We start from the raw sequence: 55,222 nt of genomic DNA, 5'->3' as shown, positions 1-55,222 counted from the left end.
CAGCAGTCAAGACTTTGCCTGCTCGCCTACGGCCTGTCCGCGCGCCACGTGCCTGTGGTGCGGCGGTGGTTGAGCGCGACAACCAAAGGAGGGGCCGACGTGACGAAGGTCCGCGGCGCGCTGGTGCGGGGCGCTCCGCGGACCTCCGTCTCCCCTCAGCGAGTGCCGACCGCCGCCCGTACGGCCTTGCGGGCCAGTTGGCAGTCGTCGTGCAGCCGCCTGAGCAGCAGCCGCTGTTCCTCGCCGGACGGCGCAGCAGCCGGGTGGGCCGGTCCCGGTGCCGCCGGGGTCGTGCCGTGCATCGAACGCTGCACGGCTGTCTCGTAGGTACGGATCTCACGGGTCAGTACCAGCATCAGGTTCACCAGGAACGCGTCCCGCGACGCGGGGCCCGCGGACTGCGCCAGCTGACTGATCTGACGGCGCGCCACGGGCGCGTCCCCGAGTACCGCCCACAGCGTCGCCAGGTCGTAGCCCGGCAGGTACCACCCCGCGTGTTCCCAGTCCACCAGCACTGGACCGGCCGGTGAGAGCAGGATGTTCGACAGCAGGGCGTCGCCGTGGCAGAACTGGCCCATGCCCTGACGGCCCGCCGCGTGCGCGATGCCGTGCAGCAGCTTCTGCAGATCGCCCATGTCCCGGTCGGTGAGCAGACCCAGCTCATGGAAGCGGGAGATCCGCTCGGCGTAGTCCAGCGGGGCGTCGAACGTGCCCGCCGGTGGCCGCCACGCGTTCAGCCGGCAGATCGCGCCGAGCGCCGCCCGGATGTCGGCGCGTGGCGGCGCCTCCACCGGATGCCGCTGCAGCGCGGCCACCCGGCCCGGCATCCGCTCGACGACCAGGGTGCAGTTGTCCGGATCCGCCGCGATCAGCCTCGGCACCCGCACCGGGGGGCGGTGCCGGACGAACGAGCGGTATGCGGCTATTTCGTGCCGGAGCCGCTCCTCCCAGATGGAGGAGTGGTCCAGTAAACACTTGGCGACGGCCGTGCTGCGCCCTGTCGTACCGACGAGCAGCACCGACCGGCCGCTCCGGCGCAGCACCTGGACCGGAGAGAACTCCGGACAGATGCGATGCACCGAGGCGATCGCCGTGCGCAACTGCGCGCCCTGGGGGCCGGACAAGTCGAGTCTCCCGCTGAGCGGCTGGGGGCCGAGCCCCGGAACGCGCCGGGCCCGGCCGGCACCGAGTCCGGGGGCCGCGGTACGGGTGGGGTCGAGATAGGGGCCGCCACCGCCCGGCTGGCGGGGTGCGAGCGGCCGGGGCGGAGCGGACACGGAGGACGATGCTGCGTACATGGGCGAATACAGATCCCTTCGTGTGCCTGCGATGTCACGCGCCACCCGTCCCGGCCGACCGGGGACACCCTGGGGAGTGCCTGTCGGGCGACCGGGCCGGGGTGGCGCTTTCCTACCTGACACCGGATGGCCCGTGGCACACCATGTAGCGCACCCTGGCGAAGCCTGGCGAATAGTCCCCCAGCAACTGACAGCGGGCTACATTCAACTCAGCCGAGAACCTGGGGGCTTGACGTGAGCGGACAACCCAACACCCGACTCGCAGACCTGTTCGGCCTGGCCGGCTGGTCGAAGGGCGAGCTCGCGAGGCTGGTCAACCGGCAGGCGGCGGCCATGGGCCACCCGCAGCTGGCGACCGACACCTCACGGGTGCGGCGGTGGATCGACATGGGAGAGATCCCGCGCGATCCCGTGCCGCGGGTGCTGGCGGCTCTGTTCACCGAGCGTCTCGGCCGTGTCGTGACCATCGAGGACCTCGGTCTGGTCCGGCACGGGCGTACGGGGAAACGGCAGGGCGGCGGGAATGCTGAGCATCCCGACGGTGTGCCGTGGGCGCCCGAACGGACTGCCGCGGTCCTCACCGAATTCACGGGAATGGACCTCATGCTCAACCGACGCGGCTTGGTGGGTGCGGGCGTCGCGCTCACCGCGGGATCAGCACTCAGCAGCGCCATGCACGACTGGCTGCACACCGACCCGACGCTCAAGGCCGACGCTCCCGACCTCGACAACCCCCTGCACGCCGACCCCGCTGGGTTCGACCGCTATGAGGCCGCTCCCATCGGATCGCAGGAGATCGAGGAACTGGAGCGCTCCGTCGAGGTGTTCCGGGCCTGGGACGCGGCCCGTGGCGGCGGGTTGCAACGCAAGGCTGTCGTGGGACAGCTCAATGAGGTGGGGGGCATGCTCTCGTACCGCCACCCCGAACATCTCCAGCGGCGCCTGTGGGGCGTCGCCGCCAACCTCGCCGTCCTCGCGGGCTGGATGTCGCACGACATCGGCCTCGAACCCACCGCCCAGAAGTACTTCATCATCGCCGCCCACGCCGCCCGGGAGGGCGGGGACCGGCCCCGGGCCGGCGAGGCCCTCTCCCGGGCGGCCCGGCAACTGGTGCACCTCGGTAAACCCGACGAGGCACTCGACCTCATGAAACTCGCCCAGTCCGGCTCCGGTGAGCAGGTGCTGCCCCGGACCAAGGCCATGTTCCACACCATCGAGGCGTGGGCGCAGGCGTCCATGGGCAAGGGCCAGGCCATGCGCCGCACCCTGGGCCGGGCGGAGGACCTCTTCGTCTCGGAGAAGGGCGACGCACCGGCGCCGAGCTGGATGCAGACCTTCAAGGACGAGGACCTGTACGGCATGCAGGCCCTCGCCTACCGCACCCTGGCCGAGTTCGAGCCCGGCGCGGCCGTGCACGCCCAGCACTACGCGGAGAAGGCCCTGGCGCTGCGCAACGACGGGCGGGAACGGTCGAAGATCTTCGACCATCTCTCCATGGCCTCCGCCTGCTTCATCGCGGACGACCCCGAGCAGGCGAACCGGTACGCACGGCTGGCCCTGATGTCGATGGGGTCGAACTCGTCGGGTCGCACCTGGGACCGGCTGCGTCAGATGTACCGGCTCACCGGTCAGTACTCCAGCTATCCGAAGATCCAGGACCTGCGGGAGGAGATCAAACTCGCCCTGCCGAAGCCCCAGTCGAGGAACAAGGGCGACATCGCACCGGCGTGACCGCCGGTCGCCGGCCCTCCGCGGAGCGGGGCGAGGTCAGGTGATGCCCGGGCACTCGGATGCCCGGCGGACGACCCCGGCCGTCGGCGTCAGACGATGACCCGGGCGACGAGCACACAGGCGTCGTCCTCGCGCTCGCCCTCGCCGAACTCCTCCACCACCGCCCGCACACCGTCCCGTGCCGTCCGCGCCTCCGCGAACCGCGGGGCCAGGTCCAGCAGTCGCTGGACGGCGGCTGTTCCCCCGGGCGCCAGTCCATCGGTGTGCACAAGCAGCAGATCCCCCGGCCGGAGCGTCACCTCGGCCTGCCCGTAGACGGCGCCCGAGGTCGCTCCGAGCAGGACGCCGTCCGGTGCCGGCAGCACGCGCCCCGTCCCGTCGCGGAACAGCAGCGGGGCGGGGTGCCCCGCCTGCGCCCACACCAGCGTGCGGTTCGCCGGCCGGTAGCGGCAGCACACGGCGCTGCCGAGGGCCGGTTGCACGGTGGCGTCCAGTAACTGGTTGAGGCAGGCCATGAGCTGCGCCGGCTCGGTGCCGGCCATGGCCATGCCGCGCACCGCGCCGATCAGCGTCGCCATGCCCGAGGTGACGGTCACACCGTGGCCGGTGAGGTCGCCGACGCTCAACAGGCTGTCACCACCGGGCAGTTCGAGCGCGTCGTACCAGTCACCGCCGATCAGCGCGGTCGTCGAGCAGGGCAGATAGCGGGCCGCCAGGTCCAGCGTCTCGGGGCCCCGGTGGGGGAGCCGCAGGGAGCCGCGCCACGGTGGGAGCACGGCCTCCTGGAACTCGACCGCCAGCCGGTGCTCGGTCCGCGCGATGTGCCGCCGGCGCTCCAGCGAGTCACGGGACTCGTCCACCGCCCGCTGGCTGCGCCGCAGTTCGCTGACGTCCCGCAGCACCGCCCACATGGACGCGGTGTTGCCGTCGTCGTCGAGTACGGGCTCGCCCATCATGTGCACGGTGCGCACGGCTCCGTCGGGGAGCACGATCCGGAACTCGCCGTCGATGCGCCTCGCGTCGATCAGACAGTCCGTCACCATGGCCGTCAGCCGCGGCCGGTCCTCCTCCAGCACCAGCGACGGCAGTTCGTCGAGGGTGAGCGCAGGGGCGGCCGGATCGCGGCCGAGGATCTCGTACAGCTCACCGGACCAGCTCGCCTCGTCCGTCAGGAGGTTCCACTCGGCGCTGCCGACCCGGCTGAGCAGTGACTCGCGCCGGGGCGCCGCAGCCGATGGGTCGGGGACGCCGGCCTCGTCCGCGTCGGGCGCCGGGACGGCCGGCCCGTCCCGCAGCTGGGCCAAGTGCTCGTCCAGATCGTCGAGTTGGTGGAGCGCCAGGTCGTACAGGGCGCGCTGCCACCGGCCCTCGGCGTCCGTGCCGTCGGCGTCGGCGTCGCGCCGCACGGCGTCCATGTCGCCGCGCAGCCGACGCGTCTGCGAGATGAGCGCGTCGACCGTGCCGCGTCGGGGCGGCTGGGCGGCGGGACGATCCGCAGAGAGAGGGGACGGCATCACGTACTCCGATGGGGGACGGTACGACCAACGCTGACGGATGGGCCGGTTACGACTGTTGCACAGCCCGCGACGCGCTGTAAGGGATTTGGCAAGACACGATACGGTGGTGCTTCCGGCATATGCCTCTGTCCTCGGGGGCCGGGTTCGCCACGGCGACAGGCTACGCGGCTTGCGGCTCAAGTCGTAGAGCCCGTACGTGACTTGATGGATTGTCGAGCCCACCGCCAACCGTTTTCAAGTCCGTGTTCGAGGGTCGTATGTGCGAGCCGCTTTGATCGCGCGGAGCGCTCCCGGTACATCCGAAGACACCCGCGTCCGCCGCGGGACGGTGACTTGGGTCACAGGGATGAATCCAGGAGAGCGCGGCGCGCGAATGCCCTTCGCGAGGCCGAAGAGGCATGTCGGCGCAGGGCCGGCCCGGATCCGAAACGGAGAGCGCGCATGACCGTCACACTGGAACAGCCCGCACGAGTCCTCCTGGTCACGGCCGAGGACCGCGAGCTGCCGGTGCCCACCACGCTGCGCTACACCTCCGACGACCCGCTGGCCGTGCACCTCGACTTCCCCGCCGACATCTCGCTCAGTGGTGACATGGTGACCTGGACGTTCGCCCGGGAGCTGCTCGACGAGGGGCTGCGGGGGCCCGCCGGAACGGGGGACGTGCACATCTGGCCCTGCGGACGCACCCGCACGGTCGTGGAGCTGCACTCGCCGTACGGCATGGCTCTGCTCCGCTTCGACACGGCCGCCCTCCGGCGTTTTCTGGTGCGTACCTTCGCCGTCGTCGGCTCCGGCAGCGAGCCGGTGGGGCGGGCCGTCGACCGGGGGCTGACGGCACTCTTCGACGGTGTCTGACCGGCGGGCGGCGCGGGCCGCGCGCCCGAGCGCCGCCCGTGGAGAGGGGCGGGCTCAGTAGCGCAGGACGCCCGCGATGCCCTGGGCGTCACCGAGGGTGCCGTCGGGCACGAACCTCACTTCGGCCCCGGTGTCCAGACACCGCTCGACGATCTCGTCCACGATGTCCTCCCGCGCGTCCAGGTCGCCGCTCTCCGCCGGCACGAGGTGGGCGCCGCCGTCGGCGCGGACGGTCGCCCGGTAGTTCTCCTCGACGGCCAGGAGTTGCACACGGCCCTGTTCCGCGTTCTGCCGTACCTCGTCGACGCCGGCCGCGAACGCCTTGCTGCCCCGCGCCGCTTCGAGCCGCCGGGCCACCGTGTCGACGTTCCTGCGGTTCTCGGCCTCGATCGTCGGACCGATCGCCTGCCACACCGCGTCCGGGGTGCCGTGCGCCAGACCGCCGTGCGGGATGTGGACGGCGTCCTTGGTGACCGTGCCGATCTCGTCCAGGAGGGAGAGCGCCGCTGTCTCGCCCGTCACGTACAGGGGCCGGGGATGCGCCCGCAGCACGCGGCCCATGGCCGTGTCGGCGTCCCGCAGGAAGTGCCGGGTTCCCTCGTCCCGGAAAGCGCTCGGCATGTCGCCGATCCGTTCCTGCCGCTCGGCGTCGAAGTTGTCGCGGTCCCGGGTGAGCGGGAATCCGCCCGTGCGCGCCGGTGTGACCCGGTCGCCGCCGCCGCTCCACAGCGCGATGCGGTCGGAGGAGACCGACAGCACCCAGAAGGGCCGCTCGGCGGCCTGTGCGGCCACCAGGTTCCGGGTCAGGAACGTGTCCGCGAGCACCACGCGCTCCGGTACCGGCCGGGCCAGCGACCACACCTGGTGCTCACCCGGCGCCGCGAAGATCACCAGACCGTCCTCGGCGTGTGCCAGGTCCACCTCGGCCAGCGCGCGGTCCAACTGCTCGACGACGTCGTTGCGGCGCTCCCGGGTGACCGCGGGATCGTGGTCCAGCTGCTTCTTCGCCTCGGCGAGCACATTGCGGAGCCGGACCGGGTCCTGCGTGTTCTCCGGTTCCCGCCGGTGCGTCGGCGTCAGCACCGACACGGCGGGGTACGGCCGCGGACGGCGCAGTTCGGTGAGGGTCGCGGGGCTGAGGGCATGCTCCATGACTTCACGATAGGACTGATTCGCCTGTCGGGCATTTGGGGTATTCCCGGGCACGGGTCGGGCCCGCCGCCGCGCACCGGTGAGGGTGCGGCCGACGGGCCCGGCTCGGTCGTTCAGCGGCGGACGTCCGCGGTGCGGGTCAGCCGACTTCCTTCTTCAGCGACTTGTCCGCGGCGGCCTGGGACGCCTTCCACCAGGTCGTCACCGGCTCCCAGACCTTCACCTTCTTGGTCGCCCCGAGCTGCTTCAGGGTGAACAGGCGGCCACCGAGGTTCGGGTTGGCCGACACGCCGACCGTGTCGACGCGGCGCGCCTCGGGGTCCTTGAGGTCGGCGATCGTACGGACCGTCGCGTACGCCGTCTTCCCGGCGCCCAGCTTGTACGGCCCGCTCTCGCCCGACGGCACCGGCTGGGCCGACCCGTCCAGGTCGCCGAACGTGACCACGGGCAGGCGGTCGATCGTGCAGGTGCGGGTGCCGGTGTTCTTGACGGTGATGTGCACGATCCTCGTGTCCTTGGCCTGCTTGGCGCCGATCTTGAGGACCTTCGCCTTGCAGACGGGGACCTTGGCGGCCGGCTGGGCGGCCAGACCCTGCGGCGCGGCCGCGAGGAGCAGCGCGGCGCCGGCGGTCGCCACGGTGGAGACGGAGAGGACGGAACGGATACGCATCGGTGGTTTCCCCCAGGTTTGGTCACATACAAGTGCGGGTCGCGCGAAATGCGACGCACACCCAGTGTGACGCGTGACCCTCGGGCGGGGTTGTAGCCCAACTGCCCGTGTTACACGCCTGATGCTCAATCGTCGGCTCCGCATGAACTTCCGTCGTCGGGCAGCGAGCCGTACAGCAGGAACTCGTTCACCTTCTCCCGCACGCACTTCGACGACGCGTACCCGGTGTGTCCCTTCCCCTTGTTGTCGAGGACGACCGCCGAGGAGCCGAGGCGCTTCGCCGTCTCCACGGTCCAGCGGTACGGGGTCGCGGGGTCGCCCCGGGTGCCCACCAGCAGCATCCCCGGGGTGTCCACGTCCCGTACCTCCTCACGGATGAAGTCGGTGCCCTTCGGGCGGCCGTAGCACATCAGCACCTGCGTCAGGCGGTACTTGCCGAACACCGGGGAGGCGTCCTCGTACGCGGCGCGCAGGTCCGCGATCTCCTTCTTGATCCGGCCGGCGGTGGGCCGGTCGGGGTCGTCGGCGCAGTTGATCGCCATCAGCGCGGCGGGGGCGTTGTCGAGCGGTATCTCCTCCTCGTCGACGAGCCCGCCGCTCGGCGTGGGTGTGGCGGACCGGGGCGGCCCGGGGGGTCTGCTCATGCCGCCGCCCGCGAGTGCCACGACCCCCCGGGTGTCACCGTCGTGGACGAGCATGTTGAGGGCCTGTGTGAGCGCCGGCCACATCTGTTCGCTGTAGAGGGCCTGGCTGATCGCGCCCACCAGGTCCTGTCCGGAGAACTCCTGCCCGAAGTCCGTGGGCACGGGGTACTGGTCCAGCGACTCGACGAGGTCGACGACCTGTTCCCGGGCCGACCGGGCGTCCTGCCCGAACGGGCACGTCAGTTGCCCGGTGCACGCGTCGAGGTAGTCCTCCAGCGCGGTCTGCTGCCCCTGGGCGCCGACCAGGCCCTGTTCCGACAGCGGCTCGGTGAGGGTGTCGACGCCGTCGAGGACCATGCGGCCCACCTTCTTCGGGAACTGCGCCGCGTACACCGCGCCCAGCCGGCTCCCGTAGGAGAAGCCGAGGTAGTTGAGCTTCTTGTCGCCGAGGGCGGCACGCATCACGTCCAGGTCGCGGGAGACGTTGACCGTGCCGATGTGCGGCAGCACCGGACCGGAGTGCTCGCCGCAGGCCGCGGCGGCCTTCTTCAACTGCTTGAGCGCCGCCTGGGGGTCGTCGGCGTCGTCGCCGTCGTCCGTCGCCTCCATGGCCTCTTCGGTGCCCTCGCCACAGCTCACCGGGGAGGAGCGGCCGACGCCGCGCGGATCGAAGGAGACGACGTCGTACCCCTTGGTGAGGTCCATGAACTCCGCCCCGCCATACGCCAGTTCGGGCACGCCCGGACCGCCGGGGCCGCCGAAGTTCAGCAGCAGGCTGCCGCGTGAGTCGCCCGTCGCCCGGTAGCGGGCCACCGCCAGATCGAGCGTGCCCTCCCGGGGCCGGGCGTAGTCGAGGGGCACGGTGACCTTGCCGCAGCGCAGATCCTTGGGCATCTCCACGCCCGTGCATCCGCGCCACTTGATCTTCTGGTCGTAGAAACGGGACAGGTCGGGCTGCTCGTCGTCCTGCTCGCCGGCGCCGGCCGCCGTGGCCGGCAGACCGGCCCCCAGCAGGGCCAGCACCGTGACCGCGGCTCCGCTGAACGGACGCCGTCTGCGCGTGGACCGCATGCGTGCCTCCCGGGGCACCCGGCCGGGGGCGGCCGGGGTCGACCCCCCGGATCACGATAGGCGGGCCCCCGCGTCCACGCCTCCCGGCGGGCGACCGGCCCGGACCTGCCGTACTCTGCGCCGCGACGCCGGCCCGCGACGACCGCCTGCCGCTCACCCCTCCGCGTGAAACCGGCCGCCGCGCGGCCCGGCGGTCACCGCGATCGCGTCCGTATTCCGCGTCGCGACGGCCACCGGATTCGACCAGGATGCTGCGGGCGTGCGGCCGACCACCGCACTCACGACCTCATCGAACGGAGCGCACAGATGACCACTTCGGGGGCTCAGGGCCTCGTCGTCAGCCGGGCCACGCTCGACGACTGGGCGGTGGTCGCCGCATGGGCGGGGGATGAGGGCTGGAACCCGGGGCTCTCGGACGCCCCGTGCTTCTTCGCCCAGGACCCCGATGGCTTCTTCATCGGCCGGATCGACAACGAGCCCGTCTCGTCGGTCTCCGTCGTCAACTACGGCGCCGACTACGCCTTCCTCGGCTTCTACCTCGTCCGCCCCGACCTGCGCGGCCGCGGCTACGGCCTCACCACCTGGAAGACCGCCCTCGCCCACGCCGGGGGCCGCACGGTCGGCCTCGACGGGGTGGTCGCCCAGCAGGACAACTACCGGCAGTCCGGTTTCGAGTTCGCCTACCGCACCTTCCGCTACACGGGAACCGCTCCTGGGGCGGCCCGCCCCGCCGACGTCGTGCCCATCGAGGACCCGAGGGCCGTCGCCGCTTACGACAGTGCCTGCTGCGCCGCCGACCGCCCCCGCTTCCTGGAGCGCTGGCTGACCACCGAGGGGCACCGGGCCCTGGCCCGGGTGGTCGACGGACGGCTCACCGGCTACGGCGTGATCCGGCCCGGCCGTGACGCGCTGCGTGTCGGCCCGCTCTTCGCGGACACCCGAGCGGATGCCCGGGCGCTCCTGGCGGGCCTGGCCGCCGAGGCCGCGGGCCGGGTGTTCGCCGTCGACGTGCCCGAGGAGAACGGGGCGGCGGTCGCCCTGGCCGAGGAGTACGGGCTGACGCCGTCCTTCGAGACGGCCCGGATGTACACGGGCCCGGTCCGGCCGTACGCCCGGGAACGGGTCTTCGGGGTCACGACTCTGGAACTCGGCTAGCGGCGGCGGGGGCGCCCGCCCGCTCCCTCGGCGGCTCCGGGACCGCATCCGCCCCGGAGGGCTCGGCGGCCGCCTCGGCCCCGGAGGGCTCGGCGGTCGCCCGTCCCCCAGAAGGCTCGGCCGTCGCCCCGGCCCCGGACGGCTCGGCGGGAGGCGGCTCGCGGAACGCCCACTCCATGCGCGGCTCGACCACGCAGCGCAGCACGGCTCGTACGGGGGGCGTGCACAGCAGGGTGATGCCGCCGGCCGCCGCGACCGTGACCGCGAGCTCCCCGAGCGGGGTGTGCAGCCACTCGGCGGCGTACCAGTCCCGGAAACGGGCCCACTTGATCACGAAACCGTGCAGCAGATAGCCGTACATCGTGCCCGCGCCCAGCGCCGTGAACCACAGGCGCCGCCGCGGCACCCAGGCCAGGAAGCAGGCCGTCAGCAGCACCGCCAGACAGAACAGCGCGGGCGTGGTGAGCAGCCCCGCCCAGCGGGAGACACCCTGGCCGGTGACGCTGCCCCGGTGGTAGAACCAGCCCGCGTCGAACCACGGGGCCACCGCGTACGCCGCGACGAGCGCCCCGAGGCCGACGGCGAGCGCCCCGAGCCGCACCCGGCGGCCGCGAAGCCGCTCGAAGTGCTCGGGGCGCAGGGTCAGCCCCAGCACGAAGAACGGCAGGAACCCCAGGACGCGCTGGATGGAGATGTCGCCGCCGAGGTCCGGCGAGACCGACGCGAGCGTCGCCAGCCCGAGCGCGACCGGCACCGGGTACCGCAGTGCCCGCCACACGGGGGTGGTCACCCGCCAGACGAAGAGCGCCACCAGGAACCACATCACGTACCAGGGGTCGAGCAGGCTCAGCGGATACTCCGGGTCGTCCTGCGCCCACCGGTAGAACAGCGTGTACGCCGTCTCGAAGACCAGGTACGGCAGCACCACCCCGGTCAGCAGCCGCTTCAGCCGGCCGGGCGCCATGTCGAAGCTCCGCGAGAAGTACCCGGAGATCAGCGCGAAGGCCGGCATGTGGAAGGCGTAGACCGTCAGGTACGCGGCCGTCGCGGCCCTGCTGCCGTACGTCAGCGGCTCCCAGGCGTGCCCGCACGCCACCAGGACGATGGTGAGGTACTTCGCGTTGTCGAAGTACGGGTCCCGCGACCCGCGCCCCACGGGCGGCCCGTCCCGGCCGGGCGGGGCCGCGGGGGCGGGGCGGGAGTGCTGCGCCACGTCTTCAGGCATCGAAAGAGGTTCTCCGGTCAACGATGACGGACCCGGACCGCCTGCCCCGTTCCGGCCGTCTCAGTCGTCGTCGGTGGCGCCCGCCTTTCCCGTGTGGAACCTGCGGTGCAGGGCGTGTACCTCGTCGAGCAGCTCCGGCACCGGGCCCTCCACCACGATCCCCGGCGCGACGTCCCGCACGGGAAGCGTGCGCACGGGCGGCGCCGGCACCCCCAACCCTCCCAACCACCCGGAGAGTTGCTCGGAGGAGGCGATGTACACGATCCGTCCGAGGCCCACCCAGGCGTGGGCGGCCGCACACATCGGGCAGTGCTCGCCTGACGTGTAGACGGTCGCCGCGGCCCGTTCCGCGGCGGTGAGCCGGGCGGCGGACCAGCGCGCGAGTTCGAACTCCGGGTGGCGGGTGCGGTCGCCCCCGGCCACACGGTTGTGGTCCTCCACCAACACCGTGCCGTCGGCGCCGACCAGCACCGAACCGAACGGTTCGTCACCGGATTCCAGCGCCTCCGTCGCGAGCTCCACACACCGCCGCAGGTACACCAGTTCGGATTCGTCCACCATGCTCGTACGCTTCCTCCTCGGGACCGTTCGGATGCACTCCGCGTGGTGAACCCTACGGCGTGTGTCCGAATCACACGCCTTCCCACGGGCGACACCCGTTGCCAGGGCGAACGAGTGATGATGGAGTGACCATATGGATCACGCTGCTGTGCTGGCACTGTTCGACCGGGACATGCGCGAGGGCGCCCGCCCCGACAGCCCCGAAGCCCGGATCGAGCGCGTGGGTGGGGTGGTACGCCAGGTCGGCTCCGAGAACGGCTGGAGCGGAATCGTCTGGTCCGATCTCGACGAGGCCGGCGCCGACGCGGCCATCGCCGAGCAGATCCGCTACTTCTCCGGCATCGGCCGTGACTTCGAGTGGAAGCTGTATGGACACGATCTGCCCGTCGACCTGGGGCGAAGGCTCCGAGCGGCCGGGTTCACCGCCGCTCCGGAGGAGACGCTGATGGTGGCCGAGGTCGCCGACCTCACCCTCGACGTGGCCCCGCCCGAAGGCATCCGCATCCTGCCCGTCACCGACGCCGAGGGCGTGGCGATGGTGGCCGACGTCCACGAGAAGGCGTTCGGCACGGACAGTTCCCGGATGCGCCACCAGCTTCTCGCCCAGCTCGGCGGGGACGACGACACGGTCGTGGCCGTCGTGGCCCTCGTCGGTGACGAACCGGTGAGCGCCGCCCGGATGGAGCTCCTGCCGGGGACCCGTTTCGCCGGTCTGTGGGGCGGCGGCACCGTGGAGAACTGGCGGGGCCGGGGCGTCTACCGGGCCCTCGTCGCCCATCGCGCCCGGGTCGCCGCCGCCCGAGGCTACCGCTATGTCCAGGTCGACGCGCTCGCCCGCAGCCGCCCCATCCTGGCCCGCCTCGGCTTCGAGCCGCTCACGACCACGACGCCGTACGAGTACGCGGTGGGCGGGGCAGCGGCGGCGTGACGCCGCTCGGCGTGCGTCACAGGTCGAGCCGGTACTCCACCGCCTTGTGGGTCGGCCGGTAGCCGAGCCGGTCGTTGACGCGGAGCATCGGTGTGTTGTCCTCCGCCGTGTCGGTGAGCAGGGCGAGGCGCGGGTACAGGCTGTGGGCGTGGAGAACGGCCTCCGCCTTCATGGCCAGGGCCAGCCCGCGGCCCCGGTGCTCGGGCAGGACCGCCGTGCCGTAGTGCTGCCCGTCGCCCTCGCCGCCGGCGGGCAGGACGAGTTCCGAGAAACCGACGATCGTGCCGTCCGACGTGTCCACCGCCGCGACGGTGTGCAGCGAGTCGCCGCGCTTCTCGATCGCCTCGGCCGCCGCGACCAGCCGCTCCACGTCCCAGACCACCGTTCCGTAGTCGGTGTCTCCCATCGGCATGTCGTCCATCGCACGGCGGGAGGCCGCATGGCTTTCGGCCAGATCGGCGGGCACGACACCCGCCCAGGCGGTCAGGTGGTAGCCGGGCGGCGGCTGCTCCGCGACGCGTCGGACGAGGTCGAGGTCCAGATCGGCGAGGTCCAGGCGGGCGTACGTCAGCGTCAGCACCTCGCGGAAGCCGCGCGCGGCGAGGAACGCGTCACCGGGGGAGCCCTGCGGGGCCTGCGCGAGGACCGTCCGGCGGCGCTCGTCCCTGGCCGCGTCGACCGCCGCGTCGAGCAGCGCCGTGCCCACGCCCCGGCGCCGTTCGGCAGGGTGCACGGTCAGGTCGAGTTCGGCCAGATGAGTCTGGCCCTCCCTGGTGAACAGCCGGAGGAAGGCGGTGCCGAGGGGCTCACCGTGCGGCCCGGAGGCCAGCCAAGCCGAACGACGGCTGGAGCTGGTGGGGGAGGGGTCGGCGAGCGGGGTGACGCGCGGCGGCAAGAGGGCTCCGGAGTCGGTCGGCGGGGCGGGCGGCGAGCCCGGCGAGCTGCCGGGTCGGGGCACGCTAGCCGCCGTACCGGCCGACCGACAACGGAATTACGTACTCGGCCCGCGGGCCGCCTCAGCGGCGGGCTTTGGCGCGGTCCAGGGCCACGACGCCCAGTGCCGCGAGGCCGATCTGGATGACCCATTCGATCCAGTCGACGCCGTCGGTGTCGGCCACGCCGATCCCGGCGGCGATCGCGGATCCGATGAGCGCGGCGACGATGCCGACGAGAATCGTCAGCAGGACGCCGATGCGCTGCCGGCCCGGGACCACCAGCCGTCCCAGGACACCGATCACGATGCCGATGATGAGGGCACTGATGATGCCGTCGATCTCCATCTGCACTCCGCCCTTGTCGTCGTGAGCTCCGCTGCCGTGCGAGTGCCCTTCGAACGCGAGTGCAGTCCGTTCCGGGTTCGGTTTCAGGTGCTCCACGAGACGTCCGGACGGGCGGCGCACCGCACCGCCGTCCGGATCACCGCGGCCGGATCGCCCTCGTGGTAGGGCCGCTCGGACGGCTCGATGCCGTCGAGGAACTCCTGGTAGCGCACGGCGTACGAGAGGTGCGCCAGCGGTTCGGCGAGTGTCAGGGCGCGAGCGGGGTCGCTCGTGGGGACGCGGGACCGCCAGGCGTCGACCCAGGTGCGGGCGGCCGTCGCCCGTACCGCCTCGGGGAGGTAGGCGCACAGGCGCAGACAGTCCAGGACGGGGTTGCCCCAGTGGGCGTCGGCGAAGTCGACGACGACGGGTGGGCCGCCGTCCCCGCGCCAGTTGCCCGGATGGAAGTCGGCGTGCACCAGGGTGTCGGGCAGCCCGCACGCGGACAGCAGGTCCCAGCGGTGTGTCAACTCCCGTGCCGCGGCAAGCTCCCGAGCGGTGATCTCCCCGCGGACGGGACCGTCCAGCAAGTGGCGCGTGAGACCGGCGAGTGTCCGGTCGCGCCGGTCCCGGAGTCCGGGTGGGCGCCGGCCGGCGAGCGCGGCCTGGGCGGCGACGAAGCGGCGCACCCCGTCCTCGACGGTGCGGGCGTCGGCGTTCCAGCAGTCCTGTCCGGGGATGTGCTCCAGCAGGACGCGCCCTTCACCGGCGCCGAGAACGGTGGGGACGACCCCCGGATCGACCTCGGCGAACGCGGCGATGACGGCGGCCTCGTCGGACGCGAAACGGGGGGTCGCCTTGAGCCAGACCGGCCCCTGCCCGGTGGGCAGCCGGAAGAGCCCCGCCAGGTTCCAGGTCCGCCGCTGCTCGACCGGCCCCGTCACCGGCCTGCCTCGGGCGGACAGTGTCCGCTCGGCCCAGCCGAGCAGCTCCCGCAGTCCGTCGGCACGGGCCCACGGCGACCGGAGGGGCTGGTCGTCCCCCAACAGCGCCCGGTCCACCCGCCGTTGCTCCAGCGCGCCGGGCATCGGCGGCTCAGCCGCCTCGACGTGGTAGGTCACATGGCCGTCCCGCCCGCCCTCACCTCCCTCGACGCAGAGGAGGCGCAGGACGAGGACGGGCACGGAGAGCGTCCGTTCCAGATGCCGGACGACCTGCTCGACCTCGGCCCACCACGGGATGCCGACGGGGAACGGGCCGGTGACCCCGAGGAAGTCCCGGCCCGAGGTCACCCATGCGCTGACGGTTCGACTCACGGGCGCCAGTGTGCGGGCGGGCGCGGGCTCCCGGCGAGCGAATATCGCCCACGGCCGACTCGCCCGGTCCGCACCGCCGCGTCCCGCACGGCGACGGCCGACCCGCACGGGCGGATCGGCCGTCAGTACCCCTCGCGGGCCTTCTGTCCTACATCGGAGAGGTGCGGGAGCCGCGGGAGCCGCCCCTGGCCGATGCGCCGGCGCAGAGCATTCCGAGGCCCAGAGCCAGGGCGCCGATGATGATGTTGTTGACCACGACACCGGCGTCGGGGCTGTCGCCCACGATCCACGGAGCGATGATCATCCAGACTCCGAGGGCGCACATGGCCCAGCTCAGGCCGTACATCCTCTCCGGTGCCGCGGTGAAGCCGAGGGCCAGCAGGCCGATCGCGATGCCCACGATCAGGTTGTGGGGCACCAGCGAGGGCTGGCTCGTCGTGTAATGGAGTATCCAGGGGGACACGGCGCAGTACAGACCGAGCAGGAACACCGGTCCGTCCACGAGCGCCACATCGCGACCACCGAGCATGCGGTCGTACCGGGCCCGCATTTCGGTTACATCAGGGTGATCGGAGATGTCACTCCTGTGTGAGACGTTGGCCATGACTCGACTCCTTTGAACTCAGCGGGCCTGACCGCGTCTGGTGGGGTATGCGGTGAGCGCCGCGTACGCTCATTCTGCTCTTATTTCCCCTTTATGTGTAGATGTGGGTGAGCAGTGCCGTGAGGGGTGCCGTGAGCGGCGCCCGTCCCCGGGGATCGCCGACCGTTCCCCGGGGACGGGCCCGGTCGGAGCTGCCGACCGGTCGCGGCGGTCCGGCCGTCGAGCCCCGCCGTTCGTACTTCCGGAGTCGGGGGCCGCCCGGATGCGCCGATGCGCGGACTTCTTTGATCGTTCCGCATCGTTCATGTAGCGAATCAAGGTGGTCGCGAGAAGGTCACATACGGTCGCTCTCGGTCAGGCGGTCGCGCAGGCGCCGCAGGCCGCGTCGGGTGTGGCTCTTGACCGTGCCCAGGGGCAGGCCGGTTCGTTCCGCGATCTGGGTCTGGGTCAGGTCCTCGTAGAACGCCAGCTGGATGACCCGCCGCTGGGGCTCGGGGAGCCGTGCCAGTTCGGCGCGGACCAGTACGCGGTCGAGAGCGGCCTCGGGGCCGTCGCCGCCCGGGCGGTCGGCGAGCGCCGACGCGGTGCCCGCCGAAGCGGCCGATTCCGCCCGGCGGGTCCGCGCGGACAGGGCGTCGGCGATCCTGCGCCGCGTGATGCCGACGATCCAGGCGCCGACCGCGCCGCGCTCGGGCCGGTATCCGTGGCGCCCGCGCCATACGCCGAGGAACACCTGCTGGGTGACGTCCTCGGCCTCCGCGGTGTCGCCGAGGCTGCGCCGGGCGAGGGCGCGCACCAGCGCCGACCAGCGTTCGTACGCGGCGGCCAGGCTTTCCTCGTCGCCCGCCGCCAGGCCCCGCGTCAGTTCGTCGTCGGCGGCGGTGGGCGGTGCGCTCGTGCGCACAGGGCTCATGGCGACGGCTCCTCGCGTAGGCGGTGGCGATGCCGTCATCGTGTGAGGCGGGACGAAGCGCCCACCACTCGCATCGCTTCTGCATCGTATGGTCGTCCCATGGGTCTGTTGAGGGACGAGACCCCCGGCGACACGGGGCTCACCACCGGAGCCGTGGCGCGCAGACTGGGCGTGTCGCCCACGACCCTGCGCTCGTGGGACCGTCGCTACGGCATCGGGCCCGCGGTCCGCCCCGACGGGCGGCACCGGCGCTGGACCTCGCGGGACATCGAGATGGTCGAGACGATGTGCCGTCTGACCTCCGCCGGGGTGCCGACGGCGGAGGCGGCGCGCGCGGCGAAGAAGAGCACGGAAGGGGCAGCCTCCGACGAGTGGGAGGACGGCGCGGAGGACAGCGGGGACTTCGGGGAAGTGCCCCCCGGGGGAGCGGCGCCGGATCCCGCCCGGCCGCGGTCCTCGGCGCCGGTGGTCCCGCCCGTCCGGTCCGGGCGGGGGGAAACGGCCGTACCGTCCGACCGGTCCGCCCCGTTCAGCCCTCCGTCCCCCACCGACGTGCGCCAGGAGTGCCGGGGGCTCGCCCGCGCCGCCGTACGGCTGGACGCGCCGGCCGTCGAGGAGCGGCTGACGGGGGTCGTCGAGCGGTACGGCGTCACGGCCGCCTGGCAGGAGGTGATGGTGCCGACGCTGCACGCGGTGGGCCGCAAGTGGGAGTCGTCCGGCGACCGGTACGTCGAGGTCGAGCACCTGCTGTCGTGGCACGTCTCCACGGTGCTGCGCCGCTGTGCGCCGCCCGCCGGATCCCGGCCCGAGGCCGCGGCCCCTGGCCCGGTGGTCCTCGCCTGCGTCCCCGGCGAACAGCACACCCTGCCGCTGGAGGCCCTCAATGCCGTGTTGGGCCAACTCGACCTGCCCAGCAGGATGTTCGGCGCCGCCGTGCCCGCCGAGGCCCTGGTCGCGGCGGTCGACCGGCTGGGACCGCCTGCCGTGGTCCTCTGGGCGCAGGCCCGCTCCACGGCGAGCGTGCCCCTGGCCCGGCATGTCGCCGCCGCGCGCTGGGGCGTGAAGGGCGCCCGCCGCCGGCCCCTCGTCGTGCTCGGCGGCCCCGGCTGGCACGGACGCCCCGCGGAGGGCATGGTCCGTCCGTCGGCGCTGGGCGAGGCGGTCGAGCTACTGTCCGACCTGTCCGACCGGGCCACCTGAGCCGCCCGGAGAGGCCCCGTTCCTGGTCTACGGCGTCCCCGTGCGCCCCCGCAGGAATCGGTCCCGCCCCTCGGCGAGGTCGACGATCGGGTCCGGGTAGTCCAGCACGGCGCGGTCCAGGCCCTGGAGCTTCCACGGCTCGTGCACGGCCGGTCCGGGCACGTCCGCCAACTCCGGTACCCAGCGCCGGACGTACTCCCCGTCCGGGTCGTACCGCTTGGCCTGGGTGACCGGGTTGAGGACCCGGTTGGGGCGGGTGTCGGTGCCGGTTCCGGCCATCCACTGCCAGTTGAGCTGATTGTTGGCCACGTCCCCGTCGACCAGCAGGTCCAGGAAGTGCCGGGCGCCGATTCGCCAGTCCACATACAGCGTCTTGGTGAGGAAGCTCGCGGTGAGGAGACGGCCCCGGTTGTGCATCCACCCCTCGTGGCGGAGCTGGCGCATGGCCGCGTCCACCACGGGGTAGCCGGTGCGGCCCTCCCGCCAGGCCCGGACCTCCTCCGGCGCGGACCGCCAGCGGTCGTGCTTGGCGCGGTAGTCCGCGACCGCCGCCGCGGGCCGGGCCGCCAGCACCTGGCGGTGGAAGTCCCGCCAGGCCAGCTGCCGTACGAACGCCGCCGCGCCCGGACCGCCCGCCCGGCGGGCCCGGTGCACCAGCTCGACGGGGGAGAGGGTGCCGAAGTGCAGATGGGGCGAGAGCCGGGAGGTCGCGTCACCCGCCAGGTCGTCGTGGTGGTCCTCGTACACGGCGACACCCGACCGCAGCCAGGCGGCGAGCCGCGCGCGGCCCTCCCTCTCGCCGCCCTCCGCCAGCCCCGGCGACAGCCCGGCCAGTCCCTCGCGGGCCGGGAGCCGCTCCGAGCCGACCCCGTCCGGCACCCGCACGGTGCGCGGCGCGGCCAGCGGGTCGCGCAGCCGCTGCCGCGACCAGTGACCGAAGTATGGGGTGAAGACCGCGAAGTGGTCCGAGGAGGCGGGCGACAACGCGCCGGGATCCACCGCGCCCACCACCGTGTCGTGCACATGCAGGCGTACGCCCTCCGCCTCCAGGGCACGCCGCAGCCGTTCCTCGCGCCGCCGCGCGAACGCACTCACGTCGGCCGCCACGTGCACCTCGTCGGCGTCCGCCTCGGCGGCCACCTTGCACACCTCCTCCACCACGTCCCCGGAACGCACCACGAGCCGTCCGCCCCGCTCCCGCAGCCCCGCATCGAGGTCGCGGAGGCAGTCGGCGAGGAACGCCAGCCGGTTGGGCACCGCGAACCCGGCCTCCGCCACGGCCCGGTCCCGTACGAACAGCGGGACCACCGCGCGCGCCCCGTCCAGCGCGGCGCGCAGCGGCGGATGGTCGTGCAGCCGCAGATCGGAGGTGAACAGGACGACCGAGACGTTCATGGGGGGCTCCGGGTGCGAGAAGACGGATCACCTGCTGTTTCCGGCGAGCGGCGTCCGGCGGATGCGGCGGGCGGGGGCCGTGACCGGCGGCCTCCCGGTGCTCGTCACGGTGTGGGCGCCCCCTCCCGCGCGCGGGCGGCCGCGTCCGACACCGCGGCCCGCGCGATGTTGCGCGCCATGCCGCCGAACACGACGGCGTGGAAGGGGGCGACGCTCCACCAGTAGGCGTGACCGAGCAGCCCGCGCGGATGGAACAGCGCCCGCTGGCGGAACACCGTGCGGCCGTCGTCGTCGGTGTCGGCGTACATCTCCAGCCACGCCAGACCCGGCAGCCGCATCTCCGCGCGCAGCCGCAGCAGCCGCCCCCGCTCGATCTCCTCCACCCGCCAGAAGTCCAGCGAGTCGCCCACCCGCAACCGGGTGGCGTCCCGGCGGCCCCGCCGCAGGCCCACTCCGCCCGCCAGCCGGTCCAGCCAGCCCCGTACCGCCCAGGCGAGCGGGAAGGAGTACCAGCCGTTGTCGCCGCCGATGCCCTCGATGACCCGCCACAGCGACGCCCGCGGGGCGTCCACGCACAGCTCGCGCCGGTCGGTGTAGAGGCTGCCGCCCGCCCAGTCGGGGTCGGTGGGCAGCGGATCGCTGGGCGCGCCGGGCAGGGAGGCGGACGACCAGCGCGTGGTCACCCGGGCCTCGCGCACCCGCCGCAGGGCGAGCCGCACCGCCTCGTCGAAGCCGATCGGATGGCCGGGCGGATCGGGCACGTACCGTGCGATGTCGTGCTCGTGGCAGACCACCTCGTGCCGCAGCGACTCGGTGAGCGGCCGCGCGATGGAGGCCGGCACGGGCGTCACCAGCCCCACCCAGTGGCTCGACAGACCGGGGGTGAGCACGGGAACGGACAGGATGAGCCGGTGCGGCAGCCCGGCGACGGCCGCGTACCGGACCATCATCTCGCGGTACGTCAGGACGTCCGGACCGCCGATGTCGAAGGTCCGGCTGACGTCGTCCGGCAGCCGGGCACAGCCCACGAGCGCGCGCAGCACGTCCCGGACGGCCACCGGCTGGATCCGGGTGTGCACCCAGCTCGGCGTCACCATCACCGGCAGCCGCTCGGTGAGGTAGCGCAGCATCTCGAAGGAGGCCGATCCCGAGCCGAGGACGACCGCCGCCCGCAGCACGGCCGTGGGCACCCCGCAGCCCAGCAGGATCCGGCCGACCTCGGCACGGGACCGCAGATGCGGCGACAGCTCGCCCTCGGGGACGCCGTACGGGGTGAGACCGCCCAGGTAGACGATCCGGCGCACACCCGCGGCACGCGCCCGCTCCCCGAAGATCCTCGCCGCCCTGCGGTCCGTGGCCTCGAAGTCGTCGCCCGTGCCCAGCGCGTGCACCAGGTAGTAGCCGACGTCGACCCCGCGCAGGGCCCGGGCCACGGACTCCGGGTCGGTCACGTCCCCGCGGACCACCTCGACGGCACCGGCCCACGGATGGTCGCGCAGCCGGTCCGGGGAGCGGGCCAGACAGCGCACCCGCAGGCCCGCCTCCAGCAGTTCCGGTACGAGCCGCCCGCCGATGTACCCCGTCGCACCGGTCACCAGGCACAGCGGTCCGGCGCCGCGCTCAGCCTCTCCCGTCATCGGTCCCTCGGTCCTCCGTGTCGGCGTCCCCCGGACATCACTTCCCCTCCGACCCCGGTCCCGGATGCACCGGCGGCCCGGCGCCCCGCGATCGAGTGATCGGTACGGCGACTACCCTTGCCGCGTGGCCACAGTGAACGACCCGCGACGGCGGACGGGGGGCGGGGAGTCGGGCACCGCCGCGGCGGCGACCGATCTGCACGCCTTCGCCGTCGCCCTGCGCCGGATGAACGGCGAGATCAACCGGCTCGTGCACGCGTTCGCGGGCGCCCACGGACTGCACGCCACGGACGTCCAGGCGCTCGCGGCGATCCTCGACGCGGACGCGCCCATGACACCCAAACGCCTGCGGGAACACCTCGGACTGACCTCCGGCGCCGTCACCGCCTGCGTGGACCGGCTGGAGCGCGCCGGACACGTGCGCCGCGTCCGGGAGAGCGCGGACCGCCGGGTGGTCCACCTGTACTACGCGGCCGACGCGCGGTCGGCGGCCCGCACCTACTTCCGCCCCCTGGCGGAGGCCACCGAGGCGGCCCGCTCCCGCTTCACCGGAGAGGAACTGGCCGTCGTGCTGCGCTTCCTCGCGGCGATGAACGAGGAACTGGGCGCGGGCGCCGACCGCCACCACTGATCGTGCTCCGGGTGCATCCGAAGGCCGGGTGACGGCGGAAGACCAGGCACCGTCTATGATCGCGGCCGTCAACAAGTTCAATCATTGAGATTGTTTTTCGTTGAGCCATTCCCTCCCGCCTGGAGTGCCATGTCCACCGCCCCCCGACGCGCCCGCCGGCTCGTCCCCCTCCTGCTGATCGCCGTCTGGCTCGTCCTCGGAGGCGTCCTCGGCCCCTACGCGGGGCGCCTCGGCGAGGTCGCCACCAACGACCAGGCCGCGTTCCTGCCGCGCAGCGCCGAGTCCACCGAGGTCATAGCCGCGCAGCGGGCCTTCCGGCAGGACGAGACCCTCCCGGTGATCGTCGTGTGGACGGGGGAGGACATGCCCCAGCGCCGGGCCCCTGCCGACCGGGCCCTCGCCTCCCTGGCCGACACCCCAGGCCTGGCGGGACGGGTCTCGCCCGCCCTGCTCTCCGACGACCGGGAAGCCCTCCAGGGCGTGGTCCCGCTACGGCCCGACCTCGGCGACGATCTGGCCGGCACCCTCGACCGGATCCGGGCCGCCGCCGAACGCGTCCCCGGCACCACCGTCCACCTGGCGGGGCCTGCTGCCAGCCAGGCGGACCTGGCGGATGCCTTCGCCGGCATCGACGGTCTCCTGCTCGCCGTCGCGCTGATCACCGTGCTGGTGATCCTGCTGCTCGTCTACCGCAGCGTCCTGCTGCCGCTGCTGATCATCCTCGGCGCCGTGTTCGCCCTCGGACTCGCCTGCGCCGTCGTCTACGCCCTCGCCGACCGGGGAGTCGTCCGCGTCGACGGCCAGGTCCAGGGCATCCTGTCCATCCTCGTCATCGGCGCGGCCACCGACTACGCCCTCCTGCTCACCGCACGCTTCCGCGAGGAACTCGCCGCCGGGGCCGACCGGTTCACCGCGATGCGCGAGGCCCTGAGGCAGTCCTGGGGCGCGATCGTGGCGAGCGCCGCGACCGTCGCGCTGGGCCTGCTCGCCCTGCTGTTCAGCGACCTCACCAACAACCGGGCGCTCGGACCCGTCGGCGCCATCGGCATCGGCTGCGCCGTCCTCGCCACGCTCACGTTCCTGCCCGCCGTGCTCGTCGCGCTGGGCCGCGCCGCCTACTGGCCCGCCAGGCCCGGTGCCGGGTCCGCGTCCGCGTCGGCCGGTGCGGGGGTGTGGCGGCGCGTGGCGGCCCTCGTCGACCGGGCCCCGCGCCGGGTCTGGGCGGTGACGCTCGCCGCCCTGCTCGCCGGCGCCGCCTTCGCGCCGACGCTCACCTCCAAGGGTGTGCCGCTCGACGAGACCTTCGTCAACGACGCCCCGTCCGTCGCCGCCCAGCGGACGCTCGGCGACCACTTCCCCGGCGGCTCGGGCAACCCCGCCGTGGTCATCGCCGACGCGGACCGCCTGGACCGGGTGCTCGCCGCGGCCCGCGCCACGGACGGGGTCGCCTCGGCGGCCGCCGTCAGCGCCGCCGGACGACCCGGCGGCGAGCCACTGGTCGTCGACGGACGCGTCCGCGTCGACGTCACCCTCACCGCCGCGGCGGACAGCGACGCCGCGAAGGACACCGTGGCGCGCCTGCGCACCGGCCTGCACGCCGTGCCCGGCGCGGACGCCCTCGTCGGCGGCTACACCGCCCAGCAGTACGACACCCTGCGCACCGCCGAACGCGACCGCGCACTGATCGTCCCGGTCGTCCTCGCCGTCATCCTCCTCATCCTGGTCGGCCTGCTGCGGTCCCTGCTGCTGCCGGTGCTGCTGGTCGCCACGGTGGCCCTGAACTTCCTTGCCACGCTGGGCGTCTCAGCGCTCGTCTTCCAGCACGTGTTCGGGTTCACCGGCACCGACCCGTCCGTGCCCCTGTACGGCTTCGTGTTCCTGGTCGCCCTGGGCGTCGACTACAACATCTTCCTGATGTCCCGGGTCCGCGAGGAGTCCCTGCGGCACGGGGTTCGCGAGGGCGTGCTTCGAGGGCTGGTCACCACGGGCGGCGTCATCACCTCCGCGGGCGTCGTGCTCGCCGCGACCTTCGCCGCGCTCGGCGTCATCCCGCTGGCCTTCCTCGCCCAGATCGCCTTCATCGTCGCCTTCGGTGTCCTCCTCGACACCCTCGTGGTGCGCTCGCTGCTGGTGCCGGCGCTGGTCCGGGACATCGGGGAACGCGCGTGGTGGCCGAGCCGCATGAGCGGCGGGGCGCCCCCGCGGGAGCAGCGGGCGCCCCTGGCGGAGGCGTCGGTGCTCCCGGCCGACGGCGGCTGACGGGTCACGCCTCGGCGCGGCTGTCCAACTCGCCGACTCAACAGGGCGCGAATTCCGGCCCGCAGCATCGAGGTGGACACGGACCTGTTCCGTCCCGAGCGCCACACGCGGGGCTCCGGCCTCCCGGTCGGCGCGGCGGAAGGGGCGCACTGTCGGCGCGGGCATGGGGGGACCTCCGGTCGGGGAACGGGCCGGGAGGCCGCCATGCGATGCGGGACGCGGTCGAGGGTACGGCGGCGGGGCGCCCCGCTCCAGTGCCCCGAGGGCGGGACGGTCACCGGTGCGCGAGGGTGAACGTCAGGTGCGTGACGCCGCTGGGCGAGGAGACGGCCTCGACGTCGTAGTCCTCCTCCAGTCCCTCCAGCCCGTCCCATAGGCGCACTCCCCGGCCGAGCAGGATCGGGACGACCACGACGTGCAGATGGTCGATGAGCCGGGCGGCGAGGAACTCGCGGACCACGGTGGGCCCGCCGCCGATCCTGACGTCCTGACCGCCCGCGGCCGCACGGGCCCTCTCCAGCGCTTCGGCGGGCGTGGTGTCGAGGAAGTGGAAGGTCGTGCCGCCCTCCATCTCGATCGGAGGACGCGCGTGACGGGTGAGGACGAAGGCCGGTGTGTGGAAGGGCGGGTTGGCGCCCCACCACCCCTCCCACTCGGGGTCCTCGTGCCAGCCGGGGTAGCCGAACTTGCCGGCGCCCATGATCTCCGCGCCGATCCCCGGCGCGAACCCCCGTGCGAAGGCGTCGTCGAGGCCGCTGTGCCCGCCGGACCCGCCGGTCATCTCGTGCCACCACCGGGTGGCGAACATCCACTGGTGCAGCCGTTCCCCGGCGTGGCCGAAGGGCGCGTCACGGCTGAGGCCCTCACCGGTGCCGTAACCGTCGAGCGAGATGGAGAAGTTGTGGACGCGGGCGAGTGACATGGCCGGCGCCTCCTTTCCGCTGCCGTACGAGCCGGCTCGGGCCGACCCGGTGTGGGACCGATGATGGCCCCCGAGGGCGTGCGGCACCCTCAGTACGCGGCCGACAGTGCCCCCAGATGGGCCCGGCGCACCTCCGCCGTCTGCCCCTGCACCAGCAGGAACATCGCCTCACGCGCGAGGCGTTGCGCCCGGTTGTCCAGGTCGAGGGCGCGCCCGCCGCCGGTGACGACCGCGGCGGTCGTCGCCGTGCGCATGAGGTCGAACGCCTTCGTCTTGAGCGCCAGCCGCTCCTCCATGTGCTCGTGCGGCGCGGGGTGGTCGGCGAGGGCGTACGCCTGCCGCCGCACCTTGTCCAGCCGCAGCCGCAGCCCCTTCGTCATGGGGTCGTCCTGGTCCAGCAGCGCCAGTGCCGACTCGGCGACGCCGAACACGGCCGGTGAGGCGTTCGCCGGTTTGGGCCGGTCGCCCGCCGCCCAGCTCTCGTACGGGGCGTGCAGGGCCACCGCCTCGTCGGGGATCCACAGCCCGTCGAGCTGGAGGGAGACCGTACGGGCCGCGGTGAGCGCGGCCAGCCGCATCGGTGGCGACGCCTTCAACCCCGACTGCTGCCTGGCCTCCGTGAACGCGAACACCACCTCGTCCGCGTCCGTGACGCCCGCCAGCAGCATCACATCGTTCAGGCCCCATCCCGTGTACCAGGGAACCGTCCCGTGGAACCGCCACCCGCCGCGTTTGGGCACGGCCCGGACCGGAACCTGCGGATACCTCCGCAGATGCGCGTACGCCACCCCCGACAACAACTCACCCGTCGCCAGCCTCGCGAGCAGCCGCTCCTTGGCCGGGAGTTCGGTCCTGGCGAGGGTCAGGACGGGCGTGTAGTGCTGGGCCTGCACGAACCACGTCGCACAGCACGCCCCCGCGAGGATCTCCGCGATCTCCCGCGCCACGGAGTTCGGCGCCCCCGAACCGCCGTACGCCTGCGGCGCGTTCACCCCGAGCACCCCCGACCGCTTGATCGCCTCGATGCTGCTCGCGGGCACCTGCTCCTGATCGACGCGCTCGGCCTGCGGCGCCAGCACTTCGGCGGCGAGACTGCGCGCCCGGACGACGAGAGGATGCGGTGACGTGGTCATGGGGGGATTCTCCCCGTCCCCGCACCGGAAAGATCACCTTTTCGCGTCGGCGTCGTGTCTTTGACTGGTCTACACCCTTGACTGGTACAGACCAACGCGGTTGAGTGTGCCACCACACCCCCCACCACGGCCGCCCCGCTCCCGTGGCCGGCCCCGCCGGCGCGTGCGCGCGAGGCCCGTCCCCGTCGTGCCCTTCGGGCCTTCGCCCGGGTGCGGCCGTGCCCCACGAAGGAGTTGATCCCGTGTCGAGGCGCCGTCTCTCCGCCCTGCTGACCGCGCTGGTCATCGGCGGTTCCACACCCATGCTGCTGCCCGCGCAGAGCGCGAGCGCCGCTCCCTGTTCCAGCTACCCGAACTGGGTGGCCGGCCGCTCCTACGCCGCCGGTGACATCGTCCGCTACACCGACGGCCGGGCCTACATTGCCGAGCATGCCAACCCGGGCTACGACCCCACCATCAGCACCTGGTACTGGGAGCCGTACGCCTGTGAGAACGGCCCCACCAACCCCTCCGGGTTCGTGGTGAGCGAGGCGCAGTTCAACCAGATGTTCCCGAACCGGAACTCGTTCTACAGCTACAGCGGGCTGCGGGCGGCCATGAGCGCCTTCCCGGCCTTCGCCACCACCGGCAGCGACACCGTCAGGAAGCAGGAGGCGGCGGCCTTCCTCGCCAACGTCAGCCACGAGACCGGTGGACTGGTCCACATCGTCGAGCAGAACACCGCCAACTACCCCACCTACTGCGACTGGAGCAGGCCGTACGGCTGCCCGGCCGGGCAGGCGGCCTACTACGGCCGGGGGCCGATACAGCTCAGCTGGAACTTCAACTACAAGGCGGCAGGGGACGCGTTGGGCCTCAACCTGCTGGGCAACCCCTGGCTGGTGCAGAACGACGCGGCCGTCGCCTGGAAGACCGGCCTGTGGTACTGGAACACCCAGACCGGCCCCGGCAGCATCACCGGCCACAACGCGATGGTCACCGGAGCGGGCTTCGGCCACACCATCCGCAGCATCAACGGCTCGCTGGAGTGCGACGGCAAGAACCCGGCGCAGGTGCAGAGCAGGGTGAGCGCCTACCAGCGTTTCGCACAGATCCTCGGCACGTCGCCGGGCGGCAACCTGTACTGCTGACGGCGACCCGTCGGCCATGATGTCATGCACCTGACTTCGATTCCGGGGTCCGGCTCCTCTCGCTGCCGGGCCCCGTCCGCGTCCCCGTTCCGACGAAGGGCACCCCCATGCCAAGCCCCCGTACCACCTCGCTCGCGGCCGCCGTGGCGCTGGCCGCCGTCGTGGCCGCACCCGCGCCCGCCGCCTCCGCCGCGGTTCCCGCTCCGGGCGCCTACTACGTGCAGAGCGCCGTCACCGGGCTCAACGCGGCCGACAGCGGGGGAGCGGTGGAACAGCACCGGCCCAAGGGCAACGAGGACCGCCAGCAGTGGACGCTGCGGGCGAGCGGGTCCTCATACGTGCTGGAGAGCGTGGACGCGGCGGGCAGTTGTCTCGGCCGCTCCGGCGACCAGGCCAGAACGGTCGCCTGCACCGGCGCCGACGCCGCCTGGGACATCACCGACCTCGGCGCCGGCCGCCACCGGCTCAAGGTCCCCGGCGCCGAGCGCTACCTCACTGTCGGCGCGAAGCCCTCCGGCGCCAACTACCCCGCCCCGCTGGTCACCGGTGGGGCGGGCGACCTGGCCGCCTGGTACCTCACCCCGGTCACCCCCACCACCGACCCCATGCCGCCCGCCGGGCAGCGCACCCTGGACCAGGTCACGTTCCTCACCGCCCACAACGCCTACGCCAACGGCGTCGACGGCGGCTTCGCACCCCCCTTCGTCAACCTCGTCCCGAACCAGACACGCGGCATCAACCAGCAACTCTCCGACGGTGTACGCGGTTTCATGCTGGACATCCACCAGACCCCCGACGGCGCGATCCTCTGCCACAACAGCTGCACCCTCGTCAGCCGTCCCGTCGCCCTGTGGGTCGACATCCAGCGCATGGTCGACTTCCTCGAGCAGAACCCCGACCAGTTCCTCACCGTGTTCCTGGAGGACTACGTCGACCCGGCCGTCCTGCGCTCCGAACTCGCCCGTGTCAACGGCCTGTCCGACGTGCTGTACCGGCCCGACCGGACCGGAGTGCGCACCAGCGGCTGGCCGAGGATGGCCGATCTGATCGCCGCGAACGACCGCCTGCTCATCTTCACCGACCGCAGCCGCGCCTCCGACCAGGCCGCCGGCCTCACCCGCGACACCTTCGGCGTCATGTACCAGAAGGAGTGGACCGTCGAGAACTACTGGTCCATGGGTGGCGGCATCGGCTCCTCCGACTGGTCCTGCTACAGCCGCTGGTACGACGCGAACACCAACATCCCGCTCACCCGCACCGAGTCCGCGTTCAAGCCGCTGTTCGTCATGAACCACTTCCGCGACGTCGGCATCACCGGCACCGCCACCAACGACAACGCGAAGCTGGCCGACCGTGCCCAGCGCTTCTGCCAGCCGGCCGCCCGCAAGAAGCCGAACTTCCTCGCGGTCGACCACTACAACCTGGGCAACGCGGCATCGGCGGTGACGACCCTGAACACCTACACCTATCCGTAGGCTGGGAGCACCTCACCGCCGGAACCCGTGGGCGGACGAGCGGTGACACACGCACGGCGGGGCGCCGGAGCGCAAAGCGGCACCAAGCGGTTCATATAGGCTGCCTGTTCTGCCCCTGCCGTTCGTCACCACTCGGGAGAGTCATCCGTGAGCGTAGCCACCGCCCACTCCGCGTCGGCCGTACCGCCCGCCGACGAGACGCCGGCGAGCGCGGGAGCGTCGGCGCGGGACGAGGGAATCTGGGTCGAGCCGGGCGCAGCCGAAGTCGACGCCCGGCCGGACGAGGCCCACGACGAGGGCCCGTCGCAGACCCCCGCCGGCCTGGTGCCGGCCCAGGCCCCGGGCGACGTCACCGCTGCCACCGCCACGCCGGACGCCGAAGGGGTCGAGAGGGCCGAGGGTGCCGAGGGTGCCGGGGACGTCGTGGACGGGCAAGTCGCCCGTGACGCCCATGACTTCGGCGTCTACGCGCGCACCGGCGGCTGGGCGTTCGCGCTGAAGGTGGCGCGGAGCGTGCGACCCGGCGGGGAACTGCCCGGGGAGACGGCGAAGGTGTCCGCCAAGCGGTTCGCCGAGCTGGCCGGCTGTTCGGCGGAGCGGGTCATGCGCTATTACAAGGCATGGGACAAGGCAGCCGACGACGGCATGGTGCCGCACTTCGAAGCGCTCGCTCCCGGCGCCGAGATCGACCTGCCCGACTCGGACGTCTGGCTCTCGTACTACAGCTCCCGCTCCAGCGCGACCTCCGACCGGGGCACCGCCATCACCGCGGCCGCCGAGGCCGAGGGCATCCGCCCCACCAAGGCCCTGGAGGTCGCCGAGAACCCCACCGCGCTGCGCGCCGCGATCCTCGCCGACCCCTCCACCGCCCAGGCGGCCCGCACCGCTCTCCTCGACCGGCTCAAGGAGGACCCGTCCCTCCAGACGGAACTCGCCCGTGACATCGCCCGCACGGAGGAGCTGAAGAAGGCGGTCGCCAGCGAGACCCAGGCCGCGACCCGCATCGGGTACGTGCGGCAGATCGTGGAGAACGGCCAGGTCAAGACCCCCGCCGGACAGGTCATCGACGCCCCCGCCGAACTGCGCGCCGAGGCCGAGCGTCACCTCTCCCTCATCGACGAGCTGGACGACGACGAGGACACCGGCGAGTGGGCGACGGAGGCGTACGACACCGTCAAGGAACTGGTCGTCCAGACCGTGGAGTCCAACCCCGAGCTGCGGGTCCAGGAACGCCGCACGAAGTTCTACAGCAGCCTCCAGAAGGCGACCAAGGTCTTCGAGGAGCTGACCCTCGACGACGCCGTGGACCTCGACGCGATCTACGAGGACGACATGCTCCAGCGTCTGGAGGAACTCCAGGAGGCGCTCAGCACCTGCATCGCGGCCCTCCGCAAGGCGTCGCCGGGCGACTGACCCGGGCGTTCCGGCCGGTGAGGCCCCCCTGCGTCCGCAGGGGGGCCTTCGTCGTGCACGCCGGTTGCCGTCCGGCAGGTGTTACGTATAACCTCCCGGGAACCCCGAGCGAACCTCGGCAGATGACCGCACCGCCCCGCGCGTGAACCGCGCCCCACCCGAGAGGCCCTTCGATGAGACGCGTCGCCCTGGTCACCCTCGTGGTCGACGACTACGACGAGGCCGTCCGCTTCTACACCGAGGCGCTCGGCTTCCGGCTCGTCGAGGACGCCCCGAGGCCCGACGGCAGCCGCTGGGTCGTCGTCGAGCCGGGCACCGCGGGCGCGGGCACCGGACTGCTGCTCGCCAGGGCCAAGGACGAGGCGCAGCGCGGCCGCATCGGCGACCAGACCGGCGGACGCGTGGGCTTCTTCCTCCACACCGACGACTTCGCCCGCGACCACGCCCGGATGCTGGCCTCGGGCGTCAGGTTCCTGGAGGAGCCGCGCCACGAGCCGTACGGCTCGGTCGCCGTCTTCGAGGACCTGTACGGAAACCGCTGGGACCTCCTCCAGCCCGCCGCCGGCCCCCGCTGACCCGGCCGCCGCCGACCGAGCCGCCCCACGGCACGACCGGCGAACCGCCGCACACCCATCGCACACGCACCGCACCACCTGCCGAGGAACGAACGCCATGACCGCGCCCCGCATCGACACCGACACCCTGCGCCGCCTCCCCAAGGTCGTCCTGCACGACCACCTCGACGGCGGTCTGCGCCCCGCGAGCCTCGTGGAACTCGCCGCGGAGGTCGGCCACACCCTTCCCGAGACCGACCCGGAGGGCCTGGCCGCCTGGTTCTACGAGGCCGCCAACTCCGGCGACCTGGTGCGGTACATAGCCACCTTCGAGCACACCCTCGCCGTGCTGCAGACCCGCGAGGGCCTGCTGCGGGCCGCCGAGGAGTACGTGCTCGACCTGGCCGCCGACGGGGTCGTGTACGGCGAGGTCCGCTACGCCCCCGAGCTGAACACCCGGGGCGGGCTCACCCTGGCCGAGGTCGTCGAGACCGTGCAGGAGGGGCTGGCCGCCGGTATGGCGAAGGCGGCGGCCCAGGGCACCCCCGTCCGCGTCGGCACCCTGCTGTGCGGGATGCGCATGTTCGACCGGGTCCGCGAGGCCGCCGACCTGGCCGTCGCCTTCCGGGACGCCGGTGTCGTCGGCTTCGACATCGCGGGCGCCGAGGACGGCTTCCCGCCCGCCGACCACCTGGCCGCGTTCGAGCACCTGCGCCGCGAGAGCGTCCCCTTCACCATCCACGCCGGCGAGGCCCACGGCCTGCCCAGCATCCACCAGGCCCTGCAGGTGTGCGGCGCGCAGCGCATCGGCCACGGCGTCCGCATCACCGAGGACATCGTCGACGGCAAGCTCGGCCGCCTCGCCGCCTGGGTCCGCGACCGCCGGATCGCCCTGGAGATGTGCCCCACCTCCAACCTCCAGACGGGCGCCGCGACCTCCATCGCGGAGCACCCCATCACCGCCCTGAAGGACCTCGGCTTCCGCGTCACCCTCAACACCGACAACCGTCTGGTGTCCGGCACCACCATGACCCGCGAGATGGGACTGCTGGTCGAGGAGGCCGAGTGGACCCTCGACGACCTGCGCACGGTCACCGTCAACGCCCTCAAGAGCGCGTTCCTCCCGTTCGACGAGCGCAACGCCCTGATCAGGGACGTCGTACTGCCGGGCTACGAGTCCGCGCGCTGAAGCAGACCCCGTACGTACGCGGCCTGGCCGGCATGCTGAAGATCGTCGGCCAGGACGCTCACCAGGCGGACCCCCAGGCTGACCGGCGGATCCCAGCGCTCGTCCACGATGCGGCCGAGGTGTCGGCCGGTCAGCCCGCCCACATACCGCAGGGTCTGGTCGTGCACGGCGTCGTAGTACCCGGTCAGCAGGTCCGCGGAGTCCACCCGCACCTTCCCGACCTGCGCCGCGCTGTGTCCGTAACCCGTGTCGTGGGGCGGCAGACCGAGCCCGAAGCGCTTCTCCCAGCCCTGTGACAGCCAGACCTGGTCGAGTCCGGCGACATCGGCGACATGGTCGTCCTGGATCCGGGTGAGGTGCCACACCAGCCAGGCCATGGAGTTGGCCCCCGGGGCGGGACGGGCGTGGAGATCCTCCGTGGTGAGTCCCTCCACGGCGGCATGGACCTCTTCCTTGATCCGGCCGTACGCGTCGATGAGAACGTCCTTCACATCCATACGTCCACCATCGGCCATCGGCACCGCCCCCGCACCGCCCCGGTCCGTCCGTCAGCTGCCGGACGCTCCCTTCGTGCCGATGTGGAAGATCTTGTAGTTGCGGGTCATGTCGACGACGAGCTTGGTCTTCTTGCCGTCGCCCCAGGTGAAGGTGATCCCGGCCTCCGTGTGGTTCGCCGTGCCGTTGTCGGTGACCTTCCACGACACGGGCACGTTCTGGGCGCGGAGCACGCCGTCGGCGTTGTTCTTCGCCTCCCACGCCTTGAGTTGCTTGCGCAGATCGGCCGTCAGGTAGTACTTCCGCAGCTCCTCGGCGAGCTTGCCGCCGTTCGCGGGGCCGCTCTGCGCGTCGATGTAGGCGCCGTAGAAGTCGGCGATACGGGTCACCGCGTCGGACGGCTTGCCGCTGACGGTGCGCGGCCCGCCGGCGGACGCCGTGGCGGTCACACCGAGGCCCAGGGCCAGGGCGAGGCCCGCGGCGAGGGCGGTACGGCGGGTGGTGCGCGTGCTGTTCATCTGTGTTCCCCGGTTTTCTGCTGGTTCGTGGTCGTGTTCGTGTGGTCAGTGATCTTGCGGACTGTGATCGTGTGGCCAGTGGTGCTCGGCGGCGGGCTCAGTGGAGCTTGTTCACGGCCGTGGTCGTCGTCTTCTTGAACGCCTTGACCGGCGCGCTCTTGAAGTCGCCCATCTGGGCCCAGTCGACGACGGTGACGGTCCTGCCGTCCCGGCCCACCGAGAGCAGCTGGACGTCCATCGCGCCCCAGGACGTCCGGACGTGCAGCCCGTGGACGCGGGCGCCCTCCTCGACCGGCAACGAGCCGTAGTCCCGGTACTGGGCCTTGAGGTCGGGACCGGCGTCGACGCGGGCCGCGCACGCCCGGTAGTCCCTGTTCAGTCGGGCGGCGAGGGCCTTGGCCTTGGCGGCGCTGCCGACGACGATGTTCAGCTGTCTGGCGCTGGTCTCCAGGTCGGTGCGGTACGTGCGGTGCCGGGCGTCGTACGCCAGGAGCGCGTCGCCCAGGCAGGAGTGGAACTCCTCGGGCACCCCGTCGGTGACCTTGCCCGCCCGCCAGGAGGACGAGGGATGGGGTGGGAGCTGGGACGCCGAGAGGAACTTCGGCGCGCCGTTCGTCTTCGCCGCGGGTGCCGGTGTGCCGGTCGCGGGTGCCGCGGTCGCCGTGACCGCGGAGGTCGCGGCGAGGCCCGCGGCGAGGAGTGCGGTGAGCGCGCCGGCTCGGGTGCGCTTGGGCATGGATGTCCCCCATGAACGAGTACGTGGATGTCCTGGTGCCGCCGACGCCGGGTGGTCCGTCCGGCCTGGTCGGTGCGACACCAGGAGCATCGGCCGTCACCGGACACGGACGCAACGATCTGGGACGGCTCCCCGGGGGTGGAACCATCCCAGCCCCTCTGACGTGCAGGTATATGGAGTCCTGGGATGCCGTCCCGGGACGGGGAGGGTACGGGGAAAAGTGTCGGCAGCACCGGACGACGTCCAGGCATTCGCGGCGTGGCTCACTCGCCTGAAGGAGGGCACGGACCGCAGTTACGGCCAGTTGGCCCGTCGGCTCCACATGAACACGTCCACGTTGCACCGCTACTGCGCCGGTGACACGGTCCCGCTGGACTTCGCCCCCGTGGAGCGCTTCGCCGCGTTGTGCGGGGCGACGGCGGAGGAACGGGTCGAACTGCACCGACTGTGGCTCCTGGCGGTCGCGGCCCGCCGGCGGGCACGGACGCCGGGGGGTGGGGCAGCGGCTGGGGACGGGGCAGCGGCTGGGGACGGGGCAGCGGCTGGGGACGGGGCCGAGGCCGGCGTTGAACCCGGGGCCGACTCCGAGTCTCGGGGAGCCGGGTCCGCGGTGGTGGCCGAAGCTCCGGAGGACGCCACCTCCGAGCCGCCTGCCCGCCGCCCGTGGCACCGGCGGCGGCGGGTCCTCTCCTCCGCCGGCGTGACCCTCGCGCTGCTGGCCACGCTGGGCGGCTACTCCGCCCTCTCGACCGAGCGCCCCCCGGCGGGCCGTACCCCGCAGGACGGCCCGACACCGGTCGGTACGCCGTCCGGGGGAGACCGGCCGCCGACCGTGTCTCCGAGCCCCACCCCCTCCAACGGCAACCCCACCACCGCACCTCCGTCGGCCTCGCCCACGCCTTCGTCCCACGGGAGCGGAGCGAGTCCCTCACCCGGCGACGACACCGGTCGCAGACCTCGGGCGGCGGCCGACGCGCCGCTCACCTGGACCGCCGACTCGCAGGTCTGGGAGATCGGATGCAGCCACGACTACGTGATCGCGAAGCCGCCCGAACAGGTGCCGCCGCCCCCGCCGCCCCAGGACGCCGGCGCCTGGGCCGCCACCCAGCAGGCGGCGCACGGCCGCAAGACACTCGTGGAGATCTCGGTGCAGGGGCGGTCGTCGAAGGCGGTCGTCCTCAAGGCACTGCGGGTACGCGTCGTGGGCCGCACCGCCCCGGCCAAGGGCAACGTCTACGCCATGGACCAGGGCTGCGGCGGACAGATCAGCCCCCGCTACTTCGATGTCGACCTGGACAAGCACCGGCCCCTCGCCCGCCCGGTCGACGGCAGCGACATGGGGACGCCGATCCCGGCCGTGCGCATGCCGTACACCGTGTCGTCCGAGGACCCGGAGGTGCTGCTGGTCAGCGCGGAGACCGAGACGTGCGACTGCCGCTGGTACCTGGAGCTGGAGTGGTCCTCCGAGGGCCGCACCGGCACGGTCCGGATCGACGACCACGGCCGCCCCTTCCGCACGACCGGGATCAAGGGCCTGCCCCACTACATGTACGCCACCTGGAAGCACCAGTGGGCACCCTTCGAGTGACCGGGGCCGGCTCAGGAGGCGTCGATCGGCGGGTCCAGCAGCCCCAGCAGGGCCCGTGCCGCCGGGCTCATGGCCTGCGGGGGCGGCAGCAGGGCGACCGTTTCGTAGACGGTGTCGTCGGCGCCCTTCACGGGGACGGCGGTGAGCGACGCGCGCTTGTGCCGGAAGTGGCGCGGTACGACCGCGATGCCGAGGTTCTCGTCGACCAGGTCGAGGAGGCTGTGCACGTCGTTGACCTCCAGCGGCACGGTCCTGCGGACACCCGCGGCGGCGAAGACCGCGTCGGTGGTGCGGCGCGGCCCCCAGTCCGGGTGGAAGTCGACGAAGACCTCACCGCCGAGGTCCTCCGGCGTCACGGCAGCGCCGGTGACCGCGAGACGGTGGCTCGGATGGCACAGCACGGTCATCGGCTCACCGGTCAGCGGGACGACCCGCAGCTGGTCGGTGTCCTCCTGCGCGGTCCGCACGGCGAAGGCGAGGTCGAGCCGCCCGCTCGCCACCTCCTCCGCGAGGGCGCCCGAGCCGGCCTGGCGCAGACAGATCTCCACATCCGGGTGCCGTCGCCGGAACGCGGCGAGCAGCCCCGCCACATGCACGCCGGCGATGCACTGCTCGGAACCGAGCGCCAGCATGCCGCGCAGGACGCCCTGCACCGCCGCCACCGCCTCATGGGCCGACCGCACCTGCGCCAGGATCCGCTCCGCCTCCGTCAGCAGCGCCCGGCCGGCCGGTGTGAGCGTCACCCGGCGCGTCGTCCGTACGAACAACGGCGTCTGCAGCTCCCGCTCCAGCGACCGGATGGACGCCGACAGGCCGGACTGCGACACCAGCAGCCGCTCGGCCGCACGGGTGAAGTGCTCCTCCTCGGCGACCGCGACGAAGTGCTGGAGATGACGGAGTTCCATGACTGAGAAGCGTAGGCGCTGAATCCCATCGGATTCTTCTGTTGGACCAATGCCCCCAGGTCGCGAAAGAGTGGACGCCGGTTCCCAGGGAACCTGGTCCCACCGTGCCAACCCCACTGGAGTCGCGTTGTACACCGCACACCACGACCGTTACGCGGACATGCCCTACCGGCGCACCGGACGCAGCGGTCTGAGACTGCCGGCGCTCTCACTCGGCCTGTGGCACAACTTCGGCCCCGACCGGCCCGTCGAGACCCAGCGCGAGATCCTGCGCCGCGCGTTCGACCTGGGCGTCACCCACTTCGACCTGGCCAACAACTACGGTCCGCCGCCCGGCGCCGCCGAGTCCGCGTTCGGCGAGGCCCTCAGGGCGGACTTCGCCCCGTACCGCGACGAGCTGGTCATCTCCACCAAGGCGGGCTATCTGATGTGGCCCGGCCCGTACGGCGAGTGGGGCTCCCGCAAGTACCTGCTCTCCTCGCTCGACCAGAGCCTCGCCCGCATGGGCCTCGACTACGTCGACATCTTCTACTCCCACCGCCCCGACCCGGACACTCCGCTGGAGGAGACGATGAGCGCCCTGCACTCGGCGGTGCAGCAGGGCAAGGCGCTGTACGTGGGCGTCTCCAACTACTCGGCCGAGCAGACCCGTGAGGCCGCCCGCATCCTGGGCGAGCTGGGCACCCCGCTCCTCATCCACCAGCCGCGCTACTCGATGCTCGACCGGCGCCCCGAGAGCGAGGGCCTGCTCGACGCCCTCGACGAGCTCCAGGTCGGCTCCATCGTGTTCTCCCCGCTGGAGCAGGGTCTGCTGACCGGCCGCTACCTCGACGGCATCCCGGAGGACTCGCGGGCCGCGAGCGACAGCCCCTTCCTGAACTCCGACGCCGTCACCGAGGACCTCGTGGGCCGGCTCCGCGCCCTCGACGAGGTCGCCAAGTCGCGCGGCCAGTCGCTGACCCAGCTCGCCCTCGCCTGGGTGCTGCGCGGCGGCCGGGTGACCTCGGCGCTCGTCGGCGCGAGCAGCGCCCGCCAGATCGAGGACAGCGTCGGCGCCATCCGCAACCTCGACTTCGAGGCGGACGAACTGGCCCGCATCGACGCGATCATCGAAGGCAAGGTCTAGCCTGCGCCGGCCGCCCGGAGGGACAGGTCCTGGTTTCGAGGCGTCCCTCCAGGCGGACGGTGCTCGTTGAACCCTCCGCCGAGGACATCCGTATGGGACGGAGGCCCCGAAGAACGATGCCGAGAAAGCCCCGGTCGCAGGGGTCGCCGCAGCGTTTCGGCCATGCGCGCGCTCGCATATGCCAGGAGACTGGCTGAATTGGCATGGTGACAGAGCGTCAGGAGTGACGATACTCGAGTAACAGGCGATTGAGTCATGAACAAAGCGGGCCTCCGTGCGCGCCCATGACGTCACCGTGTGTGACAACTGATCGCCTGATGTGCGCTACCTGCAAGTCAGCGAGGCGAGAACGGGTCCGTACGGCGAGCGGGGCCGGGCGGCGGTCGGCGGCGGTGCGATCGGGGGAGCTGAGGGTGCACGACGAATTCCTGTGCCATGTCACCGCGTACGGGATGTGCGGCGGACAGCGCGTCGGAGTGCCTCTGGGTACGTACCGTGCCCCCACCCTGGCGCTGGCGCTCTGGTGGATGCGCGACCGCGCGTTATGGATCGCCGAACGCCTCGACCCGCGACCCGAGAACCCCACCTTCCCGCCCAACTCCGTGGTCCCCGTGGCCGACACCGTCCCCGACGTACCGAGCATGCTGCGCGCCTGGTCCGCCGACGGCGTCCAACAGGAGCTGGTCGCCGAGGAGTTGGCCGCCGGGAATCTGGTCCGCATCGCCACCAACGACGACACCACCGAGTACGAGCTGCTCGCCGAGTCCGTCGACGCCGTGCGCATGCAGCGGATCGCCCAGCGGATCGCCGCCCCCGCGGCCTGACCGGACACCCGCGCCGACCGGCCCCCGGCCTCCTGGGCCGTGCCCCGGTCGATCTATCGGGCGCATATGGGGGCGAATCGGTAGAATTTTCGGCATGGCAGAGCGGTCCGTAGCACCGACTGCGCCCGCACTCGTGCTGGAGACCGAGTCGGGCTCCACGGTGCTGAGCCCGAGCCACGAGTACCACGTCGGCCGCGACCCGCTCAGCGAGATCGTGCTCGACGACGACCGGGTCTCGTGGCACCACGCGGTGCTCAGGGCACATGTCGACCACTGGACGATCGAGGACGAGAACAGCACCAACGGCACCTACGCCGACGGCCACCGCGTCCGCGAGTGGGACGTGGGTCCCGGCACCGTCATCCGCTTCGGCAGTGTCGAGGACGGGCCACGGGCCGTACTCACCGGACTGGCCCCCGAACGCCCCTCCGGCGTCTTCCAGCCCGCCTCCACCGGCACCTTCCGGCAGCCGACCAGCGTGCGCCCGCTGCCCGAGCGGACCGTCCGCATCGGCCGCGCCGCCGACAACGACCTGGTCATCGACGACCTCGTGGTCTCCCGCCGGCACGCCGAACTGCGCGCCCGCCCGGACGGCACCTACGAGATCGCCGACCTCGGCAGCCACAACGGCACGTTCCTCAACGGCCGTCCCGTCGACAGCGCGCCGGTCACTCCCGGTGACATCATCGGTATCGGCCACTCCGCGTTCTGCCTGGTGGGGGACGAACTGCAGGAGTACGTCGACACCGGCGAGGTCTCCCTCGACGTCCAGGAGCTGACCGTCGCCGTCGACCGCGGACGCAAGACCCTCCTCGACAAGGTGGCCTTTCCGGTCGGCCAGAAATGCCTCCTGGCCGTCGTCGGGCCCAGCGGCGCCGGAAAGTCCACCCTCCTCAACGCCCTCACCGGACAGCGCCCCGCCGACAGCGGCACCGTCCTGTACGACGGCCGCGACCTCTACCGCGACTACGCCGAGCTGCGCCAGCGCATCGGCCTCGTCCCACAGGACGACATCCTGCACGCCCAGCTGACCGTCCGCAGGGCCCTCGCCTACGCCGCCGAGCTGCGTTTCCCCCAGGACACCGCGAAGGCCGAGCGCCAGGCGCGCGTCGACGAGGTGATCCACGAACTGGGCCTCGAACAGCGCGCCGACCAGCCCATCCACAGCCTCTCCGGCGGCCAGCGCAAGCGGGTCAGCGTCGCCCTGGAACTGCTGACGAAGCCCTCCCTGCTCTTCCTGGACGAGCCGACCTCCGGCCTCGACCCCGGCATGGACCGCTCGGTGATGCACATGCTGCGCGGCCTCGCCGACGACGGCCGCACGGTCATCGTCGTCACCCACAGCGTCCTCAGCCTCGACGTCTGCGACCGCCTCCTCGTCCTCGCGCCCGGCGGCAAGGTCGCCTACTACGGGCCGCCGGACGACACCCTCGCCTTCTTCGGCTTCGCACAGTGGCCGGAAGCCTTCGAGGCGTTCGAACGGGACCAGGACCGTGACTGGGCGGGGGAGTACCGCGACTCGCCGTTCCACCGCCAGTACGTCAGCGCCTCCATGAGCCGGCCGTATCTGCCCGACGCGGCGCCCGTCGACGTGGCACCTCCTCCCAAGCCGCAGAGCTGGGGCGCCCAGCTCGGCACCCTGGTCCGCCGGTACACGGCCGCGCTCAGCGCCGACCGCACCTTCCTGGCCATCATGATCGCGCTGCCGTTCGTCATGGGCGCCATGGCCAGAGCCCTCGCGGGCAGCGAACTCGACCGTGAGACCGCCATGAACGCGCTGCTCATCCTGTGCGTCGGCGGCGTCCTGACCGGCGCGGCCAACGCGGTCCGCGAACTGGTCAAGGAACGCGTCATCTACCAGCGGGAACGCGCCGTCGGCCTGTCCAGATCCGCGTATCTGATGTCCAAGGTCGTCGTCCTCGGCACCATCACGGTGCTCCAGGCGGTCGTCCTCACCCTGGTCGCCCTCCTCGGCGTCGACCTCAACGCCCCCGGCGGCGAAGGCGTCCTGCTGCCACCGCTCGTCGAGATCACCGTGGCCGTGGCCCTGCTCGCCTTCACCGCGATGATGCTCGGCCTCGTCGTCTCCGCGCTCGTCCGCAAGGAAGAGGTCACCATGCCGCTGCTGGTGCTCCTCGCGATCATCCAGGTGGTGTTCTGCGGAGCGCTGCTGGACGTGAAGGGCACGATCGTCCTCGAACAGCTGTCCTGGCTGGTGCCCTCGCGATGGGCGTTCGCCGCCATGGCCGGCACGATCGACCTCGAACGGATCGTCCCCGACAAGTCCGACCCGCTGTTCGAGCACTCCGCCGGCGTCTGGCTGCTCGACCTGGGGATGCTCGTCGTGCTGTCCCTGGTCTGCGGTTACCTCGTCGCCCGTCTGCTGCGCCGCCGCGAACCCGCGGTGATGCGGAAGTAGCCGCGATGACGACCCCCGGTTTCCTCCCCACGCACGTCGTCCCGCCGGGCGGACTGCCCGCCTGGGAGGCCCCCGACCCCGCACGCCCCACCGTGCCCCTCGACGCGCTGCTCCCGGTCCAGCTCCTGGACCGGCTCGGTGACTGGGGGCAGGTCCTGTGCGCCAACGGCTGGTCCGCCTGGGTCGACGGCCGCCTCCTGGTCGCCGTGCCCCAGGCGCCGCCGGCCGCCGGCACCGGGCCCGCCCGTACGGCCGACCCCCGCCCCCTGCTCGCCCGGGCCGAGGAGGCCCTCGTCCGCTACCGCACCGAGGCGGAGGCCCTCGCGGCCGGACGGCTCGACGGAGGGACCTTCCGCGACCGTATGAAGGGACTGCGCATCGGTGTCGTCGTCGACGGTGACTCGCTGTGGCTGTTCGACGCCGCGCACGAGCGGTGGGTGTACTGCGACGGCGCCAGGCTGAGCACCTTCGCCGTCGCCGGGGAACCCCAGGAGGACCCGGTGCCTCCGGCGCCCGCCCCGGCCCCGGCCCCCGAGCCGACCAGGAGCCCGGAACCGACCCGTGTCGTGGGGGAGCGCGGCCCGGTGGAGCCCGCGCCGGAAGAACACGGGCGGGCGGACAACCCGCCGGTGGAGCAGCCCGGGGCGCGGGGGCGTACGGAGGAGGCCCGGCCCCGTCGGCAGGGGCCGAGGGACCACGAACCCACCCGGCTCGTGCGGCCGGTGACCCCCGATGAGTGAGACACGGCCGTACGCGGGCCGGCCGTCCGACCTCGTCGGGCAGCGGATCGCCGGGTACCGCATCGAGGGTGAGATCGGCCGCGGCGGCATGGCCGTCGTCTACCGGGCGAGGGACCTGCGGCTGGAGCGGACCGTCGCGCTGAAACTCCTCGCCCCCGAGCTGGCCCGCAACGACACCTTCCGCCGCCGCTTCACCCATGAGTCACGGGTGGCCGCCGCGATCGACCACCCGCACATCGTGCCGGTCTTCGAGGCGGGGGAGACCGAGGGCGTCCTCTACATCGCCATGCGGTACGTCGCCGGCCGCGACCTGCGCCACCTCCTGGACCGGGAGGGGCCGCTGCCGCTGATCACCGCCACCCGGATCACCGGACAGGTGGCCTCCGCGCTGGACGCCGCGCACGACCACGGCCTGGTGCACCGGGACGTCAAGCCCGGCAACATCCTGGTCGCGCAGGGCACGGACAGCGAGCACCCCGAGCACGTCTACCTCACCGACTTCGGACTGACGAAGAAGTCGCTGTCGCTGACGGGGTTCACCACGGTCGGCCAGTTCGTGGGGACGCTCGACTACGTGGCCCCGGAGCAGATCTCCGGCAAGCCCGTCGACGGCCGCTGCGACGTCTACAGCCTCGCCTGCGTCGTCCACGAGACCCTCGCCGGGCGCCCGCCCTTCCAGCGCGACGACGACATGGCGCTGCTCTGGGCCCACCAGTACGACCAACCGCCGCCTCTGACCGAGCGACGCCCCGATCTGCCGGGGGCCGTCGACGAGGTGCTGGCCAGGGCGCTCGCCAAGAGCCCCGACGACCGCTACGACTCGTGCCTGTCCTTCGTGGCCGCCCTCAGGGTCGCCGGGACCCGGCAGGGCACCCCGGCCGGGCACACACCGACCCGCGCCGTGCGGACACCGACGAGCGGCACTCCCGAACCGCCGCCGGAGCCGCCCGCCTGGGCGAGACCCGTCTTCATCCAGCCCTGAGGTCGAGCCGCTCGACGCGGGCCACGTTCTCCCGGTCCTCGGCGTCCGCGCTGGCCTCGGCGGCGAACCAGGCGTCGAGGATCTCCTTCAGCAGCGGTTCCGAGGTCAGCCGCAGACCGATCGCCAGCACATTGGCGTCGTTCCAGCGCCGGGCGCCGTCCGCCGTGTACGCGTCCGTGCACAGGGCGGCCCGCACACCCGGCACCTTGTTCGCGGCGATCGACGCGCCGGTGCCGGTCCAGCAGCACACGACGGCCTGGTCCGCCGCGCCGGAGGCGACCTCGCGGGCCGCCGCCTCCGAACACGCCGCCCACTGGGGGTCGTCCCCCGGGCGCAGCGCCCCGTGCGTCAGCACGTCGTGACCGCGACCGCGCAACTCCTCGACGAGGAGGCGGGCCACGGGTTCGTCCATGTCCGAGGAGACGGAGATCCGCATGCCCCGGAGACTACCCGCGTGCGCCCGGCACCGCGCCCTTCGCGACGACCCCGACGAGGGGCGCGGCCACGGCTACGAAGGAGGCCGCGGCGCCCACGGTCTACGCCTGACCTGCGGGGGCACGGCCCTTCAGGGAGCGGGGCACCGCGCGCGGCCACCGCGCCGTCGGGGTCGCCGCCGCCGTCCGGGGCCCAGCCACCGCCGCCGTCCCGTGGCCGCCACCGTCACGGCCGCCGTTCCGTGGCCGCCACCGTCACGGCCGCCGTTCCGTGGCCGCCACCGTTCCGGTCGCCGCCACGCCGCCACGCCGCCGTACCCCCGACCCCGACGCTCGGCCCGGCACCGCCGTCGGCGCGGCGCTCGCCGAAGCAAACCGGTCATTCGCTTGGCGGGTTGCCGCTCCCGCCGGGCGGAGCCGGAGGATCGGCCTCCGGGACGCGTTAGCATCACGGCGTGATGACGGCCTGGTTTCCCCGACGTATGCGTCGAGCCCGCGTCTGCGCGGCACCGACGGCGCGTCTGTTCGGCCTCGCCGTGGTGCTGTTCGCCGTCGCGCTCCTGCACGGCGCGACCCCCGAGAGCGCCGGGAACCACCTGGTGACCAGCGCGGTCGCACCGGTCACCCCGTCGTCCGCGCACCAGCACGCCGCCCCCGACGTCCACGCGGTCGCCCCCGGCGCGCACCTGGTCGTCGTGGCGGCCGCCATGCCCGGCGGTATCCACGGCGGCGACGACGACCACCGTACGAGTCACCCCGCCGAGCACTGCGCCTCCGCGCAGCTGAACCCGGGCCCCGCCCTCGCCCAGCCCCGCTTTGCGGCGTCGGTCAGCGAAGCCGTGGCCGCCGAGCGCGCGCCGACCGCGCGCCACATCCGTGCGGCGCGGCCGTCCGACCCGTCCTGCGTCGCCCTGAGATCACTGGTGGTCCGGCAGATCTAGGCCCCCGGGCTCCCTCCCGCCCGACCGGCTTCCCACGAACCGCCATCCACCGTCCGCCGCTCGGTCCCGCGTGCCCCGAACAGGGGTGACGCACGGCCGGGTCGACGGGCGCCCGGAGGACCCCCAGTGCCCCCACGCCCCCGCATGCCCTCGTACGTCCGAGCGGCACGGGCCGCCTCGCCATGGCCGAGGCTGCTCGCCGCCCTCGTCCGCGGCTGCCTCCTGATCACGGTCGTCGTGTGCGCCTTCGTGCACGCGCCGGTCGACGACACCCACCGGACATCCGCAGCGCCCTCCACCGTTCTCACGGCGGTGCCGCCCTCCTCCGGCCACGAGACACCGCACGGGCCCCACGACCACCACACGGCCGAGGAGTGCGTGCCGGCCGGCGTCCTGCGCGCCGCCGCCCAGCCGTCCGACCAGCCGCCCGTGACCGATACGGCACCCCTGCTCACCGGCGCCGCCGCGACCGCCGTGTGCCGGCCGGGACGGGGACGCCGCCGCCCGCACCGGCGCCGACGCGCCCGAACCGGCCGCACGGCCCTCGTCCGCACCTCCAGGTGGCGCATCTAGAGCACTCGCCGCAGCCGACGCCCACCGGCTGCCGCGCCAGGACCCACGAACGCCGGACCGGCCGCCCGGCCGCCTCCGCCCGCCCGTGGTCCGGCGCGAGACGACCACCCGTTCCGTCTCATCGTCAGCGAGAGCGAAAGACCATGAAGTCGATCACCAAGACGACCACCGGCGCCACCACCGCGCCCCAGACCGACACCCCGGTCACCGACACCCCGGCCACCGACACCCCCCTCACCGAGACCCCCGCGAACCGCCCCGCCCCCGGCGGCCCCGCCAACTCCACCACCGCCGCAGGCGGTTCGGCGCTGCCCGCGCTCGTCGGGAACACCCCCCTCCTGCGCGTGTCCCAACCGCTGACCCCGGCGGGGCACGGCTTCTGGGCCAAACTGGAGGGCTTCAACCCCGGCGGCATCAAGGACCGGCCCGGCCTCTACATGGTCGAACGGGCCCGCGCCCGAGGCGAGTTGCGTCCCGGCGCACGGATCATCGAGTCCACCAGCGGCACCCTCGGGCTCGGGCTGGCGCTCGCCGGAATGGTCCACGGCCACCCCGTCACCCTGGTCACCGACCCGGGACTCGAACCGTCCATGACCCGCCTGCTCGGCGTCTACGGCGCCGAGGTCGACATCGTCACCGACCCCCACTCCACGGGCGGCTGGCAGCAGGCCCGCCGTGACCGGGTCACCGAACTGCTCCGGCGCCACCCCGGCTCCTGGTGCCCCGACCAGTACAACAACCCCGACAACACCACCGCCTACACCCCGCTCGCCCTCGAACTCGCCACCGAACTCGGGCACATCGACGTCCTCGTGTGCAGCGTCGGCACCGGCGGGCACTCCGCGGGCATCGGCCGGGTGCTGCGCCAGCTCTACCCGGACATCCGGATCGTCGGGGTCGACACCGTCGGCTCGACCATCTTCGGCCAGCCCGCCCGCCCCCGGCTGATGCGCGGACTCGGCTCCAGCATCTACCCGCGCAATGTCGCCTACGCCACCTTCGATGAGGTCCACTGGGTCGCCCCGCACGAGGCCGTGCACACCTGCCGCCGCCTCGCCGCCTCGCACTACGCGACCGGCGGCTGGAGCGTCGGCGCCGTCGCGCTGGTCGCGGGCTGGCTGGCCCGCACCGAGGCCGCCGACACCCGCATCGCGGCCGTCTTCCCCGACGGGCCCCAGCGCTACCTCGACACCGTCTACGACGACGAGTACTGCGCCCGGCACGGCCTCCTCGCCGGGCCGCCGCCGCTGGAGCCCGACGTCATCGGCCGCGCCGACGAGAAGGAGGTCGACCGCTGGACCCGCTGCACCGACGTCGTCGACCCCCTCACCCTGCCCTCCGCGACCCGCGAGGAGGCCGCCCGATGAGGGGCACCCTCGCCCAGGTGCGCTCCTACGACCGCGCCGTCCGCCTGCTGATGGTCAACCAGTTCACCATCAACCTCGGCTTCTACATGCTGATGCCCTACCTGGCCGCCCACCTCTCCGGCACGCTCGGCCTCGCCGGCTGGATCGTCGGACTCGTGCTGGGCGTACGGAACTTCAGCCAGCAGGGCATGTTCGTCGTCGGGGGCACCCTCGCCGACCGGCTCGGCTACAAGCCACTGATCGTGGCCGGATGCGTCCTGCGCACCGCGGGCTTCGCCGCGCTCGGCTTCGTCGACTCCCTGCCCGCGCTGCTCGCTGCCTCGGCGGCGACGGGTCTCGCGGGCGCGCTCTTCAACCCGGCCGTCCGCGCCTACCTCGCTGCGGAGGCGGGGGAGCGCAGGGTCGAGGCGTTCGCCCTGTTCAACGTCTTCTACCAGGCCGGAATACTGCTGGGCCCGCTGGTGGGCATGGTCCTCACCGGCGTCGACTTCCGCGTCACCTGCCTGACGGCCGCCGGCATCTTCGCCGTGCTGTCCGTCGTGCAGATCCGCGCCCTGCCCGCCCGCGGCCGGGAGGACTGCGGGGAACAGTCCGGCGCCACCAAGGAGAGCGTGCTCACCGAGTGGCGCGGCATCCTCGCCAACCGGGCCTTCCTGCTGTTCTCCCTGGCCATGGTCGGCTCGTACGTCCTCACCTTCCAGGTCTACCTGGCCCTGCCCCTGGAGGTACGGCGGATCGGCGGGGACGGCGAGTTCGGCACGGCCGCCGTGGCGGTGCTCTTCGCGGTGTCCGGGCTCAGCACGATCCTCGGCCAGACCCGCGTCACCGCCTGGTGCAAGGCCCGCTACGAGCCGGGCCAGGCACTGGTCCGCGGACTGGTGCTCATGGGCGTCGCCTTCGTCCCCCTGCTGCTGACCACCGCGGTGCCCGTACCGGACCCGGGCATCGGACGGTGGCTGTCGGCGGCCGTCCCGCCCGCGCTGGCCGCGCTGCTCCTGGCACTCGGCACGATGATCGCGTACCCCTTCGAGATGGACACCATCGTCCGCCTCTCCGGTGACCGGCTCGTCGCCACGCACTACGGGCTGTACAACACGGTCTGCGGGATCGGCATCACCGTCGGCAACCTCCTCGCCGGTGCCGCCCTGGACGCCGCCCGCGAGGCGGGGCTGCCCGCGCTGCCGTGGATCTGCCTGTGCGCGCTCGGACTCGCCTGCGCGGCCGCCGTGCACGGACTGCACCGCACGGGCCGCCTGGCCGCACCGCGACCGTCCCAGGCGGTGACGGTCTGACCGACGCACACATCTGACGAACGAGGGGCGGGCGCCACACGGCGCCCGCCCCTTCCCTGCCGTGCCGGGCCCCCAGTCGGACTCAGCCGAGCCCGTCGACCGCTCCCCGCCGCCGGACCCCCTTGGCCAGCAGCCCGCCCGCGAAACCCGTCACCAGGCCCCACAGCGCGGCGAACCCCAGCGCCGACCACAACCGGGGCCGCAGATACACCTCCCCGCCCAGATCGCCGCCGAGATCGCCGATACCGATCACCGACAGGCCGTAGTGGGCGGAGATCCTGGCGACGAGACAGATCATCAGGACGGTGAGGACGAGGGCGACCGCCATGTGCACCGCGTGCTGCCACAGCCTGACCCGCGCCGGAGAGCGGGCCGCCATCACGAACGCGGCGACCAGCAGCAGCACCGCGTCGACCACCACCAGCCACCACACCCTGCCGTCGTACTCGGCCAGCGAGCCGAGATTCAGCTCGGACACGTCGGGACCGCGCAGCACCTGATCGAGCACCTTCGGCATCGGCAGCCCGAACGGACCCTCGACCTGGCCGTCCCAGGTGGCGCCCAACCCGATCGTGAACGCCGGCCACACGACGTTCGGCAGACCCAGCAGGATGACCGCGGCGGTCTCGGCCGCGTGCCCCCGCGTCACGGCGACCACGATCCCGATGACCACCCCCAGAGCCACACAGGCCAGCAGCAGGACGACCATCGCGTACGCCGCCGGCCGCACCGACGCCTGGAAGCGCACCAGCCGCGGCGGGAGCGGCGCCGCCCGCGACACCAGCAGCGCCAGGACGAGGACCCCCGCGAGCCACAGCAGCCCGAAGAGGACGGTGGACGCGATGTCCGTCTCGAAACCCACGTCGGCCGACGTGCCGAGGAAGTCCCCCACGTCACCGAGGGGGATGGCGAACGTCTGCCGCGCGCCGAGCGACACACCGATGAGCGCCGCGAGCCACAGCACGGCGATCCGTGCGGCCCACCCCGCGAGTTCGGCCGCCCCCGCGACCGCCCGGTGCCGCAACGGCCGCAGAAACCCGGCGGCGATCACCAGCGCGCCCGCGAGAGTCACCGAGAGCGGGATCACGGTCAGTCCGGCCCGCGTCTCGGCGATGGCCCCGGCACCGCCGGAGAGCTCGATCGTGCCGCCGACCGCCGTCACCACGGTGGCCGCCACCACCCGCGGGAAGGCGTTGTCCGGCAGGTCCGTCGCACCCGCCGCCCACAGCCCGAGCGCGGCCACCACGACCATCACGACCAGCCCGGCGAGGACCGTGCCGAGGGCCTGCAGCCAGCCGTGCCGGGCGGTCGCCCGCTCGGGCGCCGTCCGCGGGGAACGCAGGGTCTGAGGACTCACCCTTGCCACGCTAAGCACGGCGAGGTCACTCCGCGCGCCGGACGGACGGCGCCGGCTCCGCTTGCGGGCGGAGCGGGACCAGGGCACACAATGGGCCTGTTGTGCGACAAAGCGGCACAAAAAATGAGAGAAGCCGCGGAATCCCGACGGTGGGAGAAGACCCGTGAGCGCCGAACAACCCTCCTCCGGCCGCCCGACCGGACCCCCTTCCGGCCCTCTGTCCGGGCCGTCGCGGCCCGGCCCGCCCTCCACCGGTCCCACGCGTCCCGGCGACCGGACGCCGCAGGAACCCCCCGGCGACGCCTCGGGCCCCGGCGGCGCCGGTGGCGGCCCGGGCTGGACCGGCGGCGGCCCGGGGGGCCCAGGAGGGCCGGGAGGCTCCGGCGGTGCCGCTCCGGGGCCCGGCCGGCCGGGGCACCCTTGGTGGCGGTCCGCTCCCCGGATCGCCCTCATCGCCACCGCGGCCGTCGTCGCGGTCGTCCTGGCCGTCGTCCTCACCCGCACCGGCGGGTCCGGGGGCGACGGCGACGGAGAGGTCTTCCTCCAGGCCGCCGGGAAGTCGGGCCCCGACCCGTTCACCAAGTCGACGGCCACCGACAGCTCCGTCCCGCAGAGCCCCTCGGCCTCACCGACCCCGTCGAAGCCCACCAACGTCACCCGCGCCGTGGACGGTTCGGCCCCCGGCCTCTACGGCGGCACCCGCAACACCGCCAGCTGCGACGTCGAGAAGCAGATCGGGTACCTCCGGGAAGTACCCGCCAAGAACGAGGCGTTCGCGGCCGTCGCCGGCGTCCAGGCATCCGACGTGCCCGGCTATCTGCGCTCGCTCACCCCGGTCCAACTGCGCATGGACACCCGGGTCACCAACCACGGCTACCGCGACGGCGCCGCCACCGCCTACCAGGCCGTCCTCCAGTCCGGCACCGCCGTCCTCGTCGACGACCGGGGCGTACCCCGCGTGCGCTGCGCCTGTGGCAACCCGCTGCGACCGCCGGTCGCGCTGAAGACGACCCCCGAGCCCAAGGGCGACACCTGGCCGTCGTACCGCCCGCAGAACGTCGTGGTCGTCGAGCCCTCGACCGTCACCATCAACGTGTTCATCCTGTACGACCCCGACCGCGACGACTGGTTCAGCCGCCAGTCGGGTGACACCGGCGGCAAGGACAAGAAGTCCAACCCGCCGGTCGACCAGCCGTCCCCGTCGGCGTCCACCTCGTTCTCCGAGACACCGCCCACCAAGTCCCCGGAGCCGTGCCCGTCCACGTCGACCGGCACCGAACGGGACGGCACCGCCAGCCCCTGCCCGTCGTCGTCCTCGGCGAGCCCGTCCTCGTCGGCCCCGTCGAAACCGGAGAGTTCGACGTCCGCACCCCCGGAGCCCCAGCCGCAGAGCCCCGAGACGGACGACACCCCACCGGACGGCGGTACGACGAGCGAGTCGGCCTCCCTCCCCAGCGCGCCCCAGTCGAACGGCACCTGACGGCCAGGGCCTCCCGCGACCGTGCGGGAGGCCCGCCGGACGCCCGCGCCCCGGGCGCTCACTCGTCGATCGCGGCCCCGAACAGCGCACCCGTGTGCGGCGCCCCGAGGGAGGCGGCGTTGTACGTCCACGACCCGGAGGCCGTGACGCCGCCGGAGCCCGCGGAGAACACCCACATGTGACCGTCGCCGGCGTTCTCACCGGGCGCGGCGGCCAGCAGCCCGAAGCGGCCGTCGCGGTTGGGGTCGGTCAGCCGGACCTGGGCGCCCCACTTGTCGCCCTTCTCGGCGGCCCCCGGCACGTCCGCCGAGTTCTGGTCCCACGACTTCGCCCCGGACGAGGTCAGCCCGGACGCCGAGCCCCGCAGCACCCACACGGCGCCCGCGTCCTGGACGGTGCCGATGTCCTCGCCCGCGGCGCCGATCGCCACATCCGCGTAGCCGTCGCCGTCGGTGTCCGCCACCGACAGGTCCGAGCCCCAGCCGTCGCCGGGCTCCGCCACACCGGGAACCCCGGGGGAGTCCTGCACCCACCAGTCCGGCTCCTCCGCCGGACCGCCGGGACCGCCGAGCCGCACCCCGACCAGACCGCCGACCATGGTCTCGCCGTACGCGTCGTCCGGCGACTGCGGTTCGCCGGTGACCAGGTCGTCGTAGCCGTCCTTGTTGAGGTCGCCGGAGGCCGCGACCGGCCCACCGCGCAGGTCCCGCTCGTACGTGAGGCCGTCGGCGTTCCCCGACAGATAGGTGGACCAGCCGTACCCCGGCTCGTCACCGACGCTCAGGCCCGACACGACGAGGTCGGCGAAGCCGTTCTTGTCGTAGTCGCCGGTGGTCAGCGACGTGGGCTCGATCCGGCGGGGCTCGGCCTGCGCGCCGAGCCGCTGGGTGGCCTGCCGGCGCAGCGAGCTCGCCTGGGAGTCGTCGTAGGCGAACAGCTCCAGGTCGTAGCCGTCCAGGACGGCGAGGATGTCGCCGTCGGTCTCGGCAGTGAAGCGCGCGGCGGCCAGCCCGAGGCCGAACCGCTCGCCCGCGGTGGGCTCCTCGGTCTCCAGCCAGCTGCTCGCGGCGCCGCTCAGCCCCGCCTTCGACCCCCACAGGACGGCCACACCGCCCGCGTCCTTGAGGGTGCCGAGGTCCTCGCCGGGGATGCCGACGATCGCGTCGTCGTACCCGTCGCCGTCGAGGTCACCGGACGCGACCGCCCGGCCGAAGCCGTCGCCCGCCTCGGCGGCGCCCGCGACGCCGGATGTCGACTGGCTGAACACGGCCGCACCGCTCGTGCCGATGCCCTTGGCCGAGCCGTACTGCACGGTCACCAGACCGGCCCCGCTCCTGCCGCTGACGGTGGCACGCGGCGCGCCGACCAGCACGTCCTCGTACCCGTCACCGTTGAAGTCGCTGTTGCGGTCACTGGCCCGGGTACTGCCCGGCACCCCGGCGTACGCCGAGGGAGCGGCGGCGATCGCGGCGCCCGTGACGAGAAGGAAGGTCGCCGCCGCGAGTGCGGCCGAACGGCTCTTGCGCATGTACGGCTCCTGAAGGAAGAAACGGCCGGGCAGCGCGGGGGTGTCCGGAAAGGGCCCGTTCCTTGTCCGGCGCCCTGTTTGACACCCAGTGGGGCGCGAGGGTTGTACGACGAGGACGGGCGCGCGTTTCCCTGAGGGCGGAACTCCGCGCCCTTCCCGTTCCGTTCAGGACTCCTAGGCTGAACGGGTGAGCCCACACGCGTCGAACGAAGCCCGCGTCATCCCGCTGCGCCCGGCGACGGCCCCCACGGCCCGCCCGCCCCGACAGCAGGGGACCGCCCCGGTACCCGCACCCGCACCGAGCCCCGCCCCCGGCGCCCCAGCCACGAGGGAACCCCTGTGGCGCGACCTCGTCGGCGATGTGCTCCGGCGGGAGCGGCTCGCCCAGGAACGCACCCTGAAGGACGTGGCCGACGCGGCGCGGATCTCCATGCCGTACCTCTCCGAGGTGGAGCGCGGCCGCAAGGAGGCGTCCTCCGAGGTCCTCGCGGCCGCCGCCCAGGCCCTGGGCCTCGGCCTCGGCGACCTGCTGACCCTGGCCGGGGACGAACTGACGCGCCGTACGGCCCCGTCCCTCGCGCGCCGCACACCCCCGTCGGCAGCGGGCCGCGGAGCGACATCCTCGGCACGCCGTACGACATCGTCCACCGGCTCCCCGCACAACGGCCTCTGCCTGGTGGCCTGATCGGGCGGCCGTCGGGCCCTCACACCACCCGGCGGCGCAACACCTCGTCCGCGAGCCCGTACGCCACGGCCTCCGCCGCGGTGAACACCTTGTCCCGGTCCATGTCGGCGCGCAGGTCCGCCACGTCATGGCGGGTGTGCCGGGCCAGCACCTCCTCGACCTGCGCCCGGATCCGGGCCATCTCCTTGGCCTGGAGGGCGAGGTCCGACACCGTCCCGCGGCTGCCTCCGCTGGCCGGCTGCCCCAGCAGCACCCGCGCGTGCTCCAGCACGTACCGCCGCCCGGCGTCCCCGCCCGCGAGCAGCACCGCCGCCGTGGACGCCGCCTGCCCCACGCAGACCGTCGAGATCGGCGCCCGCACGTACGACATCGTGTCGTAGATCGCCATCAGCGAAGTGAACGAGCCGCCCGGCGAGTTGATGTAGATCGCGATCTCGCGCTCCGGAGCCGACGACTCCAGATGCAGCAACTGCGCGATGACGACGTTCGCCACCCCGTCGTCGATCTCCGTGCCGAGGAAGATGATCCGCTCGGACAGCAGCCTGCTGTACACGTCGTACGACCGCTCGCCCTGCGGGGTCCGCTCCACCACGTTCGGAATCGTGTACGTCCCCATCACTGCAGTCCCATCCGTCGCCGGGAGGCCGGGCGGACGTCGTCGAGCGACTCCACGACCCGGTCGACCATGCCGTAGTCCCTCGCCTGCTCGGCCGTGAACCAGCGGTCGCGGTCGCCGTCCCTGGCGATCGTCTCCGGGGTCTGGCCCGTGTGCTCGGCGGTGATCCGCTCGATGGCCCGCTTGGTGAACTCCAGGTTCTCCGCCTGGATCGCGATGTCCGCGGCGGTGCCGCCGATGCCCGCCGACGGCTGGTGCATCATGATCCGCGCGTTGGGCAGCGCGAACCGCTTGCCGTGCGTGCCCACGGTCAGCAGGAACTGGCCCATGCTCGCCGCGAAGCCCATGACCAGCGTCGACACGTCGTTCGGGATCAGCCGCATCGTGTCGTAGATGGCCAGCCCCGCCGTCACCGACCCGCCCGGGCTGTTGACGTACAGACTGATGTCGGTGCGCGGGTCCTCCGCCGACAGCAGCAGCAACTGCGCGCAGACCCGGTTGGCGGAGACCTCGTCGACCTGGGTGCCGAGGAACACGATCCGCTGCCCGAGCAGTTGCGCGGCGAGATGGTCGTCGAAGCGGGAGGGCGGGGTGTCGCCCTCCTCCGCGCGCGGGGCGAGCGACGGGGCCCGGCCGGTCATCAGGGGAGCCATGCATCCTCCAGGTGAGTGACGCGGCCACCATGGCCGCCTGCCTTCCACTCTCCCCATGAATCGCCTCTCACCTGGGCTTTCTCTGCCCGCGGCAGATTCGCCGAGAGCAGAGTGCCGCCGGTTTCGCGGCGTGCCGCCCCGACTCGTGCCCGTGCCGCCGATGAGTTTCCGCAGCAGGATCGGTCGAAGGGATGACGACACCCCCCGCCCGAGGAGGCGCACATGTCCAGCGACGGTTTCACCACCTGCCTGTGGTTCGACGGCCAGGCCGAGGAAGCGGCCGCCCACTACGTCTCGGTCTTCAAGAACTCCCGCCTGGGCCGGGTCATCCACACCCCCGAGGGAGCTCCGCGCCCGGCGGGCTCCGTCCTCACCGTGGAGTTCGAGGCCAACGGCCAGCGGTTCGTCGCTCTCAACGGCGGCCCGCAGTTCACGTTCACCGAGGCCATCTCCTTCCAGATCCTCTGCGAGGACCAGGACGAGGTCGACCACTACTGGGCCAGGCTGACCGAGGGCGGCGGCGAGCCGGGCCCGTGCGGCTGGCTCAAGGACCGCTTCGGGGTGTCCTGGCAGGTCATCCCCCGCCGGCTCATGGAAATGATCGGCGACCCCGATCCCCAGCGGGCGGCCCGCGCGAACGCGGCGATGCTGTCGATGGGCAAGCTCGACATCGCGGCCCTGGAGAAGGCGTACGCCGGCGAGTAGTGCCCTCACCCCGGTGGGTGGTCCCGGCCAGAGGACCTCCCACCAGGGCACACACGAGATCCTCGCTGATCGTTCACTTACCTTGGGTAGCGGCGTTCAAGGGGGCCGATGAGGCTTTCCTGTGCACCACCCGTCACCGGAGGAACAGTGAACGTCTCCCTCAGCACCTGGCTGCTCACCGTCGCGGCCCTGTGCGTGCTGGTCGCCGTCGACTTCTTCATCGGCCGCAAACCCCATGACGTGTCGATCAAGGAAGCCGGAATCTGGTCGGCCGTCTGGGTCGCCCTGGCCGTCGCGTTCGGGCTCGGTCTGCTGGCCTTCGGCGGCGGAAAGCCCGCGGGCGAGTTCTTCGCGGGGTTCATCACCGAGAAGTCCCTGAGCGTCGACAACCTCTTCGTCTTCGTGCTGATCATGGCGAAGTTCGCGGTGCCCTCGCAGTACCAGCAGCGCGTCCTGATGATCGGTGTCCTCATGGCGCTGGTGCTCCGCGCCGTCTTCATCGCGGCCGGCGCGGCGATCATCTCCAGCTTCTCGTGGGTCTTCTACCTCTTCGGCGCCTTCCTCGTCTGGACCGCCTGGAAGCTCGTCCAGGACGCCCGCAAGGACAGTCACGACGAGGAGTACGAGGAGAACAAGCTGCTCAAGGCCGTCGAGAAACGATTCGGCGTGGCCGACCGCTATCACGGCACCAAACTGTGGGTGGAGGAGAACGGCAAGCGGGTGATGACGCCGATGCTGGTCGTCATGCTGGCGATCGGCTCCACCGACGTCCTCTTCGCCCTCGACTCGATCCCCGCGATCTACGGCCTCACCCAGGACCCGTACATCGTCTTCACCGCCAACGCCTTCGCGCTGATGGGCCTGCGCCAGCTGTACTTCCTCATCGGCGGCCTGCTCAAGAAGCTCGTCCACCTCTCCTACGGCCTGTCGATCATCCTCGGCTTCATCGGGATCAAGCTCGTCCTGCACGCGCTGCACGAGTCGGGTGTCCACGTCCCCGAGATCTCGATCCCCTTCTCCCTCGGGTTCATCGTCCTGGTCCTCGGCGTGACGACCGCGACGAGCCTGTGGGCGACGAGGAACGGCCGCCGGGACCAGCCCACCGACCAGGGCCCCGACCCGGACGCCGAACCCGTCTCCCACCAGGTCTGAGCCGCCGTTCCCCGGCGACTAGGCCCTGTCGTCACATTCCCACCTACCCCGCGACGCCATGCACGCGCTCTCGACGCACCGGGCCCTGACCCGAGTACGTCCAGTACACGGGTCGGGGCCCGGCACGCCGAGAGCACGCACCTGACGCCGCGGGGCCGCCCTTCGGGCGACGGCGGGAATTTGACGACAGGGCCTAGTAGTGCCTGGTCAGGTTCACTCGCCGGTGGCGTGTCCGTTTGATCGCTTGTTCCGTTGGCCTGTTGTGATGG

At 72.7% G+C, this 55,222-nt stretch carries 51 protein-coding genes; 26 read left to right on the top strand and 25 right to left on the bottom strand.

Going from position 1 to position 55,222, the window contains the following annotated elements; all coding sequences use genetic code 11:
• Positions 1–155: 155 nt before the first annotated feature.
• The gene (locus ACZ4Z2_RS27225) at positions 156–1,298 is read right to left on the bottom strand and encodes an aminoglycoside phosphotransferase family protein (RefSeq protein ID WP_468079438.1); all 1,143 of its coding nucleotides are present in this window, start codon (positions 1,296–1,298) and stop codon (positions 156–158) included.
• Positions 1,299–1,532: 234 nt separating this feature from the next.
• Here ACZ4Z2_RS27225 and ACZ4Z2_RS27220 point away from each other — a divergent pair, with 234 nt between their 5' ends.
• Positions 1,533–3,029 (top strand): DNA-binding protein NsdB, encoded by a 1,497-nt coding sequence (locus tag ACZ4Z2_RS27220; protein WP_468079437.1) that lies wholly within the window; start codon positions 1,533–1,535, stop codon positions 3,027–3,029.
• An 89-nt stretch (positions 3,030–3,118) separates the two neighbouring features.
• On the opposite strand, the gene ACZ4Z2_RS27215 is transcribed toward ACZ4Z2_RS27220, so the two are convergent.
• Entirely contained in the window at positions 3,119–4,543 is a 1,425-nt protein-coding gene (locus ACZ4Z2_RS27215; RefSeq protein WP_468079435.1) for a PP2C family protein-serine/threonine phosphatase, read from the bottom strand.
• Positions 4,544–4,987: 444 nt separating this feature from the next.
• On the opposite strand from ACZ4Z2_RS27215, the gene ACZ4Z2_RS27210 reads away from it, so the two are divergent.
• Positions 4,988–5,401, top strand: coding sequence for an SsgA family sporulation/cell division regulator (locus ACZ4Z2_RS27210; RefSeq protein WP_468079434.1), 414 nt, complete (start codon positions 4,988–4,990; stop codon positions 5,399–5,401).
• 54 nt (positions 5,402–5,455) lie between these two features.
• Here ACZ4Z2_RS27210 and ACZ4Z2_RS27205 read toward each other — a convergent pair whose 3' ends face one another.
• The 3 genes from ACZ4Z2_RS27205 to ACZ4Z2_RS27195 all read right to left on the bottom strand — a co-directional run bounded on the left by ACZ4Z2_RS27205 (position 5,456) and on the right by ACZ4Z2_RS27195 (position 8,938).
• Complete coding sequence (locus ACZ4Z2_RS27205) at positions 5,456–6,553, bottom strand: baeRF3 domain-containing protein (RefSeq protein WP_468079432.1); 1,098 nt, start codon at positions 6,551–6,553, stop codon at positions 5,456–5,458.
• A 139-nt stretch (positions 6,554–6,692) separates the two neighbouring features.
• Complete coding sequence (locus ACZ4Z2_RS27200) at positions 6,693–7,223, bottom strand: DUF4232 domain-containing protein (protein ID WP_468079430.1); 531 nt, start codon at positions 7,221–7,223, stop codon at positions 6,693–6,695.
• Between the two features lie 125 nt (positions 7,224–7,348).
• A complete protein-coding gene (locus tag ACZ4Z2_RS27195; RefSeq protein WP_468079429.1) occupies positions 7,349–8,938 on the bottom strand; it encodes an alpha/beta hydrolase in 1,590 nt (529 codons plus the stop codon).
• A gap of 306 nt (positions 8,939–9,244) precedes the next feature.
• Here ACZ4Z2_RS27195 and ACZ4Z2_RS27190 point away from each other — a divergent pair, with 306 nt between their 5' ends.
• On the top strand, positions 9,245–10,093 hold the full coding sequence (locus ACZ4Z2_RS27190) for a GNAT family N-acetyltransferase (protein WP_468079427.1): 849 nt from the start codon (positions 9,245–9,247) through the stop codon (positions 10,091–10,093).
• Here the strand turns inward: ACZ4Z2_RS27190 and ACZ4Z2_RS27185 are convergent.
• A complete protein-coding gene (locus ACZ4Z2_RS27185; protein ID WP_468079426.1) occupies positions 10,071–11,318 on the bottom strand; it encodes an acyltransferase family protein in 1,248 nt (415 codons plus the stop codon). The genes ACZ4Z2_RS27190 and ACZ4Z2_RS27185 overlap by 23 nt on opposite strands.
• A 60-nt stretch (positions 11,319–11,378) precedes the next feature.
• Positions 11,379–11,879, bottom strand: a complete 501-nt coding sequence (locus ACZ4Z2_RS27180; RefSeq protein WP_468079425.1) for a nucleoside deaminase — start codon at positions 11,877–11,879, stop codon at positions 11,379–11,381.
• Between the two features lie 133 nt (positions 11,880–12,012).
• Between ACZ4Z2_RS27180 and ACZ4Z2_RS27175 the strand changes: the two genes are divergently transcribed.
• Positions 12,013–12,807 carry a GNAT family N-acetyltransferase gene (locus ACZ4Z2_RS27175; protein ID WP_468079423.1) on the top strand — a complete coding sequence of 265 codons (795 nt, stop codon included), beginning with the start codon at positions 12,013–12,015 and terminating at the stop codon, positions 12,805–12,807.
• A gap of 16 nt (positions 12,808–12,823) precedes the next feature.
• Here the strand turns inward: ACZ4Z2_RS27175 and ACZ4Z2_RS27170 are convergent, their stop codons facing one another.
• The 5 genes from ACZ4Z2_RS27170 to ACZ4Z2_RS27150 all read right to left on the bottom strand — a co-directional run bounded on the left by ACZ4Z2_RS27170 (position 12,824) and on the right by ACZ4Z2_RS27150 (position 16,899).
• Positions 12,824–13,702, bottom strand: a complete 879-nt coding sequence (locus ACZ4Z2_RS27170) for a GNAT family N-acetyltransferase (RefSeq protein ID WP_468079555.1) — start codon at positions 13,700–13,702, stop codon at positions 12,824–12,826.
• A 121-nt stretch (positions 13,703–13,823) separates the two neighbouring features.
• Entirely contained in the window at positions 13,824–14,087 is a 264-nt protein-coding gene (locus ACZ4Z2_RS27165) for a GlsB/YeaQ/YmgE family stress response membrane protein (protein ID WP_468079422.1), read from the bottom strand.
• Between the two features lie 83 nt (positions 14,088–14,170).
• Entirely contained in the window at positions 14,171–15,382 is a 1,212-nt protein-coding gene (locus tag ACZ4Z2_RS27160; protein ID WP_468079420.1) for an aminoglycoside phosphotransferase family protein, read from the bottom strand.
• A 148-nt stretch (positions 15,383–15,530) separates the two neighbouring features.
• The gene (locus ACZ4Z2_RS27155; RefSeq protein ID WP_468079419.1) at positions 15,531–15,986 is read right to left on the bottom strand and encodes an SPW repeat protein; all 456 of its coding nucleotides are present in this window, start codon (positions 15,984–15,986) and stop codon (positions 15,531–15,533) included.
• 334 nt (positions 15,987–16,320) lie between these two features.
• Positions 16,321–16,899, bottom strand: coding sequence for an RNA polymerase sigma factor (locus tag ACZ4Z2_RS27150; protein WP_468079418.1), 579 nt, complete (start codon positions 16,897–16,899; stop codon positions 16,321–16,323).
• Between the two features lie 99 nt (positions 16,900–16,998).
• On the opposite strand from ACZ4Z2_RS27150, the gene ACZ4Z2_RS27145 reads away from it, so the two are divergent.
• Positions 16,999–18,099, top strand: coding sequence for a MerR family transcriptional regulator (locus tag ACZ4Z2_RS27145; RefSeq protein WP_468079416.1), 1,101 nt, complete (start codon positions 16,999–17,001; stop codon positions 18,097–18,099).
• A gap of 27 nt (positions 18,100–18,126) precedes the next feature.
• Here ACZ4Z2_RS27145 and ACZ4Z2_RS27140 read toward each other — a convergent pair whose 3' ends face one another.
• Both ACZ4Z2_RS27140 and ACZ4Z2_RS27135 read right to left on the bottom strand, forming a co-directional pair.
• Complete coding sequence (locus tag ACZ4Z2_RS27140; RefSeq protein WP_468079415.1) at positions 18,127–19,494, bottom strand: cryptochrome/photolyase family protein; 1,368 nt, start codon at positions 19,492–19,494, stop codon at positions 18,127–18,129.
• A 104-nt stretch (positions 19,495–19,598) separates the two neighbouring features.
• The gene (locus ACZ4Z2_RS27135; RefSeq protein WP_468079414.1) at positions 19,599–21,131 is read right to left on the bottom strand and encodes an SDR family oxidoreductase; all 1,533 of its coding nucleotides are present in this window, start codon (positions 21,129–21,131) and stop codon (positions 19,599–19,601) included.
• Positions 21,132–21,255: 124 nt separating this feature from the next.
• On the opposite strand from ACZ4Z2_RS27135, the gene ACZ4Z2_RS27130 reads away from it, so the two are divergent.
• Positions 21,256–21,762, top strand: a complete 507-nt coding sequence (locus tag ACZ4Z2_RS27130; RefSeq protein ID WP_468079413.1) for a MarR family winged helix-turn-helix transcriptional regulator — start codon at positions 21,256–21,258, stop codon at positions 21,760–21,762.
• A 129-nt stretch (positions 21,763–21,891) separates the two neighbouring features.
• On the top strand, positions 21,892–24,021 hold the full coding sequence (locus ACZ4Z2_RS27125; protein WP_468079412.1) for an MMPL family transporter: 2,130 nt from the start codon (positions 21,892–21,894) through the stop codon (positions 24,019–24,021).
• A 274-nt stretch (positions 24,022–24,295) separates the two neighbouring features.
• Here the strand turns inward: ACZ4Z2_RS27125 and ACZ4Z2_RS27120 are convergent, their stop codons facing one another.
• Both ACZ4Z2_RS27120 and ACZ4Z2_RS27115 read right to left on the bottom strand, forming a co-directional pair.
• Positions 24,296–24,943, bottom strand: a complete 648-nt coding sequence (locus ACZ4Z2_RS27120; protein WP_468079411.1) for a dihydrofolate reductase family protein — start codon at positions 24,941–24,943, stop codon at positions 24,296–24,298.
• Positions 24,944–25,032: 89 nt separating this feature from the next.
• Positions 25,033–26,076, bottom strand: coding sequence for an acyl-CoA dehydrogenase family protein (locus tag ACZ4Z2_RS27115; RefSeq protein ID WP_468079410.1), 1,044 nt, complete (start codon positions 26,074–26,076; stop codon positions 25,033–25,035).
• Positions 26,077–26,318: 242 nt separating this feature from the next.
• On the opposite strand from ACZ4Z2_RS27115, the gene ACZ4Z2_RS27110 reads away from it, so the two are divergent.
• From ACZ4Z2_RS27110 to ACZ4Z2_RS27090, 5 genes are all read left to right on the top strand, one after another.
• Positions 26,319–27,206 carry a glycoside hydrolase family 19 protein gene (locus tag ACZ4Z2_RS27110; protein ID WP_468079409.1) on the top strand — a complete coding sequence of 296 codons (888 nt, stop codon included), beginning with the start codon at positions 26,319–26,321 and terminating at the stop codon, positions 27,204–27,206.
• 107 nt (positions 27,207–27,313) lie between these two features.
• Positions 27,314–28,681 (top strand): phospholipase, encoded by a 1,368-nt coding sequence (locus tag ACZ4Z2_RS27105; RefSeq protein ID WP_468079407.1) that lies wholly within the window; start codon positions 27,314–27,316, stop codon positions 28,679–28,681.
• Between the two features lie 147 nt (positions 28,682–28,828).
• Entirely contained in the window at positions 28,829–30,094 is a 1,266-nt protein-coding gene (locus tag ACZ4Z2_RS27100; RefSeq protein WP_468079405.1) for a hypothetical protein, read from the top strand.
• A gap of 173 nt (positions 30,095–30,267) precedes the next feature.
• Entirely contained in the window at positions 30,268–30,669 is a 402-nt protein-coding gene (locus ACZ4Z2_RS27095; RefSeq protein WP_468079403.1) for a VOC family protein, read from the top strand.
• A gap of 97 nt (positions 30,670–30,766) precedes the next feature.
• A complete protein-coding gene (locus ACZ4Z2_RS27090) occupies positions 30,767–31,837 on the top strand; it encodes an adenosine deaminase (RefSeq protein ID WP_468079402.1) in 1,071 nt (356 codons plus the stop codon).
• Here ACZ4Z2_RS27090 and ACZ4Z2_RS27085 read toward each other — a convergent pair.
• The 3 genes from ACZ4Z2_RS27085 to ACZ4Z2_RS27075 all read right to left on the bottom strand — a co-directional run bounded on the left by ACZ4Z2_RS27085 (position 31,819) and on the right by ACZ4Z2_RS27075 (position 33,586).
• Positions 31,819–32,334, bottom strand: a complete 516-nt coding sequence (locus ACZ4Z2_RS27085; RefSeq protein ID WP_468079400.1) for a mycothiol transferase — start codon at positions 32,332–32,334, stop codon at positions 31,819–31,821. The genes ACZ4Z2_RS27090 and ACZ4Z2_RS27085 overlap by 19 nt on opposite strands.
• 51 nt (positions 32,335–32,385) lie before the next feature.
• Positions 32,386–32,850, bottom strand: coding sequence for a hypothetical protein (locus tag ACZ4Z2_RS27080; protein ID WP_468079399.1), 465 nt, complete (start codon positions 32,848–32,850; stop codon positions 32,386–32,388).
• A 97-nt stretch (positions 32,851–32,947) separates the two neighbouring features.
• Positions 32,948–33,586 carry a hypothetical protein gene (locus ACZ4Z2_RS27075; RefSeq protein WP_468079397.1) on the bottom strand — a complete coding sequence of 213 codons (639 nt, stop codon included), beginning with the start codon at positions 33,584–33,586 and terminating at the stop codon, positions 32,948–32,950.
• A 220-nt stretch (positions 33,587–33,806) separates the two neighbouring features.
• On the opposite strand from ACZ4Z2_RS27075, the gene ACZ4Z2_RS27070 reads away from it, so the two are divergent.
• Positions 33,807–35,174, top strand: coding sequence for a helix-turn-helix domain-containing protein (locus tag ACZ4Z2_RS27070; protein ID WP_468079395.1), 1,368 nt, complete (start codon positions 33,807–33,809; stop codon positions 35,172–35,174).
• An 11-nt stretch (positions 35,175–35,185) separates the two neighbouring features.
• Here ACZ4Z2_RS27070 and ACZ4Z2_RS27065 read toward each other — a convergent pair whose 3' ends face one another.
• Positions 35,186–36,079, bottom strand: coding sequence for a LysR family transcriptional regulator (locus ACZ4Z2_RS27065; protein ID WP_468079394.1), 894 nt, complete (start codon positions 36,077–36,079; stop codon positions 35,186–35,188).
• Positions 36,080–36,206: 127 nt separating this feature from the next.
• On the opposite strand from ACZ4Z2_RS27065, the gene mgrA reads away from it, so the two are divergent.
• The 5 genes from mgrA (at position 36,207) to ACZ4Z2_RS27040 (ending at position 42,170) form a co-directional block, all read left to right on the top strand.
• Positions 36,207–37,205 carry an L-glyceraldehyde 3-phosphate reductase gene (mgrA, locus tag ACZ4Z2_RS27060; RefSeq protein WP_468079393.1) on the top strand — a complete coding sequence of 333 codons (999 nt, stop codon included), beginning with the start codon at positions 36,207–36,209 and terminating at the stop codon, positions 37,203–37,205.
• Between the two features lie 413 nt (positions 37,206–37,618).
• The gene (locus ACZ4Z2_RS27055) at positions 37,619–38,029 is read left to right on the top strand and encodes a hypothetical protein (protein ID WP_099970133.1); all 411 of its coding nucleotides are present in this window, start codon (positions 37,619–37,621) and stop codon (positions 38,027–38,029) included.
• 94 nt (positions 38,030–38,123) lie between these two features.
• On the top strand, positions 38,124–40,448 hold the full coding sequence (locus ACZ4Z2_RS27050; protein ID WP_468079392.1) for an FHA domain-containing protein: 2,325 nt from the start codon (positions 38,124–38,126) through the stop codon (positions 40,446–40,448).
• A 5-nt stretch (positions 40,449–40,453) separates the two neighbouring features.
• The gene (locus tag ACZ4Z2_RS27045) at positions 40,454–41,188 is read left to right on the top strand and encodes a hypothetical protein (RefSeq protein WP_468079391.1); all 735 of its coding nucleotides are present in this window, start codon (positions 40,454–40,456) and stop codon (positions 41,186–41,188) included.
• Positions 41,181–42,170 carry a serine/threonine-protein kinase gene (locus tag ACZ4Z2_RS27040; RefSeq protein WP_468079389.1) on the top strand — a complete coding sequence of 330 codons (990 nt, stop codon included), beginning with the start codon at positions 41,181–41,183 and terminating at the stop codon, positions 42,168–42,170. Before ACZ4Z2_RS27045 ends, ACZ4Z2_RS27040 begins: the two co-directional genes overlap by 8 nt.
• Here ACZ4Z2_RS27040 and ACZ4Z2_RS27035 read toward each other — a convergent pair.
• Positions 42,157–42,606 (bottom strand): RpiB/LacA/LacB family sugar-phosphate isomerase, encoded by a 450-nt coding sequence (locus ACZ4Z2_RS27035; RefSeq protein WP_468079387.1) that lies wholly within the window; start codon positions 42,604–42,606, stop codon positions 42,157–42,159. The genes ACZ4Z2_RS27040 and ACZ4Z2_RS27035 overlap by 14 nt on opposite strands.
• Positions 42,607–43,086: 480 nt before the next feature.
• Between ACZ4Z2_RS27035 and ACZ4Z2_RS27030 the strand changes: the two genes are divergently transcribed.
• The 4 genes from ACZ4Z2_RS27030 (at position 43,087) to ACZ4Z2_RS27015 (ending at position 46,777) form a co-directional block, all read left to right on the top strand.
• A complete protein-coding gene (locus tag ACZ4Z2_RS27030; RefSeq protein ID WP_468079385.1) occupies positions 43,087–43,545 on the top strand; it encodes a hypothetical protein in 459 nt (152 codons plus the stop codon).
• A 126-nt stretch (positions 43,546–43,671) separates the two neighbouring features.
• Positions 43,672–44,118 (top strand): hypothetical protein, encoded by a 447-nt coding sequence (locus ACZ4Z2_RS27025; RefSeq protein WP_468079384.1) that lies wholly within the window; start codon positions 43,672–43,674, stop codon positions 44,116–44,118.
• Positions 44,119–44,261: 143 nt separating this feature from the next.
• A complete protein-coding gene (locus tag ACZ4Z2_RS27020) occupies positions 44,262–45,485 on the top strand; it encodes a PLP-dependent cysteine synthase family protein (protein WP_468079383.1) in 1,224 nt (407 codons plus the stop codon).
• Positions 45,482–46,777, top strand: coding sequence for an MFS transporter (locus ACZ4Z2_RS27015; protein ID WP_468079382.1), 1,296 nt, complete (start codon positions 45,482–45,484; stop codon positions 46,775–46,777). Before ACZ4Z2_RS27020 ends, ACZ4Z2_RS27015 begins: the two co-directional genes overlap by 4 nt.
• Before the next feature lie 82 nt (positions 46,778–46,859).
• On the opposite strand, the gene ACZ4Z2_RS27010 is transcribed toward ACZ4Z2_RS27015, so the two are convergent.
• Positions 46,860–48,134, bottom strand: a complete 1,275-nt coding sequence (locus ACZ4Z2_RS27010) for a streptophobe family protein (protein ID WP_468079381.1) — start codon at positions 48,132–48,134, stop codon at positions 46,860–46,862.
• A gap of 163 nt (positions 48,135–48,297) precedes the next feature.
• Between ACZ4Z2_RS27010 and ACZ4Z2_RS27005 the strand changes: the two genes are divergently transcribed.
• Entirely contained in the window at positions 48,298–49,614 is a 1,317-nt protein-coding gene (locus ACZ4Z2_RS27005; RefSeq protein WP_468079379.1) for a DUF6777 domain-containing protein, read from the top strand.
• Positions 49,615–49,672: 58 nt separating this feature from the next.
• Here ACZ4Z2_RS27005 and ACZ4Z2_RS27000 read toward each other — a convergent pair whose 3' ends face one another.
• A complete protein-coding gene (locus ACZ4Z2_RS27000; RefSeq protein WP_468079378.1) occupies positions 49,673–51,142 on the bottom strand; it encodes an esterase in 1,470 nt (489 codons plus the stop codon).
• 187 nt (positions 51,143–51,329) lie between these two features.
• Between ACZ4Z2_RS27000 and ACZ4Z2_RS26995 the strand changes: the two genes are divergently transcribed.
• Positions 51,330–51,827 (top strand): helix-turn-helix domain-containing protein, encoded by a 498-nt coding sequence (locus ACZ4Z2_RS26995; protein WP_468079376.1) that lies wholly within the window; start codon positions 51,330–51,332, stop codon positions 51,825–51,827.
• 19 nt (positions 51,828–51,846) lie between these two features.
• Here the strand turns inward: ACZ4Z2_RS26995 and ACZ4Z2_RS26990 are convergent, their stop codons facing one another.
• On the bottom strand, positions 51,847–52,443 hold the full coding sequence (locus ACZ4Z2_RS26990) for a ClpP family protease (protein ID WP_468079375.1): 597 nt from the start codon (positions 52,441–52,443) through the stop codon (positions 51,847–51,849).
• A complete protein-coding gene (locus ACZ4Z2_RS26985; protein ID WP_468079373.1) occupies positions 52,443–53,096 on the bottom strand; it encodes an ATP-dependent Clp protease proteolytic subunit in 654 nt (217 codons plus the stop codon). The genes ACZ4Z2_RS26990 and ACZ4Z2_RS26985 overlap by 1 nt, the downstream gene beginning before the upstream one ends.
• A 222-nt stretch (positions 53,097–53,318) precedes the next feature.
• Between ACZ4Z2_RS26985 and ACZ4Z2_RS26980 the strand changes: the two genes are divergently transcribed.
• Positions 53,319–53,801, top strand: coding sequence for a VOC family protein (locus ACZ4Z2_RS26980; protein ID WP_468079372.1), 483 nt, complete (start codon positions 53,319–53,321; stop codon positions 53,799–53,801).
• Positions 53,802–53,948: 147 nt separating this feature from the next.
• Positions 53,949–54,953 (top strand): TerC family protein, encoded by a 1,005-nt coding sequence (locus ACZ4Z2_RS26975; protein ID WP_468079370.1) that lies wholly within the window; start codon positions 53,949–53,951, stop codon positions 54,951–54,953.
• Positions 54,954–55,222: the final 269 nt, after the last annotated feature.

This window comes from Streptomyces sp. NPDC030183, assembly GCF_055573455.1.
The sequence above is the reverse complement of the archived record's forward strand: the minus strand, read 5'-3'. Positions and strand labels throughout refer to the sequence as shown.

What these genes read in the sequence shown, in the direction of transcription:
- ACZ4Z2_RS27175 (WP_468079423.1), top strand. Translation starts at nt 12,013, where the DNA reads ATGGATCACGCTGCTGTGCTGGCACTGTTCGACCGGGACATGCGCGAG.
- ACZ4Z2_RS27105 (WP_468079407.1), top strand. Translation starts at nt 27,314, where the DNA reads ATGCCAAGCCCCCGTACCACCTCGCTCGCGGCCGCCGTGGCGCTGGCC.
- ACZ4Z2_RS27190 (WP_468079427.1), top strand. Translation starts at nt 9,245, where the DNA reads ATGACCACTTCGGGGGCTCAGGGCCTCGTCGTCAGCCGGGCCACGCTC.
- ACZ4Z2_RS27075 (WP_468079397.1), bottom strand. Translation starts at nt 33,586, where the DNA reads ATGCCCAAGCGCACCCGAGCCGGCGCGCTCACCGCACTCCTCGCCGCG.
- ACZ4Z2_RS27180 (WP_468079425.1), bottom strand. Translation starts at nt 11,879, where the DNA reads ATGGTGGACGAATCCGAACTGGTGTACCTGCGGCGGTGTGTGGAGCTC.
- ACZ4Z2_RS27215 (WP_468079435.1), bottom strand. Translation starts at nt 4,543, where the DNA reads ATGCCGTCCCCTCTCTCTGCGGATCGTCCCGCCGCCCAGCCGCCCCGA.
- ACZ4Z2_RS27120 (WP_468079411.1), bottom strand. Translation starts at nt 24,943, where the DNA reads ATGTCACTCGCCCGCGTCCACAACTTCTCCATCTCGCTCGACGGTTAC.
- ACZ4Z2_RS27065 (WP_468079394.1), bottom strand. Translation starts at nt 36,079, where the DNA reads ATGGAACTCCGTCATCTCCAGCACTTCGTCGCGGTCGCCGAGGAGGAG.
- ACZ4Z2_RS27050 (WP_468079392.1), top strand. Translation starts at nt 38,124, where the DNA reads ATGGCAGAGCGGTCCGTAGCACCGACTGCGCCCGCACTCGTGCTGGAG.
- ACZ4Z2_RS27040 (WP_468079389.1), top strand. Translation starts at nt 41,181, where the DNA reads ATGAGTGAGACACGGCCGTACGCGGGCCGGCCGTCCGACCTCGTCGGG.
- ACZ4Z2_RS27205 (WP_468079432.1), bottom strand. Translation starts at nt 6,553, where the DNA reads ATGGAGCATGCCCTCAGCCCCGCGACCCTCACCGAACTGCGCCGTCCG.
- ACZ4Z2_RS26985 (WP_468079373.1), bottom strand. Translation starts at nt 53,096, where the DNA reads ATGGCTCCCCTGATGACCGGCCGGGCCCCGTCGCTCGCCCCGCGCGCG.
- ACZ4Z2_RS27080 (WP_468079399.1), bottom strand. Translation starts at nt 32,850, where the DNA reads ATGAACAGCACGCGCACCACCCGCCGTACCGCCCTCGCCGCGGGCCTC.
- ACZ4Z2_RS27095 (WP_468079403.1), top strand. Translation starts at nt 30,268, where the DNA reads ATGAGACGCGTCGCCCTGGTCACCCTCGTGGTCGACGACTACGACGAG.
- ACZ4Z2_RS27085 (WP_468079400.1), bottom strand. Translation starts at nt 32,334, where the DNA reads ATGGATGTGAAGGACGTTCTCATCGACGCGTACGGCCGGATCAAGGAA.
- ACZ4Z2_RS27210 (WP_468079434.1), top strand. Translation starts at nt 4,988, where the DNA reads ATGACCGTCACACTGGAACAGCCCGCACGAGTCCTCCTGGTCACGGCC.
- ACZ4Z2_RS27125 (WP_468079412.1), top strand. Translation starts at nt 21,892, where the DNA reads ATGTCCACCGCCCCCCGACGCGCCCGCCGGCTCGTCCCCCTCCTGCTG.
- ACZ4Z2_RS27030 (WP_468079385.1), top strand. Translation starts at nt 43,087, where the DNA reads ATGCGTCGAGCCCGCGTCTGCGCGGCACCGACGGCGCGTCTGTTCGGC.
- ACZ4Z2_RS26990 (WP_468079375.1), bottom strand. Translation starts at nt 52,443, where the DNA reads ATGGGGACGTACACGATTCCGAACGTGGTGGAGCGGACCCCGCAGGGC.
- ACZ4Z2_RS27200 (WP_468079430.1), bottom strand. Translation starts at nt 7,223, where the DNA reads ATGCGTATCCGTTCCGTCCTCTCCGTCTCCACCGTGGCGACCGCCGGC.
- ACZ4Z2_RS27185 (WP_468079426.1), bottom strand. Translation starts at nt 11,318, where the DNA reads ATGCCTGAAGACGTGGCGCAGCACTCCCGCCCCGCCCCCGCGGCCCCG.
- ACZ4Z2_RS27115 (WP_468079410.1), bottom strand. Translation starts at nt 26,076, where the DNA reads ATGACCACGTCACCGCATCCTCTCGTCGTCCGGGCGCGCAGTCTCGCC.
- ACZ4Z2_RS27045 (WP_468079391.1), top strand. Translation starts at nt 40,454, where the DNA reads ATGACGACCCCCGGTTTCCTCCCCACGCACGTCGTCCCGCCGGGCGGA.
- ACZ4Z2_RS27020 (WP_468079383.1), top strand. Translation starts at nt 44,262, where the DNA reads ATGAAGTCGATCACCAAGACGACCACCGGCGCCACCACCGCGCCCCAG.
- ACZ4Z2_RS27135 (WP_468079414.1), bottom strand. Translation starts at nt 21,131, where the DNA reads ATGACGGGAGAGGCTGAGCGCGGCGCCGGACCGCTGTGCCTGGTGACC.
- ACZ4Z2_RS26980 (WP_468079372.1), top strand. Translation starts at nt 53,319, where the DNA reads ATGTCCAGCGACGGTTTCACCACCTGCCTGTGGTTCGACGGCCAGGCC.
- ACZ4Z2_RS27035 (WP_468079387.1), bottom strand. Translation starts at nt 42,606, where the DNA reads ATGCGGATCTCCGTCTCCTCGGACATGGACGAACCCGTGGCCCGCCTC.
- ACZ4Z2_RS27145 (WP_468079416.1), top strand. Translation starts at nt 16,999, where the DNA reads ATGGGTCTGTTGAGGGACGAGACCCCCGGCGACACGGGGCTCACCACC.
- ACZ4Z2_RS27015 (WP_468079382.1), top strand. Translation starts at nt 45,482, where the DNA reads ATGAGGGGCACCCTCGCCCAGGTGCGCTCCTACGACCGCGCCGTCCGC.
- ACZ4Z2_RS27195 (WP_468079429.1), bottom strand. Translation starts at nt 8,938, where the DNA reads ATGCGGTCCACGCGCAGACGGCGTCCGTTCAGCGGAGCCGCGGTCACG.
- ACZ4Z2_RS27155 (WP_468079419.1), bottom strand. Translation starts at nt 15,986, where the DNA reads ATGGCCAACGTCTCACACAGGAGTGACATCTCCGATCACCCTGATGTA.
- ACZ4Z2_RS27000 (WP_468079378.1), bottom strand. Translation starts at nt 51,142, where the DNA reads ATGCGCAAGAGCCGTTCGGCCGCACTCGCGGCGGCGACCTTCCTTCTC.
- ACZ4Z2_RS27150 (WP_468079418.1), bottom strand. Translation starts at nt 16,899, where the DNA reads ATGAGCCCTGTGCGCACGAGCGCACCGCCCACCGCCGCCGACGACGAA.
- ACZ4Z2_RS27090 (WP_468079402.1), top strand. Translation starts at nt 30,767, where the DNA reads ATGACCGCGCCCCGCATCGACACCGACACCCTGCGCCGCCTCCCCAAG.
- ACZ4Z2_RS27225 (WP_468079438.1), bottom strand. Translation starts at nt 1,298, where the DNA reads ATGTACGCAGCATCGTCCTCCGTGTCCGCTCCGCCCCGGCCGCTCGCA.
- ACZ4Z2_RS27165 (WP_468079422.1), bottom strand. Translation starts at nt 14,087, where the DNA reads ATGGAGATCGACGGCATCATCAGTGCCCTCATCATCGGCATCGTGATC.
- ACZ4Z2_RS27140 (WP_468079415.1), bottom strand. Translation starts at nt 19,494, where the DNA reads ATGAACGTCTCGGTCGTCCTGTTCACCTCCGATCTGCGGCTGCACGAC.